General features: G+C 62.5%; 48 protein-coding genes (2 of these 48 running past the window's edge). 21 read left to right on the top strand and 27 right to left on the bottom strand.

Annotated features, from left to right (window positions below):
* The 12 genes from ACCD05_RS05745 to ACCD05_RS05690 form a co-directional block, all read right to left on the bottom strand.
* A protein-coding gene (locus tag ACCD05_RS05745; protein ID WP_413391593.1) for a LysE family translocator crosses the window boundary here: on the bottom strand, positions 1 to 214 show its 5' end (the start). The gene continues 419 nt to the left of window position 1, outside the view; 214 of the gene's 633 nt are visible here — the first part of the coding sequence; the start codon lies at positions 212 to 214; its stop codon lies beyond the left edge, outside the window.
* Between the two features lie 84 nt (positions 215 to 298).
* Positions 299 to 1123, bottom strand: coding sequence for an inositol monophosphatase family protein (locus tag ACCD05_RS05740; RefSeq protein WP_413391591.1), 825 nt, complete (start codon positions 1121 to 1123; stop codon positions 299 to 301).
* A 98-nt stretch (positions 1124 to 1221) separates the two neighbouring features.
* On the bottom strand, positions 1222 to 2103 hold the full coding sequence (gene ttcA, locus ACCD05_RS05735) for a tRNA 2-thiocytidine(32) synthetase TtcA (protein WP_413391589.1): 882 nt from the start codon (positions 2101 to 2103) through the stop codon (positions 1222 to 1224).
* Positions 2104 to 2173: 70 nt separating this feature from the next.
* Positions 2174 to 3103 carry a glutaminase gene (locus ACCD05_RS05730; protein ID WP_209190600.1) on the bottom strand — a complete coding sequence of 310 codons (930 nt, stop codon included), beginning with the start codon at positions 3101 to 3103 and terminating at the stop codon, positions 2174 to 2176.
* A 172-nt stretch (positions 3104 to 3275) separates the two neighbouring features.
* A complete protein-coding gene (rpsD, locus tag ACCD05_RS05725; RefSeq protein WP_018902188.1) occupies positions 3276 to 3893 on the bottom strand; it encodes a 30S ribosomal protein S4 in 618 nt (205 codons plus the stop codon).
* 308 nt (positions 3894 to 4201) lie between these two features.
* Positions 4202 to 5656, bottom strand: a complete 1455-nt coding sequence (phoA, locus tag ACCD05_RS05720) for an alkaline phosphatase (protein WP_413391586.1) — start codon at positions 5654 to 5656, stop codon at positions 4202 to 4204.
* Positions 5657 to 5838: 182 nt separating this feature from the next.
* Positions 5839 to 7356 carry a helicase HerA domain-containing protein gene (locus ACCD05_RS05715; protein ID WP_209233588.1) on the bottom strand — a complete coding sequence of 506 codons (1518 nt, stop codon included), beginning with the start codon at positions 7354 to 7356 and terminating at the stop codon, positions 5839 to 5841.
* 100 nt (positions 7357 to 7456) lie between these two features.
* Entirely contained in the window at positions 7457 to 8632 is a 1176-nt protein-coding gene (locus ACCD05_RS05710; RefSeq protein ID WP_413391583.1) for an MFS transporter, read from the bottom strand.
* A gap of 125 nt (positions 8633 to 8757) precedes the next feature.
* Positions 8758 to 9561, bottom strand: a complete 804-nt coding sequence (gene murI, locus ACCD05_RS05705; RefSeq protein WP_413391581.1) for a glutamate racemase — start codon at positions 9559 to 9561, stop codon at positions 8758 to 8760.
* On the bottom strand, positions 9542 to 10372 hold the full coding sequence (locus tag ACCD05_RS05700; RefSeq protein WP_413391579.1) for an RNA methyltransferase: 831 nt from the start codon (positions 10370 to 10372) through the stop codon (positions 9542 to 9544). Before ACCD05_RS05700 ends, murI begins: the two co-directional genes overlap by 20 nt.
* Before the next feature lie 59 nt (positions 10373 to 10431).
* Positions 10432 to 12399, bottom strand: coding sequence for an FUSC family protein (locus ACCD05_RS05695; protein WP_413391577.1), 1968 nt, complete (start codon positions 12397 to 12399; stop codon positions 10432 to 10434).
* A gap of 108 nt (positions 12400 to 12507) precedes the next feature.
* On the bottom strand, positions 12508 to 13038 hold the full coding sequence (locus tag ACCD05_RS05690) for a hypothetical protein (RefSeq protein WP_047512200.1): 531 nt from the start codon (positions 13036 to 13038) through the stop codon (positions 12508 to 12510).
* 188 nt (positions 13039 to 13226) lie between these two features.
* Between ACCD05_RS05690 and ACCD05_RS05685 the strand changes: the two genes are divergently transcribed.
* The 3 genes from ACCD05_RS05685 (at position 13227) to ACCD05_RS05675 (ending at position 15691) form a co-directional block, all read left to right on the top strand.
* Entirely contained in the window at positions 13227 to 14438 is a 1212-nt protein-coding gene (locus ACCD05_RS05685; RefSeq protein ID WP_047512202.1) for an NADP-dependent isocitrate dehydrogenase, read from the top strand.
* Between the two features lie 80 nt (positions 14439 to 14518).
* Entirely contained in the window at positions 14519 to 14965 is a 447-nt protein-coding gene (locus tag ACCD05_RS05680) for an N-acetyltransferase family protein (protein WP_413391575.1), read from the top strand.
* A gap of 96 nt (positions 14966 to 15061) precedes the next feature.
* Positions 15062 to 15691 (top strand): glutathione S-transferase family protein, encoded by a 630-nt coding sequence (locus ACCD05_RS05675; RefSeq protein WP_413391573.1) that lies wholly within the window; start codon positions 15062 to 15064, stop codon positions 15689 to 15691.
* 6 nt (positions 15692 to 15697) lie between these two features.
* Here ACCD05_RS05675 and ACCD05_RS05670 read toward each other — a convergent pair whose 3' ends face one another.
* From ACCD05_RS05670 to recA, 3 genes are all read right to left on the bottom strand, one after another.
* The gene (locus ACCD05_RS05670) at positions 15698 to 16549 is read right to left on the bottom strand and encodes an AraC family transcriptional regulator (protein ID WP_413391571.1); all 852 of its coding nucleotides are present in this window, start codon (positions 16547 to 16549) and stop codon (positions 15698 to 15700) included.
* Between the two features lie 137 nt (positions 16550 to 16686).
* Positions 16687 to 19347: an alanine--tRNA ligase gene (alaS, locus tag ACCD05_RS05665; RefSeq protein ID WP_413391569.1), complete on the bottom strand. Its 2661-nt coding sequence runs from the start codon at positions 19345 to 19347 to the stop codon at positions 16687 to 16689.
* 156 nt (positions 19348 to 19503) lie between these two features.
* A complete protein-coding gene (gene recA, locus ACCD05_RS05660; protein WP_026283682.1) occupies positions 19504 to 20580 on the bottom strand; it encodes a recombinase RecA in 1077 nt (358 codons plus the stop codon).
* Between the two features lie 240 nt (positions 20581 to 20820).
* Here recA and ACCD05_RS05655 point away from each other — a divergent pair, with 240 nt between their 5' ends.
* Both ACCD05_RS05655 and ACCD05_RS05650 read left to right on the top strand, forming a co-directional pair.
* On the top strand, positions 20821 to 21765 hold the full coding sequence (locus ACCD05_RS05655) for a carbohydrate kinase family protein (RefSeq protein WP_413391567.1): 945 nt from the start codon (positions 20821 to 20823) through the stop codon (positions 21763 to 21765).
* A gap of 28 nt (positions 21766 to 21793) precedes the next feature.
* Positions 21794 to 22720 carry a pseudouridine-5'-phosphate glycosidase gene (locus ACCD05_RS05650; protein ID WP_413391565.1) on the top strand — a complete coding sequence of 309 codons (927 nt, stop codon included), beginning with the start codon at positions 21794 to 21796 and terminating at the stop codon, positions 22718 to 22720.
* Positions 22721 to 22921: 201 nt separating this feature from the next.
* Here the strand turns inward: ACCD05_RS05650 and cckA are convergent, their stop codons facing one another.
* The gene (cckA, locus tag ACCD05_RS05645) at positions 22922 to 25522 is read right to left on the bottom strand and encodes a cell cycle histidine kinase CckA (RefSeq protein ID WP_413391563.1); all 2601 of its coding nucleotides are present in this window, start codon (positions 25520 to 25522) and stop codon (positions 22922 to 22924) included.
* Between the two features lie 284 nt (positions 25523 to 25806).
* On the opposite strand from cckA, the gene ACCD05_RS05640 reads away from it, so the two are divergent.
* Positions 25807 to 26907 (top strand): flagellar biosynthetic protein FliO, encoded by a 1101-nt coding sequence (locus tag ACCD05_RS05640; protein ID WP_413391561.1) that lies wholly within the window; start codon positions 25807 to 25809, stop codon positions 26905 to 26907.
* Positions 26908 to 26996: 89 nt separating this feature from the next.
* Here the strand turns inward: ACCD05_RS05640 and dksA are convergent, their stop codons facing one another.
* Positions 26997 to 27416 carry an RNA polymerase-binding protein DksA gene (gene dksA, locus ACCD05_RS05635; protein ID WP_018900535.1) on the bottom strand — a complete coding sequence of 140 codons (420 nt, stop codon included), beginning with the start codon at positions 27414 to 27416 and terminating at the stop codon, positions 26997 to 26999.
* 274 nt (positions 27417 to 27690) lie between these two features.
* Here dksA and ACCD05_RS05630 point away from each other — a divergent pair, with 274 nt between their 5' ends.
* The 4 genes from ACCD05_RS05630 (at position 27691) to ACCD05_RS05615 (ending at position 31574) form a co-directional block, all read left to right on the top strand.
* The gene (locus tag ACCD05_RS05630; protein ID WP_047512219.1) at positions 27691 to 28188 is read left to right on the top strand and encodes a SixA phosphatase family protein; all 498 of its coding nucleotides are present in this window, start codon (positions 27691 to 27693) and stop codon (positions 28186 to 28188) included.
* A 72-nt stretch (positions 28189 to 28260) separates the two neighbouring features.
* The gene (locus ACCD05_RS05625; protein ID WP_209233601.1) at positions 28261 to 29736 is read left to right on the top strand and encodes a YcjX family protein; all 1476 of its coding nucleotides are present in this window, start codon (positions 28261 to 28263) and stop codon (positions 29734 to 29736) included.
* Positions 29733 to 30821: a YcjF family protein gene (locus tag ACCD05_RS05620; protein ID WP_413391558.1), complete on the top strand. Its 1089-nt coding sequence runs from the start codon at positions 29733 to 29735 to the stop codon at positions 30819 to 30821. Before ACCD05_RS05625 ends, ACCD05_RS05620 begins: the two co-directional genes overlap by 4 nt.
* Positions 30822 to 31025: 204 nt before the next feature.
* A complete protein-coding gene (locus ACCD05_RS05615; protein ID WP_047512225.1) occupies positions 31026 to 31574 on the top strand; it encodes a hypothetical protein in 549 nt (182 codons plus the stop codon).
* Between the two features lie 56 nt (positions 31575 to 31630).
* On the opposite strand, the gene folK is transcribed toward ACCD05_RS05615, so the two are convergent.
* Genes folK through folP form a run of 3 tightly spaced genes read right to left on the bottom strand, consistent with a single transcriptional unit; the run spans position 31631 to position 33379 of the window.
* Positions 31631 to 32140, bottom strand: coding sequence for a 2-amino-4-hydroxy-6-hydroxymethyldihydropteridine diphosphokinase (folK, locus tag ACCD05_RS05610; protein ID WP_413391556.1), 510 nt, complete (start codon positions 32138 to 32140; stop codon positions 31631 to 31633).
* A 1-nt stretch (position 32141) separates the two neighbouring features.
* The gene (gene folB / locus ACCD05_RS05605; RefSeq protein WP_018900541.1) at positions 32142 to 32510 is read right to left on the bottom strand and encodes a dihydroneopterin aldolase; all 369 of its coding nucleotides are present in this window, start codon (positions 32508 to 32510) and stop codon (positions 32142 to 32144) included.
* Positions 32507 to 33379 carry a dihydropteroate synthase gene (gene folP, locus ACCD05_RS05600; protein ID WP_413391554.1) on the bottom strand — a complete coding sequence of 291 codons (873 nt, stop codon included), beginning with the start codon at positions 33377 to 33379 and terminating at the stop codon, positions 32507 to 32509. Before folP ends, folB begins: the two co-directional genes overlap by 4 nt.
* Before the next feature lie 93 nt (positions 33380 to 33472).
* Here folP and ACCD05_RS05595 point away from each other — a divergent pair, with 93 nt between their 5' ends.
* On the top strand, positions 33473 to 34099 hold the full coding sequence (locus ACCD05_RS05595; RefSeq protein ID WP_112980468.1) for a DUF922 domain-containing Zn-dependent protease: 627 nt from the start codon (positions 33473 to 33475) through the stop codon (positions 34097 to 34099).
* Positions 34100 to 34414: 315 nt separating this feature from the next.
* Here the strand turns inward: ACCD05_RS05595 and ACCD05_RS05590 are convergent, their stop codons facing one another.
* Both ACCD05_RS05590 and ACCD05_RS05585 read right to left on the bottom strand, forming a co-directional pair.
* On the bottom strand, positions 34415 to 34735 hold the full coding sequence (locus ACCD05_RS05590) for a 2Fe-2S iron-sulfur cluster-binding protein (RefSeq protein WP_018900544.1): 321 nt from the start codon (positions 34733 to 34735) through the stop codon (positions 34415 to 34417).
* A 215-nt stretch (positions 34736 to 34950) separates the two neighbouring features.
* Positions 34951 to 35319: an Hpt domain-containing protein gene (locus ACCD05_RS05585; protein ID WP_018900545.1), complete on the bottom strand. Its 369-nt coding sequence runs from the start codon at positions 35317 to 35319 to the stop codon at positions 34951 to 34953.
* A gap of 462 nt (positions 35320 to 35781) precedes the next feature.
* Here ACCD05_RS05585 and ACCD05_RS05580 point away from each other — a divergent pair, with 462 nt between their 5' ends.
* A complete protein-coding gene (locus ACCD05_RS05580; RefSeq protein ID WP_413391551.1) occupies positions 35782 to 42495 on the top strand; it encodes a hypothetical protein in 6714 nt (2237 codons plus the stop codon).
* Positions 42496 to 42617: 122 nt separating this feature from the next.
* On the opposite strand, the gene ACCD05_RS05575 is transcribed toward ACCD05_RS05580, so the two are convergent.
* A complete protein-coding gene (locus tag ACCD05_RS05575) occupies positions 42618 to 42929 on the bottom strand; it encodes a hypothetical protein (protein ID WP_413391549.1) in 312 nt (103 codons plus the stop codon).
* Positions 42930 to 43229: 300 nt separating this feature from the next.
* Positions 43230 to 46043 (bottom strand): DNA gyrase subunit A, encoded by a 2814-nt coding sequence (gene gyrA, locus ACCD05_RS05570; protein WP_113199963.1) that lies wholly within the window; start codon positions 46041 to 46043, stop codon positions 43230 to 43232.
* Between the two features lie 225 nt (positions 46044 to 46268).
* Here gyrA and ACCD05_RS05565 point away from each other — a divergent pair, with 225 nt between their 5' ends.
* Complete coding sequence (locus ACCD05_RS05565) at positions 46269 to 46913, top strand: MarC family protein (RefSeq protein WP_018900549.1); 645 nt, start codon at positions 46269 to 46271, stop codon at positions 46911 to 46913.
* A 69-nt stretch (positions 46914 to 46982) separates the two neighbouring features.
* Here ACCD05_RS05565 and ACCD05_RS05560 read toward each other — a convergent pair whose 3' ends face one another.
* A complete protein-coding gene (locus tag ACCD05_RS05560) occupies positions 46983 to 47543 on the bottom strand; it encodes a single-stranded DNA-binding protein (protein WP_047512240.1) in 561 nt (186 codons plus the stop codon).
* Between the two features lie 274 nt (positions 47544 to 47817).
* Here ACCD05_RS05560 and uvrA point away from each other — a divergent pair, with 274 nt between their 5' ends.
* From uvrA to ACCD05_RS05540, 4 genes are read left to right on the top strand one after another with little or no spacing between them, the layout of a single operon-like run.
* Complete coding sequence (uvrA, locus tag ACCD05_RS05555) at positions 47818 to 50739, top strand: excinuclease ABC subunit UvrA (RefSeq protein WP_413391546.1); 2922 nt, start codon at positions 47818 to 47820, stop codon at positions 50737 to 50739.
* 5 nt (positions 50740 to 50744) lie between these two features.
* Complete coding sequence (locus tag ACCD05_RS05550; RefSeq protein WP_413391649.1) at positions 50745 to 51059, top strand: DUF4258 domain-containing protein; 315 nt, start codon at positions 50745 to 50747, stop codon at positions 51057 to 51059.
* Positions 51059 to 51322 (top strand): hypothetical protein, encoded by a 264-nt coding sequence (locus tag ACCD05_RS05545; RefSeq protein WP_413391544.1) that lies wholly within the window; start codon positions 51059 to 51061, stop codon positions 51320 to 51322. Before ACCD05_RS05550 ends, ACCD05_RS05545 begins: the two co-directional genes overlap by 1 nt.
* Positions 51319 to 52125 carry a DUF72 domain-containing protein gene (locus ACCD05_RS05540; protein WP_413391542.1) on the top strand — a complete coding sequence of 269 codons (807 nt, stop codon included), beginning with the start codon at positions 51319 to 51321 and terminating at the stop codon, positions 52123 to 52125. The genes ACCD05_RS05545 and ACCD05_RS05540 overlap by 4 nt, the downstream gene beginning before the upstream one ends.
* 32 nt (positions 52126 to 52157) lie before the next feature.
* Here ACCD05_RS05540 and ACCD05_RS05535 read toward each other — a convergent pair whose 3' ends face one another.
* Positions 52158 to 53633, bottom strand: a complete 1476-nt coding sequence (locus ACCD05_RS05535; RefSeq protein WP_413391540.1) for an NAD(P)H-hydrate dehydratase — start codon at positions 53631 to 53633, stop codon at positions 52158 to 52160.
* 342 nt (positions 53634 to 53975) lie between these two features.
* Here ACCD05_RS05535 and ACCD05_RS05530 point away from each other — a divergent pair, with 342 nt between their 5' ends.
* The 3 genes from ACCD05_RS05530 (at position 53976) to hspQ (ending at position 56261) form a co-directional block, all read left to right on the top strand.
* Positions 53976 to 54314, top strand: coding sequence for a P-II family nitrogen regulator (locus ACCD05_RS05530; RefSeq protein ID WP_018900556.1), 339 nt, complete (start codon positions 53976 to 53978; stop codon positions 54312 to 54314).
* A gap of 56 nt (positions 54315 to 54370) precedes the next feature.
* Positions 54371 to 55780 carry a type I glutamate--ammonia ligase gene (gene glnA / locus ACCD05_RS05525; protein WP_018900557.1) on the top strand — a complete coding sequence of 470 codons (1410 nt, stop codon included), beginning with the start codon at positions 54371 to 54373 and terminating at the stop codon, positions 55778 to 55780.
* A 151-nt stretch (positions 55781 to 55931) separates the two neighbouring features.
* Complete coding sequence (gene hspQ / locus ACCD05_RS05520; RefSeq protein WP_018900558.1) at positions 55932 to 56261, top strand: heat shock protein HspQ; 330 nt, start codon at positions 55932 to 55934, stop codon at positions 56259 to 56261.
* Positions 56262 to 56387: 126 nt separating this feature from the next.
* On the opposite strand, the gene ACCD05_RS05515 is transcribed toward hspQ, so the two are convergent.
* On the bottom strand, positions 56388 to 57041 hold the full coding sequence (locus ACCD05_RS05515) for an invasion associated locus B family protein (RefSeq protein ID WP_111563521.1): 654 nt from the start codon (positions 57039 to 57041) through the stop codon (positions 56388 to 56390).
* Positions 57042 to 57309: 268 nt separating this feature from the next.
* Between ACCD05_RS05515 and ACCD05_RS05510 the strand changes: the two genes are divergently transcribed.
* Positions 57310 to 57671, top strand: partial view of an extracellular solute-binding protein gene (locus ACCD05_RS05510; protein ID WP_413391536.1) — the beginning only. The gene runs 1444 nt beyond the window's last position; only the first 362 of its 1806 coding nucleotides appear in the window; the start codon lies at positions 57310 to 57312; its stop codon lies beyond the right edge, outside the window.

The raw sequence follows: 57671 nt of genomic DNA, 5'->3' as shown, positions 1-57671 counted from the left end.
TGTAGAGCACAGCGGCGAGCCCGGCCATGGCGACTGCCAGATGAAGAACGGTAGCGACAGTGCAGCCGATTGCGGCCCAGAAGCCGGCACGAATTCCCCCACCCAGAGTGGATGAAAGCGTATAGATCACGCCGATCCCCGGCGTCACGCATATGATGAAAGCGGTCAGAAGATACTCGAAGCTCATTGGTGTTCCTCCCGAAAACGTCGGCAAGCACAACATGCTTCAAGAAGGGCTCCCGCTCAAGCCGGACGCGGCCACACATTCCGTGCGGCCGCATCTCGAGCGAGCATCGCCTTAGACCGTAAACACCTCGCGCCGCAGCAGCTCCCAGCTTTCCTTGTCCGGCGCGATCAGCAGGCCGCCGTCGACATGCTCGGGCAGATAGGCCGAACCGTCGAAGCGCGCCGCGTAGCCTCCGGCTTCGACGCAGGCGAGCGTGCCGCCGAGGTGGTCCCAGGGCATCAGCTTGTTGTACATCAGGTAATGCACGTGGCCGCCGGCAAACGCCCGGTGTTCGTGGGCGGCGCAGCGGTAGTTGCAGATGAAGCGGACCTTGGCGAGGTTGGCGAGCACTTCGGCGCGTTTTCCCGGCGCGAGGAAGCCCGTCGAGGCCATGCCGACCATTTGCTCGAGCGCTACGGGCGCGGTTGTGCGAAGGCGCTGCGTATCGCCATCGGGACGCTTCAGCCACGTACCGGCGCCTTTCTCGGCGATCACCCAGTCGTCGCCCATCGGATCGTAGATGATGCCGGCGATGCATTCGCCATTCGCGACCACCGAGGCCATGACGCCGAAGGCGGGAATGCCCGAGGCGAAATTGAAGGTGCCATCGACCGGATCGACGATGATCGATAGCGACGCATCCTTCAACGTGCCCAGCAGTGCCGGATCGGCCGCGACGGATTCCTCACCGATGAACAGCGCTTCCGGCCACAGCGTCGCGACCTCGGCCTTGATCATGCGCTCGGCCTCAAGATCGGCTTCCGTCACCAGATCGGTCGCCTCGGTCTTGGCGCGCACATCGTCGCTGCCGAGTCGGCGGAAGCGCGGCAATATTTCCGCCTTCGCTGCCCGCCGCAAGAGATCGGCAAGCGTGGTGACATCTATCTTGGAAACCATGGTTCATCCTTCCTGGCGCTGTGACATGTCGAAAGACTATGCCGCAATTTTGCGACAACGACATGTGTCAAAACAAGAACTTAAGCGCGCACGGAAGTTCACTTCTCCGGCGCGGCATCGCCCGCCATCAGGCCGGCGAAGTCGAAAAGCTTGGGGTCGAGCAGATGCGACGGGTTCACATGCGAGAGCGCGCGCAACATCGTGTCCTTGCGGCCGGGCATGCGGCGCTCGATATCGGCGAGCATGTCCTTCATGGCGTTGCGCTGCAGCCCGTCCTGCGAACCACAAAGATCGCAGGGGATGATCGGAAACTGCATGGCGGCGGCGAATTTCGCCATGTCGTCCTCGGCGCAATAGGCCAGCGGACGCAGCACCATCAGGTCGCCCTCGTCGTTCAGAAGCTTTGCCGGCATAGAGGCTAGGCGGCCGCCGTGGAAGAAGTTCATGAAGAATGTTTCGAGAATATCCTCGCGGTGGTGGCCGAGCACCAGCGCATCGCAGCCTTCCTCGCGGGCGATGCGATAGAGATTGCCGCGACGAAGGCGCGAACAGAGCGAGCAGTAGGTACCGCCAGCCGGGACCTTCTCCTTCACGATCGAATAGGTGTCGCGATACTCGATCCGGTGCTTGACGCCGATCTTCCCCAGATACTCCGGCAGGACATGCTTCGGAAAGTTCGGCTGCCCCTGGTCGAGATTGCAGGCAACGAGCTCGACCGGCAGCAGGCCGCGCCATTGCAGGTCGAGCAGCAGCGCCAGCAGGCCATAAGAGTCCTTGCCACCGGAAAGCCCGATCAGCCAGCGCTTCTGGCCCTTCAGCATGCCGAAATCGTCGAAGGCCTGGCGCACCTGGCGCAGCAGCCGCTTGCGCAGCTTGTTGAACGAGACGGAGCTTGGCGCGTCGGCAAACAGCGCATGCGCGATCGCGCCCTCGGTCTCAGGCGTTTCCAGCTCATCGGCGATATTGGCTGCGATATTCATTGTCTCATCCGTTCAGGCCCCAGGTCGAAGCCAAATCCCGTCTAGCAGAAAGCAACGCCACAACCCAGCATCAATCGCCGAAAACCGACCATCCCGTGCGCGCCGCCAGCATTTCCAGTGCAACCGCGCCGAGCTGCGAATTACCGACCTTGTTCAGGCCAGGCGACCAGACCGCGATCGAGGCGATACCGGGCGCCACCGCGAAGATACCGCCGCCGACGCCGCTCTTGCCAGGAAGGCCGACGTGATAGGCGAAATCGCCGGATCCGTCATAATGGCCGCAGGTCAGCATCAGCGCATTGATGCGCCGCGCGCGCTTGGGCGAGACGACCGAATGGCCGGTCATCGGGTTCGCGCCACGGGCGGCGAGGAAGAGACCGGCACGCGCCAGCTGCTCGCAGGTCATCGACAGCGCGCATTGGTGAAAATAGACGCCGAGCACGTGCTCGACCGGATGATCGATGTTCTTGTAGGCGCGCATGAAATTGGCCAGCGCGAAATTTCGATAGCCCGTCTGCGTCTCGGACTTGGCGACCTTGTCGTCGATCGTCACCGTCTCGTCATCGGCCAGATAGCGCACGAAGCGCAGGACTTCGCCGATCGCCTCGCGCGGCTCGTGCCCGGCAAGTACCACGTCGGCAACGGCAATCGCGCCGGCATTGATGAAGGGATTGCGGGGAATGCCCGCTTCCTGCTCGAGCTGGACGATCGAATTGAAGGAGTTGCCTGAAGGCTCGCGCCCGACCCGCTTCCACAGCCCCTCGCCGACCTTGCCGAGCGCCAGCGTCAGCATGAACACCTTGGAGATACTCTGGATCGAGAACGGTACGGCTGCATCGCCGACGCTAAAGACCTTGCCGTCGACAGTGACGACCGAGAGCCCGAACTGGGCGGGATCGATCTTGGCAAGCTCAGGAATATAGTCCGCGACCTTGCCCTCGCCGATGCGCGGCTGGAGTTCGGTATAGATACTGTCGAGGACTGCCTGCAAATCCGTCATCACGACCCCTCTCAAGATAACAAAAAAGCCGCCCCGAGAGGCGGCTTTTCCGTATGCGAAAACGCCTCGCGCCTACTGCGCCGCGCGTCGAAGACGCGTGAAGAGCGCAGTAGCTCTTTAAGAGACGCATAAGCCTTTCCGGCAATCGAAATTCGATTGCCGGGGTTATGCGTTAACGCGAATAGAATTCGACCACCAGGTGCGGTTCCATGACAACAGCGTACGGTACGTCGCTGAGAGCCGGTACACGAGCGAAGGTAGCGACCATCTTGTTGTGGTCGACTTCGATGTACTCAGGAACGTCGCGTTCAGCCAGGCTGATAGCTTCGAGAACCGAAACCAGCTGCTTGGACTTCTGACGAACTTCGATGACGTCGCCGGCCTTGCAACGGTAGGAACCGATGTTGACGCGAACGCCGTTCACGGTCACGTGGCCGTGGTTGACGAACTGACGGGCAGCGAAGACGGTCGGAACGAACTTGGCGCGATAAACGATCGCATCCAGGCGGGATTCCAACAGACCGATGAGGTTTTCAGAAGTGTCGCCCTTGCGGCGAGCTGCTTCGGCGAAGATCGCGCGGAACTGCTTCTCGCGCAGGTCACCGTAGTAACCCTTGAGCTTCTGCTTGGCGCGCAGCTGCACACCGAAGTCCGAGAGCTTGCCCTTGCGGCGCTGGCCGTGCTGGCCCGGGCCGTATTCGCGGCGGTTCACCGGGGACTTAGGACGGCCCCAGATGTTTTCGCCCATACGGCGGTCAATTTTGTACTTGGACGATTCGCGCTTGCTCATCGTATTTCCTTTCAGAATGTTACGGCGGTCTGTTTCCAAACCGCTCGAAGGAAACACGCCCTCCTTTGGCCTCTTTGAGGGAGGCCCGACAGGATTTTCCGGTTACGCGAACTGGAAACTCCACGGGACATGTCAAATGAAACACGGGACATTGCTGCCCCGTGCTGGCGCGGTCTTTAGGGTGAAGTCACTGGAATGTCAATCACAATCCATGGCAGCACCGGCAAAACCGTATGATCCCAAGCAAGCCGGAACGGATTGCTTCCGAGAAAGCCGGAACGGCTTACTTCCAAGAAAGCCGGAACGGCTTACTTCATCGCTGCCTTCTGCAGCTTGAGGCCGAGTGCGTCGCTGATCGTGTAGAACAGGTCGGTCTGGTCGGTCAAACCGCTGACGTTGGCCGCGCGCGGACCGTAGGCTGCAATACGCAGCTGCGAGCCGGTGTGGCCCTGGTCGTCGACTTCATCAGAGTTGCCGTAGCTGACAGCCATGACCGCGCCGTCCTTGGTCATCAGCGCTTCCGTCAGGCCCGGAGCCTTGGCGCTGGCGTCGATGATCTGGCTGGCATGCGCGTGGTCGGCGGTGACGATGACGAGCGTGTCGCCCTTCTGCTCAGCGAACTTCAGCGCTTCCTGGACGGCTTCGTCGAGGTCGACGGTTTCGCCGATCTGGCCGCAAGGGTTGGCGGCATGATCCTGCTTGTCGATCGAGGCGCCCTCAACCTGCAGGAAGAAGCCCTTCTCGTTGGTGCTCAGGAGCTCGATCGCCTTGGACGTCATCTGCGCCAGCGTCGGCGTGGCGGCCGAGCGCTTCTCGTTCGGCTTGCAGACGACGGGCTCCTTCTCGACATTGCCGTAGTGGCTCGCCTGCGGGCCCTGCCAGCGGATCGGCATGTTGCCCTCGGCGAAGAGGCCGAGAACAGGTGCGCTGTCATTGGCCTGCTTGACGGCGGCAAGCTCGTCGGCGTTGGTGACGATCTTGTAGCCGCGCTCCTCTGCCTGCTGGCGCAGCGTCTTGCCCTTCCATTCGCCGGCCTTTGCCATCTCGCCGAAGCTCTTGGCGCCGCCGCCGAGCGTCACATCGGCGCGCGCGTTGATCAGTTGCTCGGTGATCGAGCCTTTGCCGCCGTTTTCGAGCGCGTTGCTGGCGCACTTCTCGGTGGTCGCTTCAGGGCCGTAGCACTTGCGCTGCGTGACATGGGCGATCTGCACGGCGGGCGTTGCGTCCTGCAGTTCGGCGGTCGAAACGTTGCCCGTCGCGAGACCGGCGGCCTTGGCCTTCTCCAGCAGCGTCTCGTGCGCTTCTTCGCGGATATCGACGCCGATCGCACCGTTATAGCTCTTCACGCCCGTTGCCCAGGCGGTGCCCGAGGCGGCGGAGTCTGTCACATAGGTCGGCTTGCCGGTTTTCTTGTCGAGAGAATAATGGGTGTACTGGCCGGTGACGGGCAGCGCGTCGATGCCCTTGAAATACTGGCCGGCGCCGACGGCGTAGTTGCGCGCGATGGTGATTTCGGAATCACCCATGCCGTCGCCGATCAGGAGGATGACGTTCTTCGGGCGGCCGTCGACGATCGCGGCGCGGTAGGCTTCGGTGATGTCGCCGGAGATGCGCCGCGCGCCGCCTGGCGTGCTCAGGTCCTCGCTGGCGCCACGCTCCATGAGCTTGGTCGCGGCCGCATCGGCGGCATGAACAGGCTGAATGGCTACAGTGGCAAGCAGCGCTGCTGCGAATGCGGTGATCGCACGGGTGGAATTCGACATGGCCAACATCTCCTCTGGGCAAAAGGTCTAAATACGCCCGCGTGGGGCATGCGGGGTTATCCACCCCTGAGATGAACAGCATGTGACAGGATCAACCCTATCGTGTACCGAAATGCCGATACACGACAAAAAACCGCAAGGCGGTTTTTATCTCAAAACATGAATATGGAAGGTGACCGCTTTTATTCAGCAGCCGACTGCACGCCATCGACATCAGGCGCATTGGCATCGCCCGGCGCCGTCTGGCAGTTGATGTCGGGGAAGGCGACAATGCGCTTGCCGGAGAAATCGGTATGGACCACAACGGTCCCCTGCTCTTCGAAATAGCCGAGGAGACGCCGGGCGCGGCGTGCAGAATGCGTGCCATAGGCGCGCGCGATGCGGGCGTCCGACGGGCAAGGCTCACCGCACACGGCTGCCTTGGCGAGCATCAGGAAGACGCCCTGCAGATCATCCGTTACGCCAGAAGATAGCGACAGCGCCGTCGCCCAAGCTTCGGTCCCGGCGGTCTCGGGATCGACGCCCGAGCGCGATACGGCGACGCGGCGACGGAACTCCGGCAGCGACATCGGCGACCCCGGCACGCGGCGCATGCGAAGGCGCACGAGGAATTCCTGATAGAGCACCGAATCCGTGCGGAAACCCGAGCCCGGATCGTCGAGGATCTCGCTCAATACGGCAGAGACGCGTTCCTCGCGGTCTTCCGCCGACATCTCCGGCTGGCTGGCGCGGCCTTCGGTCGGCTGCGGCGCGGTGGCGGCCGGCGCGGAGCGCGAAAGCTCGGCCAGGATATCCGTGGTCGGGCGTGGCGCCGGTGCAGCGCGGCGCACGATCGGCCGCTGGAATTCTTCCGGATCCGGCGTGAAGATCAGGTCTTCGACATCCTGAGGAGAGTCCGGCAACGGCATCAGCTTGGGGCTCGACGAACGCGCCGAGGTCTCGACATTGCCGATCTGGATCGGCAGCGGCCGGCGCGACAGAGCCGGACCGAGTGCAACGAAATTACCGCGCTTCAGATCGCGGAACATTTCCGCCTGGCGACGGTCCATGCCGAGCAGGTCGGCGGCGCGTGCCATGTCGATATCGAGAAAGGTGCGGCCCATCAGGAAGTTGGACGCTTCGGCGGCGACGTTCTTGGCAAGCTTCGCCAGACGCTGCGTGGCGATGACGCCTGCCAGACCGCGCTTACGTCCACGGCACATCAGGTTGGTCATCGCGCCGAGCGACATCTTGCGCGCATCGTCGGAGACTTCGCCGGCGACCGACGGCGCAAACATCTGCGCTTCGTCGACGACGACGAGCACCGGATACCAGAATTCGCGATCGGCATCGAACATGCCGTTGAGGAAGGCGGCGGCCGCCCGCATCTGCTGCTCGATCTCGAGCCCTTCAAGCGTGAGCACGCAGGAGACGCGGTGCTGGCGGATGCGGTTTGCGATACCGGCCAATTCAGCCTCGGTGCGCTCGCCATCGACCACAACGTGGCCGAACTTGTCGCTCAGCGTGACGAAATCGCCCTCGGGGTCGATGATGACCTGCTGCACCCACGGCGCGGATTGCTCGAGCAAACGCCGTAGCAGGTGCGACTTTCCGGAGCCGGAATTGCCCTGAACAAGGAGACGGGTTGCCAGAAGCTCCTCGATATCGAGCGTGGCCGGATTGCCTCCCGACGCCGATCCCATATCGATACCAACCTGCAAGTCCCATTCCCCTTCTGAAATCAACGCCACTCTTTAGCAGATTCGCGGCGGAATGCTCGGCCTACCGAACAAAACCCACAAGCAATCGCGTCTTTTCGAATCAGGCTGCCTTGTCCGCCACGACCGCGCTTGCTTGGCTCTCGGCGCGCGGGATCAGCATGCGGGTGAAGAGCAGGCTGATCGCAAGCGGAACGAGCAGGATACCCAGCCCGACCCGCAGGCCGAACGCCTCGGCGACGAAGCCGATCGCCGGCGGACCGACAAGGAAGCCGCTGAGCGCGATAAAGGTGAGGATGGCGACGCTGGAAGCCGCCGGACGATCCGTCAGGTTGGCCGATGCCGTCACCGCCAGCGGGAAGCCGACCGATACGCCGACGCCGATCGCCGCGAAGCCGATCAGCGCCACCGCGGTGTTCGGCGCCAAGAGCACGATCACCATGCCGGCAAGCGACGCACAGCCGCAGACCCGGGCGATGGCAACGGCACCGAAGCGGCTCTTCATGTAATCGCCGCCGAAACGTCCTGTCGCCACGAGGCAGGCGAACACGGAATAGCCGAGGCCGGTCAGCGCGCCGGTCGCAAACAGCACGTCGCGCAGATAGACCGCCGACCAATCGGCGATCGCGCCCTCGGTCATGGTGATGCCGAAGGTGAAGGCGCAGATGCCGAGAAGAGCTGCACTCGGCAACTTGAACGGTGCGCTTTGCGCATGCGATGCCTCGGCCGCCGGATCGGGCCCGAGCGGCAACCGCACGCTGACAAATAGCGCGATCGGCAGCACGAGGAGCGCAATCAGGGCGATCGACCAGTTCGCCGGTAGATGCAGCGCGGCAGCACCGACGCCCAGTAGGCTACCCGCCATGATGCCGAGGCTCCAGAAGCCATGGCAGCGGCTCATGATCATGAGGCCGGTCGTCTTCTCCGCCCGGTCGGCCTCGACGTTGAGCCCAAGCTCGAGCGTCGACAGTGTGACGCCAAGGATCATCAGCGCGAAGAACAGCGTCGTGATATTGTCGGCGAAGGCCGGCAGGGACACGACCGCGAGAAAGGCCACGAAACCATAAATGATCGTCGCGCGTCCGCCGATTTTCGCGACCAGACGGCCGGCGAAGGGCAAGGTCATCAGCGTGCCGATCGGCAACCCGAGCAGCGCGATGGCGAGATCGGCCGGCCCCATGCCGAGCTTCGCCTGCACATCGGGAATGCGCGGCAGCCAGCTGCCGAAGGCGATCGGCTGCAGAAAGAAGATCAGCATCACAAGTCTTTGAAACGACATAAGACATTCCCCTGTTCGCGTCAGGGAGCCGAAGCCCGCGAACGATTCTCCATCTGTGAGCTTGCGATATCGGCATCACGAAGGAAAGCGCCGCCAGCGCGAAAGATTGCGGCCATGGAACGATGTCACCTGACGGTGAGACCAAATCCCTGCATCAGCCGTTTCGTCGAAAAATCCGGATTGCCCGAGGTGAAGACCGCGAAGTCGAAATTGTCGGGATGCACGGCATCGGCCACTTCGGGAACGAGGCTGCGCGCCCGCCGCGCGATGGCTTCCGCCGGATCCAGCCAGTCGACCGGCCACGGCGCCAGTCTCCGGAAGATGTTCGCCATGAACGGATAATGTGTGCAGGCAAGCACGACGATATCGGTCTTCCGGCCATCCTTCTCGACGAAGCACTGGGCGATCTCGCCCATAACGGCTTCGTCGGAGAGCATGTCACCGCGAATATAGGCCTCCGCCATGCGCGCCAGGTTTTCCGAGCCGACGAGGCGCACATGGCACTGCTGCGCGAAGGACTGGATGAGATCGCGCGTATAGGCGCGCTTGACTGTCCCGGGTGTCGCGAGCACCGAGACGAGGCCCGAGCGCGTCCGCTCCGCCGCCGGCTTTATCGCCGGCACGGTGCCGACGAAGGTCATGCCGGGGAATGCGGCGCGCAGATCGGCGCCGGCAAGCGTGAAGGCCGTGTTGCAGGCGATGATGCAGACCTCGGGGTCATGCTCGCGAAGCAGCCGCGCGAACAGATCGATGATCCGCTCCTTCAGCGCCTGCTCTTCCCACCCGCCATAGGGAAAGCCGGCATCGTCGGCGACATAGATGAAACCGCGCTCGGGCATCAGCACCCGCGCCTCGCGCAGCACCGTCAGCCCGCCAATACCTGAATCGAAGACCAGGACGGGTTTCAGCTCATGCGTCGCTGCTGTCATCTTCCTGCTGTTCCTTGACGTCTGCGGGCGCCCGGCTTCCGCGCGGATATTGCCGCGAGAAACGGTCGAGGGAGGAGATCACGCCGCGCATCACGCTGATTTCCTGCTCCGTGAAGGCGCGGCGAGAAAGGACTGCCCGGAGATTGTCGATCATTTTCGGCTTTTTCGCGGGCGGGTGGAAATAATTGCGCGAATCCAGCGCTTCTTCCAACTGGTCGTAGAGCCCGTGCAATTGTTCCTTCGTCGATGGTGTCTGCTCCATCGCCTGGAAGGGAACGCTGCCGAGATCCTCCATGCCCGATTTCATCCACTCGTAGGACATCAGGAGCACGGCCTGCGCGATATTGAGCGAGGCAAAGGCGGGATTGACCGGGAAGGTCACGATCTCGTCTGCCAGCGCCACTTCTTCGTTGGAGAGGCCCCAGCGCTCACGCCCGAAAAGAATGCCGGTCCCCTCGCCCGCCGTAAACCGCGCACGCAACGTCTGCGCCGCCACCACGGGCGAACGCACCGGCTTGAAACCGTCGCGCTCGCGCGCCGTCGTTGCATAGACGAAGTTGAGATCGGCAATTGCCTCTTCCAGCGTCTCGAACACCTTGGTGCCTTCGATCACATGGTCGGCCTTCGACGCTGCGGCCTGCGCCTTCTCGTTCGGCCATCCGTCGCGCGGATTGACGAGGCGCAGTTCGGACAGCCCGAAATTCGCCATGGCGCGCGCCACCATCCCGATATTCTCGCCCATCTGCGGTTCGACCAGAATGATGACGGGACCTTCCGTCAGAAGAAGACGCTCGCTGTTCGTGCCTGCCATGAAGTCAAAATCCTTTTGCTAGGCGCGGAAATAGCCAAGACGGGCTGAAACGGCAAGGCTTATGCATCCGGATACAGCCGCTCCAGCGTCAAGCCGATCATCTCAAGCCCCTGCCGCCATCCCTTGCTGGCGTGTGGATGGTGGCGGGCGCTCGATACGGGGATCTTGCGATCGACAAAGAAACATTCCGAGCGGCGCGCCGAGGCGGACGTGACGCGGGCGAGGCTGGCGTCGATCAATTGGCGGGCGTCGTCACTGGTGATTGACGCCTCCCGGTTCTTCGCCATCATCCGCGCCCAGTAGGTGGCGGCGAGGAAGATCGCCAGCGTCTGCCGGACCTGTCCCGGCTTGGTGACAACCGACCATGACGAGCCGAGCGGCCGCGCCGTCGTCGCCAGATCCTTGTAGGCGGCGTCCAATGTCTGTGAGAGGCCAATCAGCCTATGTCGCGGCTCGCCGGCGGCGGTGGCCTTCAGCAGCGCGCCCAAAGCAGCGAACCATTTATCGAGCACGAGGTCGAGCGCGCCGCGGGTGCGGGCCGGAAAGACGACGAAGGCGACCAGTGTTCCGACGGCCGCACCAAGCGCGGTCTCCTCGACACGCAGCAACAAGAGGTCGAGCGTCAACGATCCGATCATCCCGTAAACAAGGCAAAGCGCGATCGACACGAAGAAGGTCATCGTCGCGTAGCTTGTCTGCAGGAAGTAGAAGGCGAGAAAGATGGAGAGGCTCGTGATTGCGAGCGCCGGAGCCAAATGGCCGCTCAGCAGTGTCGCAAGCAGAAGCCCGATAGCGATGCCGAACAGCGTGCCCACTGAACGCTGCAACGCCTTCATCGCCGTATCGCCGCGCGAATTGGTGTTGGTGAAAACGAGGAAAGAGGCGAGCACCGCCCAGAACCAGCGCTCGCGCGACAGGCCGAGACCGAGCGTCATGGCGATCGCCGCGGCGACGGTGATCTGCAGCGCCGATCGCATCAGCGGATTGCGCAACGAGAAATCCGGAAGGGATGCTTGAGCCGGCGCCTCGGCCACGGCTGCGATATCTGCAAAGCCCGTCCGATTGCCCTCATCGATGGTTTCGACAAGCTCAGCCCGCGCATTGCCGAGCCTGATCAGCGCCCGCGTCGCCTCGGCCGAGGGGCTTTCGTCATCCTCATTCGGAGGACGCACCGAATGCCCCTCGATGATCCTATGCACCAACTCGAAGGGCGGCAGCGATTGCGAGCAGAGCATGATCGCGCCCTCGGCTGCCAGATGCGCGTCGAAGAGACGGATAGCGAGCTCACCGGCCGGCTCCGTGCCCGGATCGAACATGCCACTCGGAGGCCTGGGAATGAAGCTCTCGGCCATCAGCACCACGTCTTTCAGCCGCTCCTCCAGCTGATTGAGCTCCTGCCGGTCCGCATCCGAAACGTGCCCATCCGCCGCAAGTGCTGCGATCTTGAAGAGGATCTGGTTGATCCGCCCCTGCACGCTTTCGAGCGACCGCAACAGATCGCGCCGCCAGTCGTCGGGCAGCACGACGGAGCGCACCGCATGCGCGATCAGCGAGGAGACGATCGGTCCGATCGCGACCAAGGGCAGTTCGGCGAGCGCCGGCTGGAAATAGGCGCCGAGAAAGTACGACATGAAGGCGAACATGCCGATCGCATGGCCGCGCGGCCCGAAGACGCGTGCGGACGCCGCAAGAAAGATGATCAGCAGAAAGGCGGCGTCGGAGATCAGCCGATGCCCTTCCAGCCCGGCGGCGATGACGACGACCACGAGACTGGCGGCGCAACCGAGAAGCCGCGTCACCAGCTGCCGCCCGCCGCCCTTGTCGCGCACCGCGACGCCGCCCTCGATCGCCAGCACGATCCCAAGCCCGTAAGAGGCGATCGGCAGCGGAAACAGCAGCGAATGGATGACCAGCAGAAGACCGAAGGAGAGCGCCACCGACAGCGTGACGCGCAGAGCCATCCTCAGCCGCGACAGGGCCGGATCGTTGGCAAGCAGCCAATCGCGAAAATCAAAACCGGAAAACAAAGAGTTCGGGCCCCGGAGCGGAGGAATGGTGTTTCACCGCTCACATATCGCCAAGGCTCTTAAAAGCAAATCAATCTTGCCGTCGAAAGCGTCCCGATCGAGAGCTTGTTATTGCCCCTTGGCGATCTGCACCATGGTGTTCTTCAGCGAGTTCGCCGGCTGGCCGGGGTCGCCTTCGGTGAAGACGTCATCGACGACAGCCTTGCCGCCCTCTTCCAGCACCTCGAAGCGCACGGTGGTCAGCGCCTGCTTGTCGTCGATCCCGTCCATGCAGGTCTGCTTCTTGAACGTCACCACCACTTCCGTCGCGCCGTTTTCGCCGGGCTTCGGCGTATAGGTCATGTCCTGCAGCGGGCACGCGTCTTCGCCGTTGACGATGACGTCGTAATCGAACGGCGACACGCCATCCTCGTCGGCGGCCGGGTTCTGCATCGCGGCGCGGTACTTGGCGACAAAATCCTTGCTGTAGATGCGCGTCAGCCTGCTCTCGTCGAAGATGTCCTGCCAATCCTCGTCGGCGCCCGACCAATTCTTGGTCGTGGCCTCCATGATCTCCTTGACCGGCGCCGTCGCGTCAGCGGCGAATACCGTGGCGGTGAGGCCGAGCAAGGCGGCAAAGGCAAGCGAAATCGTCTTCATGATCAAATGTCCGAGGCAATGGTTTTGCGCGGAGACTAGCCATTTTCCGCCGCTTGGCAATGGCGCAAAAAGACGCAAATCTGCCCTGCTTGCGGCTTTGCACTCCGGGCGCACAATGCTATAGCCCACGGGATTTTATATCACCCACCCGGGACGCATGTCCCTCAAAAGCTTAACGAGGCAGATACATGAAGAAGATCAAGGTCGCCAACCCCGTCGCCGATCTCGACGGCGATGAAATGACGCGCATCATCTGGCAGTTTATCAAGGATAAGCTGATCCACCCGTATCTGGACCTCGAAATCGACTATTACGACCTCTCGGTAGAAAACCGCGACGCCACCAACGACCAGGTGACTGTTGATGCCGCCAACGCCATCAAGAAGCATGGCGTCGGCATCAAGTGCGCAACGATCACGCCGGATGAAGACCGCGTCAAGGAATTCAACCTCAAGCAGATGTGGAAGAGCCCGAACGGCACGATCCGCAACATCCTCGGCGGCGTCATCTTCCGCGAGCCGATCATCTGCCAGAACGTTCCGCGCCTCGTTCCCGGCTGGACCAAGCCGATCGTCGTCGGCCGCCACGCCTTCGGCGACCAGTACCGCGCCACCGATTTCAAATTCCCCGGCAAGGGCAAGCTGACCATCAAGTTCGTCGGTGAAGACGGCCAGGTCATCGAGAAGGAAGTGTTCGACGCTCCCGGCGCCGGCGTTGCCATGGCCATGTACAACCTCGACGAGTCGATCCGCGAATTCGCCCGCGCCTCGATGATGTACGGCCTGATGCGCAAGTGGCCTGTCTACTTGTCGACCAAGAACACCATCCTCAAGGCCTATGACGGCCGCTTCAAGGACATCTTCCAGGAAGTCTACGAAGCTGAATTCCAGGATCAGTTCAAGGAAATCGGCATCACCTACGAGCACCGCCTGATCGACGACATGGTCGCATCCGCTCTGAAGTGGTCCGGCGGCTACGTCTGGGCCTGCAAAAACTACGACGGCGACGTCCAGTCCGACACCGTAGCCCAGGGCTTCGGTTCGCTCGGCCTGATGACCTCCGTTCTCCTCACCCCCGATGGCAAGACCGTCGAAGCCGAAGCCGCTCACGGCACGGTGACGCGTCACTACCGTCAGCACCAGAAGGGCCAGGAAACCTCGACGAACTCGATCGCCTCGATCTTCGCCTGGACCCGTGGCCTCGCGCACCGCGCCAAGCTCGACGACAACGCCGAACTGGCGAAGTTCGCAGCCACCCTCGAAAAGGTCTGCGTCGACACCGTCGAAGCCGGCTTCATGACCAAGGACCTGGCGCTGCTGATCGGCCCGGATCAGCCCTGGCTCTCGACCACGGCTTTCCTCGACAAGATCGACGAAAACCTGCAGAAGGCCATGGCATAAGCCATCTGAAATATGCGAACGATGCGGCGGGGTTTTCCCCGCCGTTTTCGTTTCAGGGACATCAGGAGGGGAACAACAATATGACGACGACCATCCGCCCGCTAAAACCATCGGACCGCAGCGCCTGGGAGCCGCTATGGGCCGGCTATCAGCGCTTCTACGAAGTCGCGATCCCCGAGGAGACGACGGACCTGACCTGGGGCCGCTTCCATGATCCCGCGGAGCCGATGCACGCGCTCGGCGCCTTCGATGGCGACGGCAGGCTGGTCGGTATCGTGCACGCGATCTTTCACCGCTCCACCTGGCTACCAAAATGGACCTGCTACCTGCAGGATCTCTATGTCGACGACAGCCAACGCGGTCTCGGAACCGGTGCGGCATTGATCGAGGCCGTCGCCGATCTTGCCCGCGAGCACGGCGCCGGCCGGCTCTACTGGATGACCCACGAGACAAACGCCACGGCCCGCAAGCTTTACGACCGGATCGCCGAGCGCTCGGGCTTCATCCAGTATCGCAAGGCGCTCTGACCGGCGCCGCTACTGCCAAAATCTGACGTCGCCATGCCATAGACGTTGCCTCGCCGCTCGCCCGCGCCAGTTATCAAGCGAAACGAGGAGAACACCATGGCCGACGAACTGATCTTCTACACCAATCCGATGTCGCGCGGACGGATCGCCCGCTGGATGCTGGAGGAAACGGGTGCTGCCTATACGACCGAGATTCTCGGCTTCGAAAGCAGCATGAAAGCAACGGATTATCTTGCCATCAACCCGATGGGCAAGGTGCCGGCGATCCGCCACGGCAAGACTGTCGTCACCGAATGCGCCGCCATCTGCGCCTATCTGGCGGAAACCTTTCCGGAAGCGGGCCTTGCGCCGACGGCCGAAGAGCGCGGCAGCTATTATCGCTGGATGTTCTTCGCCGCCGGTCCGCTGGAAGCGGCCACCACCAACCGCGCGCTCGGCTTCCACACGCCGGCCGACAAGAGCCGGATGGCGGGCTATGGCAGCTATGCCGACGTGATGGACACGCTCGAAAAAGCCGTCAGCGCATCGCCCTATATCGCCGGAAACCGCTTCACGGCGGCCGACGTCTATGTCGGTTCGCATGTCGGCTGGGGCCTTGGCTTCGGCACCTTCGAGAAGCGCCAGGCATTCGCCGATTACGTCGGCCGCGTCACCGACCGCGCCGCCTATAAGAGGGCGAACATGATCGATGACGAAGCCACCAAGGCGCTGCAAAAGAGCGCCTGACCAGTTTCAGATAAGGGGCATGTAGATCTCGGTGACCAACTCCGTCGGCGGCACGTCGCGCGGATTGTTGAGGTAGTCCTCGAACATCAGCCCATCGCGCAGCTGCCGACCCGAGGTCGGCAGCCATTCGGAAAACAGCCACTGATAGGCCTTGTGCATATCTGCATAGGGTCCCTTGTGTCTGAGCACCGCATACTCCCCGCCGTCGAGCGTGATGGGTTCGAGCGGTGCTTCGACCTTAATCTCGCCTTCGACTGAGACACAGGCGATGGAGCGAAGCTCTTCGGCCGGCACCAGATCGGGATCGTCGAAATAGACGCCGATCATCCGCATATCGGGCCTCGCCAGCCCGCGCGCGTAGAGCGTGCCGAAGAGAACCTCGAACGCCTTGCTGATCTGCATATACGAGCCCTTGTGACGCACGCCGACAAGCGCGACCGGCTCGATCTTCCGTAAGGTAACGTTGAACATGGCTTTGGTCCTTCCGTTAGGTGAGGGTTGGAACTCCGTGTGGCTTCCCTCTTTCCGATAACGGGCCGGCGGCATGCCGTAGACCGATTTGAAAATGCGGTTGAAAGACTGGAGGTTGGGATAGCCGGATCGCCTGGCAATTTCCCCGATACCGAGATCCGAACGGACGATATCGCCCGCCGCGCGATGCAATCTCAGCCGCTTGACGGTCGCCGCCAGCGTCTCTCCATGGACCGCGCGATAGATCCGGTGCCAGTGATAGCTCGACATGCAGGCAATCTCGGCGAGCGTATCCATGTCCAGCTCTTCATCGAGATGATCATGGATATAGGCCGAAACCCGCCTCAGGCGGCTTTCATAGAGTGCCCATGCCGTGGTGCCGTTCATGTCGAAACCTCATGCCAGTTGACCGGCTGCAGACAAACATAACGCGATTTGACAAATCCTGCTGAGTTGCCGGCGCAAAAGAAAAAGGCGGGCACTCGAAGCACCCGCCTTTCGAAATTCAATCAAGAAAAGGCCGTTCAGCCAGCCAGCGCAGCCGCCACGGCCTCGAGCGCCTCGTCAGCCTTCGATCCATCCGGACCGCCGGCCTGCGCCATGTCCGGACGGCCGCCGCCGCCCTTGCCGCCGAGCGCGGCGGATGCAACGCGCACCAGATCGACGGCGCTGAAACGACCGACGAGATCAGCGGTGACCGCGACCACGGCGCTGGCCTTGCCGTCATCGGAGACGCCGATCAGCGTCACGACGCCGGAGCCGAGGCTCGCCTTGCCGTCGTCGGCGAGACCCTTCAGGTCCTTCGGATCGACGCCGGAGATGGCCTTGCCGAGGAACTTGACGCCGCCGATATCGCGCACGGACTCTTCCGAGGCGCCCTGCCCGCCGCCCATGGCAAGCTTGCGCTTGGCGTCCGCCAGTTCCTTCTCGAGCTTGCGGCGCTCGTCCATCAGCGCTTCGACGCGCGTCAGCACGTCGGCCGGCTGAACCTTGAGCGAGGTCGCGAGCGCCTTCACCCGCTCGTCCTGCTCGGCGAGATAGGCACGAGCCGCCTCACCGGTGACGGCTTCCAGGCGGCGAACGCCGGAGCTGACGGCGCTGTCGCCGAGAATGCGCACGAGGCCGATGTCACCGGTCGCCGACACATGCGTGCCGCCGCAGAGTTCGATCGAATAAGGCTTGCCTGTCTTCGCCCCATGCAGCCCCTGGCCCATGGAGACGACGCGAACCTCGTCGCCGTATTTTTCGCCGAACAGCGCCATGGCGCCTTCGGCACGGGCGTCGTCGACGCTCATCAGGCGGGTCGTGACCGGCGAATTCTGCAGAATGATCTCGTTGGCCATATCCTCGACCACCTTGAGCTCTTCCGCCGTCATCGGCTTCGGATGCGAGACGTCGAAGCGCAGGCGATCCGGCGTGACCAGCGAGCCCTTCTGGGCCACATGGGTGCCGAGCACTTCGCGCAGTGCTTCATGCAGCAGGTGCGTCGCCGAGTGGTTGGCGCGGATATGCGAGCGGCGGGCGTGATCGACGGTCAATGCCACGGCATCGCCGGCCTTGACCGTGCCCTCGACGACAGTGCCCGTGTGAACGAACAGGCCCTCGCCGCGCTTTTGCGTATCGGTGATTTCGATCTTGGCGTTATCGGATGAGATCACGCCCGCATCGCCCATCTGGCCACCGGATTCGCCGTAGAAAGGCGTCTGGTTGACGACGATCTGCACCTTGTCGCCCTTGGCCGCTTCGCCGACAGCAGAACCGTCCTTGACGATCGCCTGGACAACGCCTTCGGCGGTTTCGGTGTCATAGCCGAGGAATTCGGTGGCGCCGTGCTTGTCGCGCAGCTCGAACCAGATCGTCTCGGTCGCCTTGTCGCCGGAGCCTGCCCAATGCGAGCGTGCCTCTGCCTTCTGGCGCTCCATGGCGTCGGTGAATCCGGCGAGATCGACGTTGATTTCGCGGGCGCGCAGCGCGTCCTGCGTCAGGTCGAGCGGGAAGCCGTAGGTGTCGTAGAGCTTGAAGGCGGTCTCGCCGTCGAGCATGTCGCCCTTGCCGAGCGTGGTGGTAGCATCCGACAGAAGCGACAGGCCACGCTTCAGCGTCGTGCGGAACTTGGTTTCCTCAAGCTTCAGCGTCTCGGTGATCAGGGCTTCCGCGCGCACCAGTTCCGGATAGGCGCGGCCCATCTGCTGGATCAGCGCAGGCAAAAGCTTCCACATCAGCGGCTCACGCGCGCCGAGCAGTTCGGCATGGCGCATGGCGCGGCGCATGATGCGACGAAGCACGTAACCGCGGCCCTCGGCGGACGGCAAAACGCCGTCGGCGATCAGGAAGGCGGACGAGCGCAGGTGATCGGCGATGACGCGATGGCTGGCGCGCTGCTCACCCTCGGCCTTGACGCCGGTTGCTTCCTCCGACGCCGAGATCAGCGCGCGGAAGAGGTCGATGTCGTAGTTGTCGTGCTTGCCCTGCAGCAGGGCTGCGATACGCTCGAGACCCATGCCGGTGTCGATCGACGGACGCGGCAGGTCGATGCGCTCTTCCTTGGTGATCTGCTCGTACTGCATGAAGACGAGGTTCCAGATCTCGATGAAGCGATCGCCATCCTCTTCCGGCGAGCCGGGAGGGCCGCCCCAGATGTGGTCGCCGTGATCGTAGAAGATTTCCGAACAGGGGCCGCACGGGCCGGTGTCACCCATCGCCCAGAAATTGTCGCTGGTCGGGATGCGGATGATCTTGTCGTCGGAGAGGCCCGCGATCTTCTTCCAGAGATTAAAGGCTTCGTCGTCGGTGTGATAGACAGTGACCAGCAGACGCTTGGCGTCGATGCCGAATTCCTTGGTGATCAGCGTCCAGGCATGCTCGATCGCCTGCTCCTTGAAGTAATCACCAAAGGAGAAATTGCCGAGCATCTCGAAGAAGGTATGGTGACGCGCGGTATAGCCGACATTGTCGAGGTCGTTATGCTTGCCGCCAGCGCGCACGCACTTCTGCGCGGTCGACGCCGTCTTGTAGGGGCGCTGCTCGAGACCGGTGAAAACGTTCTTGAACTGCACCATGCCGGCGTTCGTGAACATCAGCGTCGGGTCGTTGCGCGGCACCAGCGGGCTCGATGAAACGATCTCGTGGCCGTTCTTCTTGAAGTAGTCGAGGAAGGTCGACCGGATTTCGTTCACACCGCTCATGCTATGCCCTTCAGTGCTGCCCAAGGCAGGTCAAATCTTGAAAATTCAGTGGCTTTTATCGCTGACGTTAACCACTGTCCAGCAGACAAACAAAACCGGCTGCATTCTGATCAAGGAATGCAGCCGGCTTTGAACTATTCAATCCTGGATCGAGGCTTATTCGCCGTCGGAATCGTTGGCGTCGGGGCCGCCATTCTGCAGCTGATCGGCGATCAGGCCGGCATTCTGGCGGATCGAGGTTTCGATCTCGCGCATCAGTTCCGGATTGTCGCGCAGGAAGGTCTTGGCGTTCTCGCGGCCCTGGCCGAGACGCTGGCTGTTATAGGAGAACCAGGCGCCCGACTTCTCGACGATCCCGGCCTTGACGCCGAGGTCGACCAGCTCGCCGGTCTTCGATACGCCTTCGCCATACATGATGTCGAATTCGACCTGCTTGAAGGGAGGCGCCATCTTGTTCTTGACGACCTTGACGCGCGTCTGGTTGCCGATCACCTCTTCGCGCTCCTTGACGGCGCCGATGCGGCGGATGTCGAGGCGAACCGAGGCATAGAACTTCAGCGCGTTACCACCAGTAGTCGTTTCCGGCGAACCGAACATGACGCCGATCTTCATGCGGATCTGGTTGATGAAGATGACCATGGTCTTCGACTTCGAGATCGAGGCCGTCAGCTTGCGCAGCGCCTGGCTCATCAGTCGCGCCTGCAGACCCGGAAGGCTGTCGCCCATTTCGCCTTCGATTTCGGCGCGCGGCGTAAGCGCCGCGACCGAGTCCACGACCAGCACGTCGACGGCGCCGGAGCGCACCAGCGTGTCCGTGATTTCGAGTGCCTGCTCGCCGGTATCCGGCTGCGAGATCAGCAGATTGTGCAGATCGACGCCCAGCTTGCGGGCATAGACAGGATCAAGCGCGTGTTCGGCGTCGACGAAGGCGCAGATGCCGCCCTTCTTCTGGGCTTCCGCGATCGTCTGCAGCGCCAACGTCGTCTTACCCGAGCTTTCCGGCCCGTAAACCTCGATGATACGTCCCTTCGGAAGACCGCCGATCCCGAGTGCGATATCCAGTCCGAGAGAGCCCGTCGAAACGGTCTCGATCTCGACCACGCCCTCATTCGAGCCGAGCTTCATGATAGAGCCCTTGCCGAACGACCGCTCGATCTGTGAGAGTGCCGCTTCAAGTGCCTTGCTTTTGTCCACCGATTTGTCCTCTACAAGCCGCAATGTATTCTGTGACATTCGATCCACCTTTAGGTTATTGAAGCCGCTCAAGCAATGTCGCCGCCGATGTCGATTTTGTACCGCATTTGTTCTCATCGCGCAAGTGCCGTTCAAAGCATTGAAAGAAAGAGGTAAAACGGCCTGTGTTCTACATTTGTTTTATCCATGCAAAGCAAGAGCTTACAGCACCTGGACGGCGGCTGACCGCGCTTCCGGAGGCCGCTCGATTCGGCCAAGACGGCATTTCGGAGCGATGAGATGAGCAAGAAGATTCTCGTGCTTGGCGGTGCCCATGTCGATCGCCGCGGCCGCATATCGGGCGCCACCGCCGATGGCGCCAGCAACCCTGGCTCCTGGTTCGAGGAAGCAGGCGGCGGAGGCTTCAACGCGGCCCGCAACCTCGCCCGCCTCGGCTTCGACGTCACCATGATCTCGCCGCGCGGCGGCGATCCGACCGGCGAGATGGTGAGCGAAGCCGCTGATCTCGCCGGCGTCAACGACCGCCCCTTCATCTTTCTCGACCGCAAGACCCCGAGCTATACCGCCATCATCGAGCGCGACGGCAATCTGGTGATCGCGCTGGCCGACATGGATCTCTACCGCATGTTCGTGCCGCGCCGCCTGTCGATCCGCTCGGTGCGCGACGCGTTTTCGTCGACCGACATGATCCTCTTCGATGCCAACCTGCCGGAGGAAACGCTGGTCTCGATCACAACCCGCGCCAAGGCGCTCGGCAAGCCGGTGGCGGCGATCGCCATCTCGCCGGCAAAGGCGGTGAAGCTGAAGGCCTGCATGCAGGAGATCGACTACCTCTTCCTCAACGAGGCCGAGGCCACCGCGCTGACCGGCGAGCGGCCGGAAAACGCCATCCACTGGCCATCACTGCTCGGTGATATCGGCCTCAGGGGCGGTGTCGTCACCCGGGGACAGCGTGAGCTGATCGCCTTTTCCGCCGGCCAAGTGGCGGCGCTGCAGCCGGCCAATGTCGAGCATGTGTCCGACGTGACCGGCGCCGGCGATTCTCTTGCTTCGGGCGTTATCGCAGCACTTTTGCGCGGTTTGCCGATGAGCGAAGCCATCCGCGAGGGTGCGGCCGCCGCAGCGTTGACGGTCCAGTCGCCCAACGCGGTGAACGAAAATCTCTCCGCCGATCTGCTGAAACAGGCTCTGGCTCTTGTCCCGCCGGCGAGAATTCTGCATTGAACCCCAATCAGACGAAATGGAAGATCCGATGACGAACACTCTCTCTCCCAAGCTGCCGATCACCTATTCCAAGGAAGTGGCGAGCGCCAAGCAGCGCGGCGCGCCGATCGTGGCGCTCGAATCGACGATCATCACCCACGGCATGCCCTACCCCGGGAATATCGAGATGGCCCGCAGCGTCGAATCGATCATCCGTGAGCAGGGTGCGGTCCCCGCCACGATCGCCGTCATCCACGGCACGCTCCACATCGGGCTTGAAGCCGAAGAGCTTGAGCAGCTGGCCAAGGCCAAGGATGTGCTGAAAGTCTCGCGCGCCGACCTCGCCTTCGCGATTGCCGAGCGCCGCCATGGCGCCACCACGGTCGCCGCCACGATGATCGCCGCCGAACGCGCCGGCATCAAGGTCTTCGCGACTGGCGGCATCGGCGGCGTGCATCGCGGTGCGGAAGAGAGCTTCGACATCTCCGCCGACCTCGAAGAACTTGCCCGCACCGGCGTCATCGTCGTCTGCGCCGGCGCCAAGGCGATCCTCGATGTGCCGAAGACACTGGAAGTGCTGGAAACCGCTGGCGTTCCCGTGGTCACCTACGAGAGCGAAGAATTCCCAGCCTTCTGGTCGCGCTCCTCCGGCCTGCGCAGCCCGCTGACGCTGAACAGCCCGGCGGCCATCGCCAACTTCCAGACGGTACGCGAACAGCTCGGCATCGACGGCGGCATGCTGATCGCCAATCCGGTGCCCGAAGCCGACGAGATCCCAGCCGAAGAGATGGAAATCTACATTCAGCGCGCGCTCGACAGCGCTGAACGCGACGAAATCTCCGGCAAGGCGGTCACGCCTTACCTGCTGAGCACCATCTTCGACCTGACCGACGGCCAGAGCCTGAAGACCAATATCGCACTGGTGGAAAACAACGCGCGGCTTGCCGGTGAGATCGCGGTTGCGCTCAACGCCTGATATTTGATGGGGTGTGCCGCCACGGCATGCCCCATTCATCCAGCGGCCTTCGCCAAATCATAAGATTGGAGCGAGCGGTCGCCTCCAGCTAATCTCCCTCCTTGTGGGGGAGATGTCCGGCAGGACAGAGGGGGGCTCACACGGCACGCCCTTATACAGGGAACCCCTACGGCACAACGCCGCAAACGGCCCCGCCTCACCTCACCCCTCAAGCGTCTCCTTGACCACCACAGCCAGCTGCTTCAGCGAGAACGGCTTCGGCAGGAAGCCGAACTTGGACTCTGGCGGCAGGTTGCGGGCGAATGCGTCCTCGGCATAGCCCGAGACGAAGATGAACTTCAGATCAGGATATTTCTTGCGCAGTTCGCGCAACAGCGACGGCCCGTCCATTTCAGGCATGACGACGTCGGAGACGACGATATCCACCTTGCCATCGAGCTCGTCCATGATGTCGAGCGCTTCGACACCCGATCCCGCTTCGTGCACCGTATAGCCGCGCGTCTCCAGCATGCGCTTGCCGCCGCGGCGCACCGCCTCCTCGTCTTCGACCAGGAGGATGACCGCAGATCCCGTCAGATCCTCCGGCTGCTCCGCCTTCGCCGGCGACAGGGCAACGACGTTGTCCGCGCTCGGCGTGACCGCATCGGCTTCGGCCGCGATTGCCGGCTCGACGATGTGACGCGGCAGGAAGACACGGAAGGTCGTGCCCTTGCCGACTTCCGATTCCGGCTGGATGTAGCCGCCGGATTGCTTGACGATGCCGTAGACCATCGCGAGCCCAAGACCCGTACCCTTGCCCACCTCCTTGGTGGTGAAGAAGGGCTCGAAGATCTTGTCCATGATCTCAGGCGCGATGCCGGTGCCGTTGTCGGACACCTCGACCAGAACCATGTCCTCATGCGGCATGTAGGAGTAATTGAAGGCAGCGACCTCGGCGGCCGTCGCGTTCTTCGTGCGCACCGTCAGCTTGCCGCCCTCCGGCATCGCGTCGCGCGCATTGACGCAGAGGTTGATCAGCACCTGCTCGAACTGCGACAGGTCGGTCTTCACTGGCCAGAGATCGCGCCCGTATTCGACGTCGAGCTTGACATTGGTGCCCGACAGCAGCCGGTCGACCAGCATCCTCAAGTCGCCGACGACGTCGGTGAGGTTGAGCACGCTCGGTCGCATCGTCTGCTTGCGCGAGAAGGCAAGCAGCTGGCGCACCAGCACGGCGGCGCGGTTGGCGTTGCGCTTGATCTCCATCAGATCCGCGAAACCAGGATCGGCCGGCCGCGCCTGCAGCAGCAGGTGGTCGGACGACAAAAGGATGGCGGTGAGAACGTTGTTGAAATCGTGCGCGATGCCGCCGGCGAGCGTGCCCACGGCATTCATCTTCTGCGTCTGCGCCATCTGCGCCTCGAGCGCCTTCTGCTCGGTCACCTCGACAGCATAGACGATCGCCGCCTCTTCCGGCGCTTCGTCGCTCTGGTCGATGACGGCGTTGACATAGAAGCGGAAATGCCTGTTGTCGTCGGCCTGCGTCTTGGAATCGAGCGGCGGAATGTCGCCCTGCCGGTCCTTGGCGGCGGCAAGCGCGCCTTGCAGCCTCGGCTTGTCGACATCCTGCACGATGGTCTCGAACAGCGCGCCGTTCTCGACGTCATCGCGCGAAACGATGCCGGAGAAGAGTTTCAGGAACGGCGCATTGGTCCTGAGGATGCGGCCGTCGCCATCGACGGAGGCGATCGCCATCGGTGTATTGTTGAAGAAGCGCGTGAAACGCATCGATGCAGCCGACGCCGACTGATCGCCAGCCGTGCTGTCGCGCCGCGTGAGCACGATCGAGCGGCTTTCGCCGGGTGCGCCATCGCGCATCGAGGTGACGCTGTGAACGATCTGCACCGGAACGCCCTGGCCGTTCGATTTCTTCAGGTCGAGATCGAGCGTTACCGTCTTCTGTAGACCGGGATCGGCCTGCACGGATTGGATCAGCGCCAGCCCCTCGCCGGCCACCATGTCGCCGATCGTCATCGAGCCGGGAATGAACTTGGTGAGGTCGATCCCCAGCCACTCGGCAAGCGTCGCGTTGAGATAGAAGATCTCGCCCTTGCGGCCCGCCGAAAAGAAGCCGGCAGGCGCGTGGTCGAGATAATCGATGGCGTTCTGCAGTTCCTTGAAGAACCGCTCCTGGTCGTCGCGCTCCGACGTGATGTCGCTGATCTGCCAGATATGCAGCGGCCGGCCGCCGCTCTCCTCGCTCTGCAGGATACGCGCCTTCAGCCGGTACCAATGGGCGCCGGAACCGTTCGGCGATGGCCCGAGCGCGCGCAGCAGCCGGAACTCCTCGCGCCCCTCGCGGCCCTCGCGCAGCCCGTTGGAGAGCCGGTAGAGCGCCTCGTTGGATTCGCGGTGGCGCGACAGAAGCGCTTCCAGCGTCTGGACCTCAGTCGGCTTACGCGCGCCGGTTAGCGCGCCATAGGCGGCATTGGCGTAGACGATGCGGCCCTTCTCGTCGGTGATCAGTGATCCGTCGGGGTGGCTGTTGAGAAAGGCGCGGGCAAGGCTGTCGGACTGGCGCTGCGGCATCACCTCGATGAAGCCGATAATCGACGACACCAGGAAGAAGATGCCGACCATGGCCAGCACGCCGAGAACGCCGAGCACCATCTCGTTGTCGAGCGAGGTTTTGAACACCACGAAGGCGGCGGCGACGCCGATCAGCACCAGCGCCAGAAGCAGGATCCGCACGGCCGTTCCCGCGCGCCCTCCACGGTCCACGAGCGGTTCGCTAAAATTGTCGGCCTGACGGGATTTCGTCATGTACTTCCTCGCATTGCCCGCCGGCCTTCATTCGTGACTAACAGACGAAGCAGGAATCAGGCGCCTCTTCCTTCTTAGCAATTTGCTGCCCCGCCAAAAACACCACACTCCATGAAGAGTGATTGAATTCACAAGCTACAGCGCCAGTTTTGCCGTTAAATGTAGATTGAGACGTTCCACAGACATTGCGTCGCACCTTTCGGTGACTGGACAAGCCGCCTCCCCCTTGTCTAGGAAGCTTAAAAGTCGTCATGTGGTTGAACGCCGCAAAGGAGTACGTGACTATGTTCGATGGCATCATGGAATCTTATGGCAGCCGCTTCATCATTGCCGCGGGCGGCGTGGCCATCGCCCTGCTGCTGCTTGTCGCGGTCCTCTGGATCATGCGCAACCGGGCATCCTCGCCCTTCGTTCGCGGCGGCCGCAACCGCCAGCCACGTCTTCAGGTTCTCGACGCCGCAGCAGTCGACGCCCGCCGCCGCCTCGTGCTGGTGCGCCGCGACGATGTCGAACATCTGATCATGATCGGCGGCCCCTCCGATATCGTCATCGAAAGCCGCATCCTGCCGGATGGGCAGGTCGAGGCCATCAGCGAGCCGGCACGCCCGGAAGCACCGCAGCCGGCCGCCCCCAGCGAGCGGCCTGCTGAGCCTGTGATGACATCCGCCGTGGCTGAACCGGAGCCCGCGGTCATCGTCCCGCCGGCATCGCGCCCGGCCCCAACGCGCGGCCTGTCGCCGATCGAAGAGTTCGCGCCAAGCGCCGAGCGTCTCGACACCCCACCGATCGCGCCGCCACCGGCACCACAGCATCAGGTCTTCGAGCCCGAGATCGAACCCGCGCCGCGCCCTGTGCCCGTGCCAGTCGCGCCGTTATCGATAGCGCCCACGCCAGTCGCGCCGCGCCCGCAGCCTCCCGTATTCTCGCGGCCTGAGCCTGCGCCGATCGAAACGGCCGAAGCCGTCGATATTCTCGATTCCGCGCGCCAGCGCGTCCTGACCCCGCAGAGGATCGAGCCGCAGGTGATGAGCCCGCCTACGCCGCCGCAGCGTGTCGACCTCTATCCGCCGGCACCACAGGCACCAACGCCGCAGCCAGCAGCGTTCCAGCCCGTCGCTCGCCCGGCTCCCTCGGCACAGCCTAGCGATTTCCAGCGTGTGCTCGAAGAGGAAATGACGAGCAATCTGGCGGCCGAGCGCCCAATGGCAGCGCATAATGCTCCCATGCACAATGCACCGCCAGTACAGAGCGCGCCTGCTCGCCCCGCGCCCTCCAACATGCCGCGCCGCGATCCCGAGATGGCTCCGATCACAGGCGCCGACGCCGCCCTTCAAAACGAGGTGGCCCGCATCTTCGGCGAAATGAGCGTCAATCGCGACAAATGACCGGCGGCGGCAACGGCCGCCCCTTTCATGCAAACAAAAAAGGCACCGCGCGATGGCGGTGCCTTTTTTAGTTTGTGATGTAACCGGGATTATTCGTCCCGGTAGACTTTTTCACGACGCTCGTGGCGTTCTTGCGCTTCGATGGACAGCGTTGCGATCGGGCGAGCGTCGAGACGCTTGAGGCCGATCGGTTCACCGGTTTCCTCGCAATAGCCGTAAGTGCCTTCCTCAATACGCTGCAGTGCGGCGTCGATCTTGGATATCAGCTTTCTCTGGCGGTCACGGGCGCGCAGCTCGATGGCTCTGTCCGTCTCGGACGACGCTCTGTCGGCGAGATCCGGATGGTTTGCGCTTTCCTCGGCAAGATGCTCGAGGGTTTCGCGCGCCTCTCTGAGGATGTCGTTCTTCCAGGCAATCAGCTTCGCCCTGAAATAGGCGCGCTGGTTACCGTTCATGAACTCTTCCTCTTCCGAGGGCACGTATTTGCTAAGATCGATCTTCTCACTCAACGCGATTCTCCTGAAGAACATCTCATCTGGCGGCTGTATATCCCGACCACGGCGTCCGATTCAAGCCCAATCCGCTAGGTAAACACATTTTTAAATCTGTCACAATTTTGAGCTAACAGGCTATTTTTACGTCACTATTTTTTAAAGCCACCGTTTCAGCTTGCCAGCTGAAGTAGCAGGGCCTGTGCAACTTGCCCACTGGATTCCGCTCGCCGGTTGACGAGGACACCGGGCTGGCGCTACTGAAATAGATCAATCGACCGGGGACTTTCCGATGACCGCAATCGTGCCGCCACCTTCCCGGATTTATCTTTTGAGACACGCCGAAGCGGCATTTCCCGCCCCCGGCCAGAGCGATTTCGACCGCCCGCTGAGCGAGCGCGGTTATGCCGCAGCCGAGATCCTGGCCGAGAACGCGGCCGATAAAAGCTACAAGCCGGATCTCGTCGTCAGCTCCACCGCCATACGCTGCCGCCAGACGGCGGACGCCGTGCACCGCGCGATGGGCGAAAACCTCGATATCCGCTTCGTCGACGCGCTTTATAACGCCACGCCCGAAATCTATCTCGATATTCTCGGCGCGCAGCAGGATATGGGCGCCGTCATGCTCGTCGGCCACAATCCCGTCATCGAGCAGACGCTCGAAGCGCTGATCGGCCACCAGCTGCTGGCGCAGGCGCTGCCGAACGGCTTTCCGCCGGGTGGTCTGGCCGTGCTCGATTTCGACCAGGGCCGCAACAACTGGCGCCTGATCGACTTCATGATCGACTGACAGGCGCGCAACCTTCTTTTTCTTCGGCGTGCCGGTTCCTATATGGCGTCTACCAGCAATCGGAATTTCGCCTTGCCGCCAAGCATGACATCCTTCACCGACGACGCGCGCATCGCCTTCGACACCCTGTCGGACCGCGCCTCCGGCCTCGTCAACCCGACGATCCGCCTAGGCGTCACCGGCCTGTCGCGGGCGGGCAAGACGGTTTTCATCTCCTCGCTGGTCCATAACCTGCTGCATGGCGGCCGCCTGCCCCTGTTCGAGGCCGTCCAGTCGGGCCGCGTCTCCGCCGTCCGGCTCGAAGAGCAGCCCGACGATAGCGTGCCGCGCTTCCAGTATGAGGATCACATCAAGGCGCTGGTGAAAGACCGCATCTGGCCCGATTCCACACGCGCAATCTCAGAGCTTCGCCTGACCATCGATTACCAGAGCGCCAGCGGCTGGAGCCGCTTTTTCTCGCCGGGAAGGCTCTCGATCGACATCGTCGATTATCCCGGCGAATGGCTGCTCGACCTGCCACTGCTGGCCAAGGACTACCGCACCTTCAGCGAAGAGACGATCGCGCTGGCCCGCACCGGCATCCGTACCGAGCTCTCCAGGCCATGGCTGGCGCTGACCGACGATTGCGACATCGCCGCCCCGGCGGACGAAATGCGCGCCCGCGAGCTCGCCACTGCCTTCGCCGATTACCTCAAGGCCTGCAAGGCCGATGAGCGCTCGTTGTCGACGCTGCCGCCAGGCCGCTTTCTCCTCCCCGGCGATCTCGACGGCTCGCCGGCGCTGACCTTCGCACCGCTGGTGCTGCCGCCGACCGGCAAGCCCGAAAAGGGGTCGCTCTGGGCGATGATGGAACGGCGCTACGAGGCCTACAAGTCCGTGGTCGTCAAGCCGTTCTTCCGCGAGCACTTCTCCCGCATCGACCGCCAGATCGTCCTCGTCGATGCACTGCAGGCAATCAATCGCGGCCCCGAGGCCGTGCAGGATCTCGAGCGCGCACTGACCGATGTTCTCGCGTGCTTCCGCCCCGGCACGAACTCGCTGCTGTCGTCGCTGCTAGGGCGCCGCATCGACCGCGTTCTCGTCGCCGCCACAAAGGCCGATCACCTGCATCACGAAAGCCACCACCGTCTCGACGCTTTGACACGTCGCCTCGTCGACCGTGCCATTCAGCGCATCGGCATGGCGGGCGCCGGCATCGACGTCATGGCGCTTGCCTCGGTGCGGGCAACGCGCGAGGCGACGGTCAAGCGCGACGGTCACGAACTGCCCGTCATCGTCGGCACGCCGATCGAGGGTGAGACGATCTCAGGCGAAACCTTCGACGGCATCCGCAAGACCGCGATCTTCCCCGGCGACCTGCCCGAAGACCCTTCCGCCCTGTTCGCAAGCATCGAATCGGGCGACGAGAATGTGCAACTGCCCGACGTGAACGTCGTCCGCTTTCGCCCGCCGAGCCTTGAGGAGACCGGCGGAGGTATCAAGCTGTCGGTGCCGCATATCCGGCTCGACCGGGCCATGCAGTTTCTGTTTGGAGATCGCCTCGCATGATCAAGCCGCCCGCCGACCAGCACCCGAGCCGCGCGCCGGCCGCCTTTGCCTATGAGGACGAACGCGAGCAACCGGAGGCCAAAACCGGCCGAACGCCGGAGCCCCGCAAGCCGGCCGCCTTCTCAGGCGAGATAACGCTGACACCAGACGAGGACGATCCCTTTATCAATCCGGACAAGGACCTCCCGGCCCTGCCCGTCGCCCAGCCTCGCAAACGCAGCACCTCCTTCGGCAAGATCGCGCTTGGTGCTTTTGGCGTGCTGTTCTCGCTCGCCTTCGGGCTCTGGACCGACAGCCTGATCCGCAACCTCTTCAGCCGCGCCGATTGGCTGGGCTACACCGCGCTTGCCGCGGTCGGCATCGGCATCCTTGCTGTCATCGCCATGGTCGTAAGGGAAACGGCGGGCATGATGCGGCTGGCGGCGGTGCAAACGATCAAGGCCGAGGCGGAAGCTGCAATCCTCGAGACCAAACCCGCCAAGGCGCGCGCGCTCGTCAAGAGCCTTGAGCACCTGCTATCCAACAAGCCCGAGACCGCGCGCGGCCGCGCCACGCTGAAGGCGGCCGAAACCGATATCATCGACGCCCCGCACCTGGTGGCACTCGCAGAGCGCGAACTGCTTACCCCACTCGACCGCCAGGCCCGCAGCCTCATCCTCAACGCCTCCAAACGCGTCTCGGTCGTCACCGCCGTCAGCCCGCGCGCCATCGTCGACCTGCTCTACGTTCTCTATGAGGCCGCCAAGCTCATCCGCGCCATGGCCGATCTCTACGGCGGCCGGCCCGGCACCTTCGGCATGCTGCGGCTGATGCGCGACGTTCTCGCCCATCTCGCCGTCACCGGCTCGATCGCCGTCGGCGACAGCCTCGTCCAGCAGGTTCTCGGCCATGGCCTGGCATCCAGGCTCTCGGCGCGTCTCGGCGAAGGCGTGATCAACGGCCTGATGACCGCCCGTATCGGCATCGCCGCCATGGACCTCTGCCGTCCGCTGGCGTTCCGCGCGCTGAAGCGCCCGGGAATCGGTGACTTCATCGGCGATCTCACGCCGTCGATGACGAAGAGTGATAGCAACGGGCGCAATTGAGCCGAGATCCGTAAACCATTCGCTCCGAACAGTCTATTTCAAGAATCCGATGAGATTCAATAGCTTACGTGAGATAGGCAAGCACGCGTCCGGCACCGAAAAGCCCGCAGACGCGCCGTTTTCGACCCATTAGAAACCAAGCATTAACCATTTTTCGGCAAAACTTGGCACCAGTTAAGCGATATGGTTCGCCAAGGAAAATCCATGTACTCGCGCAAGTTTCTCTATCTCTTCGGTCTCGCGGCAATCGCCCTGTCGCCTTTTGCCGAAACGGCTCCAGCAGCCACCGCCGCCACGCGTGACAAGGCATTCTTCGAATCCGTCGCGGGCTCCTGGAGAGGTCCGGGCGAAATCGTCGCCGGCAAGTACAAGGGCACCAAATTCACCTGCAACCTGATCGGCGAGCCCGTCACCGACGGCACCGGCGTCAAGCTTGATGGCAGCTGCCGCGTCGGCGTGTTCAAACAGCCGATGAGCGCGCTGATCACTCAGTCTGGCAACAGCTACAAGGGCAAGTTCCTCGACGGCGCTGCCGGTAAGGGCCTCGACGTCGTCTCCGGTACTGTCACGGAAGACACCGTCGTGGTCGGCCTCAACCGCGCCAAGCTCAACGGCGCGATGATCGCCCGCGTCCGCGACGACAAGACGATGAACGTCACCGTTTCGGTCAAGGTCGAAAGCCAGATGATCCCCGTGATCGGTCTGACCCTGTCGCGCCAGGTCGACGAAATGACCGTCGGCTCGGTCGAATAATCAATAGAGACAAATGAAGCATACGACGAAGCGGCCACATGGCCGCTTCTTTCGTTTCAGGCGTCACGCCACCAATCCATGCTCTGATCGGCGACCTCGATCCCCTGGATATCGGCGCGAGCGAGCCAGTCGCGCACCGCGACACCCTTGACGATCAGATCAGGCGCGAAGTCGGCGAGCGGCATCAGAACGAAGCCGCGATCGGTCATGCGGGGATGCGGGAGCTCGAGCCTCGGCGCCTCCTGGCTGATATCGTTGTAGGTCAGCACATCGATATCGAGCGTGCGCGGCCCCCAGCGCTCGATACGCTCCCGCTTCATGCCGCGCTCTATGTCGAGACAGACATCGAGCAACGCTTCCGGCTGAAGCGATGTCGACACTTCGGCGCAGCAATTGAAGAAGAATGACTGGTCCGTCTTGCCCCAGGGCGGTGTCCGGTAAAGCCGGGAGACCGCGACAACGCGGCAATCCGCCCGTGCATCCAGCGCCTTGAGCGCCTGCGCCATGGAGTGGACGGGATCGCCGATATTGCCGCCAAGCCCAAGCGTGGCGGTCTCAAAAGCCATGTCAGACAAAATGTTCGACGCTCACCTGGACGAAATCAAGCACGCCGGGAACCGGCGCGTTCGGCTTGCGGACCGTAATCTTCGCCCGCTTGATCTGCGGGAATTTCTGACAGAGCCCCTTGGCGATATCCAGCGCCAGCGCCTCGATGAGATAACGTCGCTTACCGGTGACAATCTCCTCGATGACGGTGAAGGCGATGCCGTAGTTGACGGTATCGTCGATCGAATCCGTCTCCAGCGCGGTGCCGGTCACGACATCGAGCTCGGCATCGACAAAGAAACGCTGCCCCAGAAATTCCTCTTCGTCGTGAACGCCGTGGCGGGCGAAGAAGGCGCAATTCTGCAGGGTGATGGTGTAGGTGGTGCTCATAACGTGCCCTTCCGCTCGAATGCGTCGCGTGCCTTCAGCATAGCATCAGTCACGGCAAGTGCGTCCCTGTTGATTGCGACATCGTGTACCCGAAAAATAGCGGCGCCCTTCAGCCTTAGAAGTACGCTGGTGGCTGCCGTGCCGGCATCGCGATCGGCCGCCTCGCGGCCCGTGACCGCGCCCACGAAGCGCTTGCGCGACGTGCCGGCCAGGATCGGAAATCCCAGGCGCTGAAGCTCGTCGCAACGTGCCATCAGTTCGAGGTTCTCATCCGTATCCTTGGCAAAGCCGAAGCCGGGATCGAGAACGATGCGATCCCGCGCCACGCCGGCGCGCCCGGCGATCTCAAGAGACCGCTCAAGGAACAGAAATTGATCGGCGATGACATCATCAAGCTTGTCGCGGTCGCGCCCCGTGTGCATCACGCAGAGCCCCGCGCCGGTCCTGGCCGCGATATCGGCGATGTCAGGCTCCTTCTGCAGCCCGAAGACATCGTTGACGATATGCGCACCGGCCTCCACGGCAAGGCGGGCGGTGTCGGCGCGATAGGTATCGATGGAAATCAGCGCCTCGGTCTTGCCGCGCAGCGCCTCGATGACCGGCAGCACCCGCGCCTGCTCCTCGCGCGCATCGACACTCTCGGCATCCGGCCGCGTGGATTCGCCGCCGATATCGATAATGCCGGCACCGGCCTCGACCGCATCAAGCGCATGCGCCACGGCCTTGTCGACGCTGTCGTAGCGACCGCCGTCTGAAAAGGAGTCCGGCGTGACGTTGACGATCGCCATGATAACCGATGTAGAACCAAGCTCTATCTCGCGGTCATGCCCGACGCGCCAGAAACTGCTGCCAAGCTTTGCCACCAGCATTCATCCTATCAATTGAAAAAACAGCGTCATCATATTGCGCTAGCCGTGGCTATGCCCCAAGCTCCCGCAAACTTCAACATGAGTATTTGCAGAATGCCGTCTGTGTCGCGTTATATGCCGCTCCTCCTCGCCATTTCCGTCTCGCTGTCCGCTGGCTATCCCGCAAGCGCCGCCGTGGTGGCCACCAAGAGCTATTCCTATTTTAACATCAAAGGCAAAACCGCCGACGAACTGGACGAGCAGCTGAGCACCCGCGGCCCGACGGCCAACGGCTCCTCGGCCCGCCACCCCGGCGCCACCAAGATCCGTTTCGGCGGCGATGCCACCTATGTCGAGGAAAACGGCCGCTGCCGCGTCAGCACCGCGCGCGTCACCGTGCATACGCAGATCATCCTGCCGCGCTGGAACAATCGCCGTGGCGCCAGCCCCGAGCTGTCGATGATCTGGGACACACTGTCGAGCGACATCAAGCGGCATGAGGAACGCCATGCCGAGATCGCCCGAACCCAGGCGCGCAACATGGAACGAAAGATCCTGGCACTCCCCTCGCAGCCCAATTGCGAAGCCATGCAGGAGCTGGTGACGGAGGTATCGACGCGGGGAATTGCCGAGCACGACAGGCTGCAGGCGCGATTCGATCAGGTCGAGGCCGTCAACTTCCAGAAGCGCATGCTGCGCTTGCTCAACAACCGCCTGAAACCGTCGGGCGGCGAAAAATAGCTGATTCTCCGGCGAAAATCGATGGCTGAACCTTAGCCGCGCAATGAAAATTGTGCGAAACCGGCACGGCCCCAGCCAATGAATGGTAATTTCTCACCATAGATTTGTGAAACACAACGCGCTAATATTCAGTCATTCGAAAGTTCAGGTCCGTTAGCCGGGACTTTCGTTTTCTGGGTTCTCCTGGCGCGTTGCGAAGCCGCGGTCGATCCTCCCTTGGCCGTAGGTAATGCGCCTACCTCGCCTCGCTCGTCACATCGGCAAGCGAGGCTTTTTTTGGCCCGTTCATCCTAGGGAGGACTATGCTTCGGAGAATTAAGCCTGGCGTTCCGGCACGTGCACGGTCAGCCCGTCAAGCGCCGCCTTCATGCGGATCTGACAGGAAAGACGCGAGGTCGGGCGGACGTCGAAGGCGAAATCGAGCATGTCCTCTTCCATCGCTTCGGGCGGACCGACGCGCTCGGTCCACTCCTCGTCGACGTAGACATGACAGGTCGCGCAAGCGCAGGCGCCGCCACATTCGGCTTCGATGCCCGGCACGGAGTTGCGCACGGCGTTTTCCATGACGGTCGATCCCTGATCGACATCAAGATCGAAGCGCGTACCGTCGAAAGCGACAATGGTCAGTTTGGGCATGGTGTTTTCCGGTGATCATCAATGGGATGGGTTTGGATTTTTACTTCCAACAATTACGCGAGGCAGTCAACAACGACCGCCCTTGCGCTCTTCATTCCAGATTTGGAAGCGACACGCTTGTCAGATTGCGCCACGCCAAGAGCAATAAAAAGACCCGCTGCTCCGCAATGGTGCAACGGGTCCCATGATCGAACACCTGCTGGCGTCATTGCCGCCTAGCGGCAAAGCTTCAGGATGAAATTCTCCGCCTCGATGACGGCGACGCCGACGGCGGCCATGTTCGAGGCATCGCCGCAATTGCCCTCGAGCGCTTCGGCGGCGTCGCGCACGCGGAAGGCGCCGACGGCGCTTGCCGCACCCTTAAGCTTGTGGGCGGCGGCTACGATCGCCTTGCCGTCGCCGGAAGACATGTCGTGCAGGCAGGCGCGGGCCTGACGCGCGAACATCTGCAGGACTTCCAATTCAAGCGCCTTGTCGCCCATCGTCTGGTTGGCCAGATGAACAAGGTCGACCGGCCGCTGTTGCGAGGGCACCTGTCCCTTGCCATGATCTGGCGCCGCGAACGCAATACTGACTGCTGCCATATGCCAATTCTCCCGTCTTAGGTCCCGCCGTTTGAATGATGTTGCGGGGGCGCAGTGCCAATCGCGTTAAATTCGGGCGCAATCAGGGCGAATTTCTCGTCATATGGTTAACGCCCGTCAAACACTTCTAACACATTGGATTTCAAGGCCGCGCTGGCGTTAATTCGGGTTAATCAAGCGTTAATAACTCGGCATTTGACCGAAGGCGTTAATTGTCTAGCAGGCCCGGATGTGTCACTACGATACGACTGGGAGAGCTGGGTTGTGGAAGCCTTTGCTCGCCAAGTGGATAATGGTAATGTTTTGATACCGTAAGTGTGCGAAAGCAGCTATCCACTCTGAAATGACATACTTATCCGCTCTACGAATTTTGGGCGGACAGGTTCAGAGGCAAGGTTTGTTCGGGTGACGCGGAAACCCGGATGCGTGTAGACCGGCTGAGATGTAACGAGGCGTAACGGAATGGCGAACAACAAGTACAACGAATCGATCGAGGACAAGGCGTTCAAGGCGCTGGATGAAGCCCTGCAGATCGACTTCGAGGACGATGAAGCGCCGTCTCCACAAGTCAGGAAGCAAGACGCCTCGGAGGCAAAAGTGTCCGAAAAGCCAACTGTCCGCAATCAGCGTAAAGACGATGCCAAGCAGCAGCGCGCCGCTACACCTCGCTCCCCCGAGCAGGGATCGCGCGCGCCGGCCTTTGCCGCCAACGACGGCAGCCGGGTCAGCCCCGCTTCGCTCTTGAAATCCCTCGACAACGGTTCCGCCCGTCCGGCGCTGCGCAACGCCACGCTCGTTTCGCTTCTGTGGATCGTCGGCGGCCTCGGCCTGATGTCGCTCCTCTATTCGCCGCAGATCTGGCAGATCCGCTCGATTTCCGACCTCGTCGCCCTGCCCGGCGTGATCGCCGGTCTCGTCGGCATCATCATCCCCGTTCTCCTGTTCTACGCCTTCGCCATCATGATGGCACGCGCCCAGGACATGCGAAACGCTGCCCGCTCGATGGCGGAAGTGGCACTTCGCCTCTCCGAACCGGAAACCATCGCGTCGGAACGCATCATGACGGTCGGCCAGGCCGTTCGTCGTGAAGTCTCCGCCATGAACGAAGGCATCGAGCGCACCATCGCCCGCGCCTCCGAGCTCGAAACCCTCGTCCACTCCGAAGTCAACGCGCTGGAGCGCAGCTACGCCGATAACGAACTGCGCGTGCGCGGTCTCGTTCACGAACTCGGCTCCGAGCGTGAGGCGATCGTCAATCACGCCGAGCGTATCCGCACCTCGATCGTCGGCGTTCACGATCAGCTGCGCGAAGATCTGTCGCTGGCCACCGAAGAAATCGCCGTGCGCCTCGCGACCTCGGGCGAAGCCTTCGCCTCGATGATCGATACGCGCGCCGCCACGATCACCGAGAAGTCGGAATCCGCCATCCAGTCGCTCGGCACCCTGCTCGCCGCCAAGACCGATTCGCTGCTGCAGACGCTGACCTCTTCCGGTTTCGCGCTCGCCAACGAGTTCGATAACCGCCTGGATTCGCTGACGTCGAGCCTCAGCGACCACGGCAACACCATTCTCAGCCAGTTCGAAACGCGTGCGTCCACCATGGACAGCAACGCCGAGAAGCTGAACGCCGCGCTCAACGACCGTGCCCGCCAGCTGAACGAGATCCTGATCGCGCGCACCCGCGATATCAACGAAAGCCTGACCGGCGGCGAACGCACAATCACCAGCACGCTCGACGACGTGCTCGCCAAGCTGAACAGCACGCTCGACGAGCGCGGCACCAGCTTCCGCCACAGCCTGCAGTCCAGCGTCGATGACACGATCATGGACCTCGATCTGCGCTCCGGCTTCTTCGACGAGCGCCTGCAGGCGACGGTCGCCCAGCTGTCCACCTCCTTCGACGAACGTGTCGCCGAATTCGCCAACGCCTTCGACAAGCGCGCCGGCACGCTCGACACCAAGCTGATGGAGAGCCTGAACCGCATCAACGACACGCTGACCGGCGGCTCGGACTCGCTGAACGGCATCCTGAGCTCCAGCATCGAGCGCATCGGCTCGTCGCTGACCGACCAGTCCTTCGCGCTGACGACCGCGCTTTCGACCGGACGCGAAATCCTGGAAAGCACCCTCACCGACAAGGTGGACGAAGTGGCCAGCGCCATTGGCGCGCGCACCACGGAAATGACCTCGGCGCTCAGCCACGCCACCTCCGAAATATCGCTGGCGCTCGCCTCCGGCACCTCGGAGCTCCACAACAACCTGTCGGCCCGCGCCACCGAATTCCGCGACACGCTGCTGTCGACGACGTCGGATCTGAGCTCTGCGGTTTCGGCCGGTACCGACCAGATCACCTCGGCCTTCGGCCGCGCCGATGAGCTGAACACGACGATCTCCAAGCGCGCGGAAGATATCACCCAGGCGCTGGATTCCGCCCATGAGCGCATCGACGACGTCATGTCGGCACGCAGCGGCGTCTTCCTCGGTGCCCTTTCCGACAGCCAGTCGCGCTTCGAAAACACCCTTGCAAGCCGCTCGGAAGCGATCATCGAAGCCGTCACCGGCAGCCATGACCGCCTCGCCGATACGCTCGATGACAAGGCCATGGCGCTCGCGATCTCGCTCAACGAAAGCCAGAGCCGCTTCGAGGAGACGCTTGGCACGCAGGTCGATGCCATTGCCGGCTCCATCGCTTCCGGCCACGACCGTCTTGCCGAAACACTCGACGACCGCGCCATGGCGCTCGCCATTTCGCTGAACGAAGGCCACAGCCGCATCGAGGACACACTCGGCTCGCATGCCGGCGCCATCTCGCAGTCGCTGGCAGCAGGCGAACGCAAGCTGGCCGACGCCATTGCCGAACGCAGCGCCGCCTTCAATGCCTCGATGAACGAGGGCCGCAGCCTGATCGAGACCGCGCTCGACACCCGCGCGGAAGCCATCTCGCAGTCGCTCGCCGCCGGCCAGGAGAAGCTGACAGAAGCGATCGACGACCGCGCCATGGCATTCGCCATTTCGCTCGACGACAGTCAGGGCCGCCTCGCCGATACGCTGGCGCACCACGCTGACGGCATTGCTGCCTCGCTCTCCAGCGGTCACGACCGCATCAGCGAAGCCCTCGAAGACAAGTCCATGGGCCTCGCGATCGCGCTCAACGAAGGCCACTCGCGCCTCGAGGACACGCTCGGCCGCCATGCCGGCAATATCGCGACCTCTCTCGCCAGCGGCCACGACCGGATCAACGAAGCCCTCGACGACAAGGCGATGGATCTCGCGATCGCGCTCAACGAAGGCCATTCGCGCCTCGAGGACACGCTCGGCCACCATGCCGAAAGCATCGCGAACTCGCTGGTCAGCGGCCACGACCGCATCGAAAGCACGCTTTCGCAGAACGCCAAGTCGATCAACGACACGGTTGCCGACGTCCACGACCGCCTCGCCGACACGCTCGCCGAAAAGTCCATGGCGCTCGCCATTTCGCTCGGCGACAGCCAGAGCCGCTTCGACGAGGTTCTGGATGCCCGCACCAATGCGCTGATCGATAGCGTCGCCGGAGCCGAAGCCCGCGTCGCCGGCGCCTTCACCGACAAGGCCCAGGAAATCCGCGGCGCCTACACCGAAAACCAGCAGCGCCTGGAGCGCACGCTCGCCGAACACGCCTCCTCCATCTCCAGCACCATCACCGATGGCACTGATCGCATCGAAGGTGGCCTGACCTCCGCCGCCGACCGCTTCGAGGCGCTGACCGGCAATGCCACGACCAAGCTGGAAGACGGCCTCGTCTCGGCGCATGCCCGCATCCGCGCCACGCTCGACGACCGCACGCAGGCGATCAACCTGACGCTCAACGAAGCGCATAACCAGATCGGCGAAACGCTCTCCGACCAGGCGACGACGATCGGCGCCTCCATCGCCGCAAGCGTCAGCATGCTCGAAATGTCGCTGGAAGATCGCGAAGCCTCGATCCGCCAGGCGATCGACAACAGCGCCCAGTCGCTCGAAGACCGCCTGCGCGACAGCACCGGCAACATCGCCGGTCGCTTCCAGACCGCGGCAGACGAAATCTCCCGCTCGACGGAGAGCTTCGCCTCGCACCTCGACCAGTCGATCGAAGGCATGACCGACCGCTTCGCCGACACCGGCTCGCGCGTCGAAGCCGGCCTCGCAGCGCTCGAAAACCGCATCCGCGACGGCGTTGGCGGTGTTGCCCAGCAGGTCGATGCGGCGGGCGAACGCCTGACCGGCACGCTGACGGACGGCATCTCCAGGCTCGGCGCTCTCAGCGACGAAACCTCCGGCCGCATCGCGTCTGCCGTCGATGACAGCATTGCCAAGTTCTCCGAGACGATCGATGGCCGTACCAGCCACCTCGCCTCCGAGATCGACAGCCGCGCCGCCAGCCTGACTGATGGCATCGACGCCCGCACCGCAGGCATCGGCGAAGCCATGGACCGTGGCACCGCCAAGATCGACGAACGCCTCTCCACCATGGACCGCGCGCTCAACGTCGGCCTCGATGCAGTCAACCGCACGATCGAAGGCAAGGCTGCCGGCCTCGCCGCCTCGCTGCGCAGCGCTGTCGCCGACACCACGCAGGGCATGGACGAGGAAGCCACGCGCGCCGCAGCCTCCCTCAGCCAGACCGGCCAGCAGTTCGCCGAAGGCCTCGACGCCAAGAGCAGCGATTTCGCCCGCTCGATGGGTGAACGCTCCGAGCAGATCGTCGGTCGCGTCTCCGAGGCGCAGAACCGCCTCGCCGGCCAGGCCGCAGCCGTCGCCCAGACCTTCTCCGAAGCGGGCAACGCCATCATCAACAAGGTGGCCGAGGCCGAGACGCTGGTCAGCGGCCAGGTCGGCGCCATCTCCAAGGCACTGAACGACGCGCAGAACACCTTCGCCAGCCACGGCACGGATATCCGCACGACGATCGCAAGCGCCAGCGAAGAGATCGCCTCCACCATGGCCGATGTCGACCGCGCGCTCGAAGCACGCGGCAATGCGATCCGCAGCGGCCTTGAAGAGCGCTCGCGCGAACTCGACAGCACGCTCAACACCGTTGAGCAGGCGCTCGAAGCACGCGGAAGCTCCATCCGCGCCGCTCTCGACGACCGCACCCGCGAGCTGAACTCCATGCTCGCAGGCCGTACGACCGAGCTGTCGCGCATTCTGGACGAGACCGCGCGCCCGATGATCGATCGCTACGCGCAGACCGGCCGCGAGGCCGCAGCGCAGATCACGTCTGCCGGCGAACAGAGTGCCGCACAGATCACCGCTGCCAGCGAGCAGAGTGCTGCACAGCTCACGGCGGCGAGCGACCAGAGCGCCGAGCGCCTGCGCACCGAAAACGCCGCTTTGATCGACGCGATCAACGCCCGCACCGAGCGCGCCACCTCGGCCGTCGATGCGATCGAAAACAGCCTGCTCTCCAACGTCAACCGCTTGATCGACCGCCTGTCCGACAACAGCATGGTCATGGGCCAGATGATGAGCCGCGCGGCCGAGGAGCTGAGCGCCGTGGATGGCCGCCTCGGCGACACCACCTCGCGCTTCACTGACTCGGCCTCCAAGGCGGCTGAAATGGTCGCGGCCTCGACCCGCCTTCTCGAAGGCAAGGTCGATCGCCTCTCCGACATCTCCGGCCAGACGCTTTCGCAGGTCGGCAGCATCATCGGCCGCTTCGACGAGCACTCCAAGGTTCTGACGCAGGCCTCCAGCCTGCTCGGCGCCGCCCAGTCCAACCTCGTCTCGACGCTGGAAGATCGCGAATCCGCCCTGCAGACGCTGTCGGTCGGCCTCGTCCAGCGCTCGGAAGACATCGAAAAGACGATGCGTGCCCTCGGCAGCATGGTCGACTCGGCCTTCGATCGCGCCGAACAGCGCTCGAACCAGGTCAGCCACAACCTGCGCCAGGGCGTCCAGTCGTCCTTCGCCGATATCAGCACCACGCTTTCGGATGCCGAAAAGCGCGCCGCCGAAGCAGCCGAAGCGATGCGCAGCAGCGTCTTCAAGGCCAGCGAAGACGTCAACGCAACGCTCGACACCACGCTTGGCAATGCCGAGCGCCGCTCCGGCGAGCTCGCCAACCGCGTTCGCGGCGGCCTGACGGCGTCACTGTCGGAAGTCGAACGCATGATGGGCGACGCTGGTCGCCTGTCGGATGGCGCAGCACAGCAGATGCGTGAATCGCTGCGCGAAGCCGTCGACGAAGCCGTCGCCCGCTTCTCCGGCGCCACCGAGGAAATCCGCCGCTCCGCCGGCGATATCCGCAAGGAACTGGACATGACGCGCAGCGAGCTGAAGCGCGGCGCGTTCGACCTGCCCGAGGAAGCCAAGGAGAGCGCCGCCGCCATGCGCCGCGCCGTCTCCGAGCAGATCAAGGCGCTGCAGGACATCTCGCACATCGTCGGCCGCTCGACGCAGCAGCTCGAAGTCTCCGAGCCCGCCGCCCGCACGCTGGCCCAGCCACAGCAGCCGCAGCCACAACCTGCCCCGCGCCAGGCGCCAGTGCAGCCCGCGATCCAGCCGCAACCGGCGCCTGCACCCGCGCCGCTGCCGACCCCGGCCGCCGCTGCCATTCCGCCCTCCTCGATCGAAGGCTTCGGCCTGCGCGGTTCGCTCGGCACAGCAGCGACAACGCCGGCAACGCCGCAGCGCGCTCCTGCCGTAACCCAGGCGCCTGCCGCATCGCCGGCATCCGGCGGCTGGATCAGCGACCTGCTGCGCGGCGCATCGCGCGATGAGAGCGCCGAGGAAGCAGTTGCCCGCCAGCCGGCACCGCGCGTAGAAGCACCGGCACCCCAGGCGCCGCGCGCCGGCGACAACCGCAATCCGCGCCATGTGGTGGAATCGCTGAACTCGCTCTCCGTAGACATCGCCCGCGCCATCGATCACGATGCCTCGGTCGATCTGTGGCGCCGTTATCAGCGCGGCGAGCGCGACGTCTTCACGCGCCGCCTCTACACCCTGAAGGGCCAGCAGACCTTCGACGAGATCAAGCACAAGTATGACCGCGAGCCGGAATTCCGCACCGCCGTCAACCGCTACATCGCCGACTTCGAAAAGCTGCTCGCCGACGTCGCCCGCACCGACCGCGACCGGACGATCACCCAGTCCTACCTGACGTCAGACACCGGCAAGGTCTACACCATGCTCGCCCACGCGGCAGGCCGCCTGAATTAAGGCGCAACGAGAGATAAACAAAAAGGCCGCATCGGAAACGATGCGGCCTTTCTGTTCTGTTGGCTTGGGCTGAACGCTCAATGCCCGCGACAACCGCCGCGCCAAATAGCGGCGCCGGAAATTCACTCCGCGGCGGCATCCTCCGTCAGCAGATGGCAAAGCTTCGCCATCACCTCCGCAGCTTCCTTCAGCCCGGACGCCACCACATGATCCGACACGCCGTCATCGATCAGCGTTGCAAGTTCCGCGAGATCGTAGACGATATGGCCGCGGCCCAGCTCGTTCTGGGCGAGACCGATGCCCAGCTCGACATGCATGCGATGGATCGCTCTCGCAGCCGATATGACGAGCATCCGCTTCTGCGCGATATCGACCACGTCAAGGCGATCGGAGGCTCGCGCGGTCTCTTGCGATTGCAGCAAATACGGGTGCATGACGTCCTCCTACTGGTCATCGAGCGATCGGCGGGCAGATCCTCCATCATGCCAACGAATCGCCATTTAGTTGCATACTGAGGAATATTCACCAAAAACAATGAGGACTGCAACCCAGGGATTTACCAAGAAAAACAACATCCCTTTCGCCGTCCGTAGAGACATCGACATCCGCGCGGAAAGCTCGGTGAGAGCGGCGCAAAGGCCTCCGCAACTCAAACAAAAAGGGCCGAACCCATAAGGTCCGGCCCTTCTATTTCAATTCACATCCACCCACCGGAAACCCGGTGCACGGAATTCTTACGCCTCGGCGTCCGGCGGCGTTTCGTCGCCAGCCTCTGCGGCAGGCTCTTCGCCCGGCACAACGGCGGTTTCCTCGCCGTTCTCGGCACCTTCCTCGACCTCGTCTTCCGGATCGCGGATGCGCTCGACCGACACGACCTTCTCGTCCTTGGCGGTCGAGAAGATGGTCACGCCCTTGGTCGCGCGGCTGGCGATGCGGATGCCGCCAACCGGCACGCGGATCAGCTGACCGCCATCCGAAACCAGCATGATCTGGTCGTTGTCATCGACAGGGAAGGCAGCGACGAGTTCGCCGATCTCGCCCGTCTTCGACGTATCGGTGGCGCGGATGCCCTTGCCGCCACGGCCCGAGATACGGAAGTCGTAGGAGGAAGACCGCTTGCCGTAGCCCTTCTCGGAAACCGTCAGCACGTACTGTTCGCGTGCCTTCAGCTCTTCATAGCGCTCGTCGCTCAGCTGTCCCTCTTCGGTGACTTCTTCACCGACCAGCGCGATTTCTTCCGCTTCGCCCGTCGTCAGGCGACGCTCGTTAGCGGCGCGCTTCAGATAGGCGGCGCGTTCCCACGGCTCGGCATCGACATGGCCGACGATCGTCATCGAGATGATGCGGTCGTTATCGCCGAGGTTGATCCCTCGTACGCCGATCGAGTTGCGGCCCGCGAAGACGCGGACGTCGTCGACCGCAAAGCGGATGCACTGGCCGAGCGCCGTCGTCAGAAGCACGTCGTCATGCTCGGTGCAGGTCTCGACGGAGAGGATTTCGTCGCCCTCTTCCTCGAGCTTCATCGCGATCTTGCCGTTGCGGTTGACCTGGACGAAGTCGCTCAGCTTGTTGCGGCGCACGGTGCCGCGCGTTGTCGAGAACATCACGTCGAGCGTAGCCCAGCTGTCCTCGTCCTCCGGCAGCGGAAGGATGGTGGTGATGCGCTCGCCTGGAGCGAGCGGCAGCATGTTGATCATCGCCTTGCCGCGCGAAGTCGGCGTGCCGATCGGCAGACGATAGACCTTTTCCTTGTAGACGATGCCGCGCGACGAGAAGAACAGAACCGGCGTATGCGTGTTGAGCACGAATAGCTGGCTAACGAAATCTTCGTCACGCGTGGTCATGCCGGAGCGGCCCTTGCCGCCGCGACGCTGCGCACGGTAGGTCGTCAGCGGCACACGCTTGATGTAACCGAGATGCGAGACGGTCACGACCATGTCCTCGCGGGCGATGAGATCTTCATCGTCCATCTCGAGGCCACCATCCATGATCTCAGTGCGGCGCGGCGTGCCGAACTCGTCGCGGACAGCAGCAAGCTCGTCCTTCACGATCGACTGGATGCGCACGCGCGACGACAGGATATCCAGGTAGTCCTTGATTTCCTCGCCGATCTTGTTGAGTTCGTCGCCGATTTCGTCGCGGCCAAGGGCCGTCAGACGGGCAAGACGCAGTTCGAGAATGGCCCGTGCCTGCTCTTCCGAGAGGTTGTAGGTCATGTCGTCGTTGATGCGGTGGCGCGGATCGTCGATAAGGCGGATCAGGCTTTCGACGTCATGCGCCGGCCAGCGGCGGGTCATCAGCTCTTCGCGGGCCGATTGCGGATCCGGCGCCTGGCGGATGACGCGGATGACTTCGTCGATATTGGCGACAGCGATCGCCAGACCGACCAAGACGTGCGCGCGCTCGCGAGCCTTGCGCAACAGGAACTTTGTACGCCGGCTAACGACTTCCTCGCGGAACGAGACGAAGGCGCGCAGCATGTCGAGCAGCTGCAGCTGTTCCGGCTTGCCGCCGTTCAGCGCCACCATGTTACAGCCAAACGAGGTCTGCAGCGGGGTGTAGCGGTAGAGCTGGTTCAGGATGACGTCGGCATTGGCGTCGCGCTTCAGTTCGACGACGACGCGATAGCCCTGACGGTCGGATTCATCGCGCAGGTCGGAGATGCCCTCGATGCGCTTGTCGCGCACCAGCTCGGCCATCTTCTCGATCATCGTCGACTTGTTCACCTGATACGGGATCTCGGTGATGATGATCTGCTCGCGATCGCCGCGCATCGGCTCGATCGTCGCGACGCCGCGCATGATCACCGAGCCACGGCCCGTCTCGTAAGCCGAGCGGATGCCGGAGCGGCCGAGGATCTTCGCGCCAGTCGGGAAATCGGGACCCGGAATGATCTGCATCATCTCGGGCAGTTCGATCGCCGGATCGTCGATCAGCGCGATACAGCCATTGATGACTTCGACGAGATTGTGCGGCGGAATGTTGGTCGCCATGCCGACAGCGATACCGCCGGCGCCGTTGACGAGCAGGTTCGGGAATTTCGCCGGAACGACCACGGGCTCGGAGAGTGTGCCATCGTAGTTGTCGCGGAAATCGACCGTTTCCTTGTCGAGATCGTCGAGCAGCGAATGCGCGGCCTTCTCGAGACGGCATTCGGTGTAACGTTCGGCCGCCGGCGGATCGCCATCGACGGAGCCGAAATTGCCCTGGCCGTCGATCAGCGGCAAGCGAAGAGACCAGTCCTGCGCCATACGCGCCAGCGCGTCGTAGATCGCGGTGTTGCCGTGCGGATGGTATTTACCCATCACGTCCCCGGTTACGCGGGCGCATTTGACGTATTTCTTGTTCCAGTCGATGCCGAGCTCGGACATGCCGTAGAGGATGCGCCGGTGCACGGGCTTGAGGCCGTCGCGCACGTCAGGAAGCGCGCGGCTGACGATGACGCTCATCGCGTAATCGAGATACGACCGCTGCATTTCCTCCATAATGGAGATGGGCTCGATGCCTGGCGGGAGCTTCCCGCCGCCGGGGGGTGTTTGCTCAGTCAAAATGGATCACATCTCTTCTAGAATCACTTGAAGATTTATAGCGGAAAGGCTGTTCCTAAGCCAATTTTGCCGGAAGTTTTGAACAGGCTTTTACGGTCTAATCAGGGCAAAACGAGGCTTATGCGCCCCAATCGCCATCACGCACGCCGCGCCATTTGCAAAATCGGTTTGCCCACATCACAATCGCGCGAAAACCAAGCCCAGATATGGGCATACGGAGACATGATGGCAAGCGCCGACCAACTGATCAACGCCTTCACAACCCTGCTCGTGACGATCGACCCACCCGGTCTCGCGCCGATCTTCCTCGGCCTCACGGTTGGCATGAGCAGAGCCCAGCGCAAGCAGGTGGCGCTGCGCGGCACGATCATCGCTTTCATCATTCTCGCCGTCTTCGCGCTCTTCGGATCGAGCGTGCTTGGCGTGCTCGGCATCTCGATCGGCGCCTTCCGCATCGCCGGCGGCCTGCTGCTCTTCTGGATCGCCTTCGAGATGGTGTTCGAGAAACGCCAGGATCGCAAGGAGAAGACCGGCACCGCCGCGATCACCGTCGACCACATCCAGAACATCGCCGTCTTCCCGCTGGCCATCCCACTGATCTCGGGCCCGGGCGCGATCTCCGCGACCATCCTGATCGCAGGCTCGATGCAGACGGCCTTCGAGCTGGCACAGTTGATCATCGTGATCGCCGCAAGCCTGCTCTTGCTCTTCCTCGCGCTCTTGATCGCCGATCGGCTGGACCGCTTCCTCGGCGTCACCGGCCGCGCCATCCTCACCCGCCTGCTCGGCGTCATCCTCGCCGCATTGGCGACCCAGTTCGTCGTAGATGGCATCAAGTCGGCGATGAACCTCGTTCCCTCGCCCGTCTGAGCTTTAACTTAAAACGCAAACGGCGCGCCCCGAGGCGCGCCGTCTGAAACCTTGCGATCGTTTGTCCGATCAAAACGGAATATCGTCGTCCAGATCGCGCGAGAAATTGCCGCCACCGCCGGAAGACGAACCACCGCCCGAGCCGCCACGGCCGGACGACTGCGAGGGTGAACCGTAATCGTCGCCATAACCGCCGCCGCCACCGAAATCACCGCCGCCGGCATTGCCGCCACGACCACCGCCGTAACCGCCGCCAGAACGATCGCCACCGCCTTCGCCGCGTCCATCAAGCATCGTCAGCGTCGAGCCGAAGCCTTGCAGCACGACTTCCGTGGAATAACGGTCCTGGCCCTGCTGGTCCTGCCACTTGCGGGTCTGCAGCGCGCCTTCGATATAGAGCTTGGCGCCCTTCTTGACGTACTGCTCGACGACCTTGCACAGGCCTTCGTTGAAGACGACGACGGTGTGCCACTCGGTCTTTTCACGGCGCTCGCCCGAATTGCGGTCGCGCCAGGTCTCCGATGTCGCGATGCGGAGGTTGGCGATCGGCCGGCCGTCCTGCGTCCGACGGATTTCGGGGTCTGCACCCACGTTTCCGATCAGAATTACCTTGTTCACGCTGCCAGCCATACTTTTCACCTTCTTGTCGTGTTGCCGATATTGCGAAGCCCGCAACATGCGCAACGAAATTGACAACACCTTACCCCATCGGCCTTCGCCGGTGTGCGGTTGAGCTTCGTTAATCCACAACGAAATTTGTTCTTTATTTGTTCTATTTTATCATTATCATCCTGTCAACGGAATCGAAAAGCGTGAACCACAGGGATATTCAGCCTCGACTCGCCAGCCGGCATCACTACATAAAGGCTCTTCTTATCCCCCCGAGACATTGAAGCAGAAGACGATGAGCGAACTGAAGACGATTTCAATCCGTGGCGCGCGCGAGCACAATCTGAAGGGCATCGACCTCGATCTGCCGCGCAACAAGCTGATCGTCATGACGGGGCTGTCGGGATCGGGCAAATCCTCGCTCGCCTTCGACACCATCTATGCCGAGGGCCAGCGCCGCTATGTCGAGAGCCTGTCGGCCTATGCCCGCCAGTTCCTTGAGATGATGCAGAAGCCCGATGTCGACCAGATCGACGGCCTCTCGCCGGCGATCTCGATCGAGCAGAAGACGACCTCGCGCAACCCGCGCTCGACTGTTGGTACCGTCACCGAGATCTACGACTACATGCGCCTGCTCTTCGCGCGCGTCGGCGTTCCCTATTCGCCCGCGACAGGCCTGCCGATCGAGAGCCAGACCGTCAGCCAGATGGTCGACCGCATCCTGGCCTTCGAGGAAGGCACGCGTCTCTTCATCCTGGCGCCGCTCGTGCGCGGCCGCAAGGGCGAGTACAAGAAGGAACTCGCGGAGCTCATGAAGAAGGGCTTCCAGCGCGTCAAGATCGACGGCCAGTTCTACGAGATCGCCGATGCCCCCGCGCTCGACAAGAAATATAAGCACGACATCGATATCGTCGTCGACCGCGTGGTCGTGCGCGCTGACGTCTCGGCGCGTTTGGCCGACAGCCTCGAGACCTCGCTGAAGCTCGCCGACGGCCTCGCCATCGCCGAATTCGCCGACAAGCCGTTGCCCGTCGAGGAAACCGCCGCTGGCGGCTCCGCCAACAAGTCGCTCAACGAGACGCATGAGCGCGTTCTCTTCTCGGAAAAGTTCGCCTGCCCCGTCTCCGGCTTCACCATTTCGGAGATCGAGCCGCGCCTCTTCTCCTTCAACAATCCGGCCGGCGCCTGCCCGACCTGCGACGGCCTTGGCGCGCAGCAGAAGATCGACGCCAACCTGATCGTGCCGGAGCCCGAGCGCACGCTGCGCGACGGCGCCATCGCCCCATGGGCCAAGTCGTCCTCGCCCTATTACAACCAGACGCTGGAAGCGCTCAGCAAGCATTTCGGCTTCAAGCTCGGCGCCCGCTGGAACGACCTCTCCGCCAAGGCGCAGGATGTGATCCTCAACGGCACCGAGGAGAAGATCGAGTTCCATTATGTCGACGGCGCCCGCTCCTACACGACGCACAAGAATTTCGAAGGCATCATCACCAACCTCGAGCGCCGCTGGAAGGAAACCGACAGCGCCTGGGCGCGCGAGGAGATCGAGCGCTACATGTCGGCAGCACCCTGCCCGTCCTGCAACGGCTTCCGCCTGAAGCCGGAAGCGTTGGCCGTGAAAGTCAACAAGCTGCATATCGGCCAGGTCACCGACATGTCGATCCGCATCGCCCGCGACTGGTTCGAGACGCTGCCGGACAGCTTCAACGCCAAGCAGAACGAGATCGCCGTCCGCATCCTGAAAGAGATCAGGGACCGCCTGCGCTTTCTGAACGACGTCGGCCTCGAATATCTGAGCCTCTCGCGCAACTCCGGCACGCTCTCGGGTGGCGAAAGCCAGCGTATCCGCCTGGCCTCGCAGATCGGCTCCGGCCTCACCGGCGTTCTCTACGTGCTCGACGAGCCATCGATCGGCCTGCACCAGCGCGACAACGCCCGCCTGCTGGAAACGCTGAAGCACCTGCGTGACATCGGCAACACCGTGATCGTCGTCGAGCATGACGAGGACGCCATCCTGCAGGCCGACGACGTGGTCGATATCGGCCCCGCCGCGGGCATCCATGGCGGCCAGGTGATCGCCCATGGCACACCGCAGGACATCATGGCCAACCCGAAGTCACTGACTGGTAAATACCTGTCGGGCGAGCTCGGCGTGACCGTGCCGGAAGAACGACGCAAGGTGAAGAAGGGCAAGGAAATCAAGGTCGTCGGCGCCCGCGGCAACAACCTGAAAAACGTCACGGCATCGATCCCGCTCGGCGTCTTCACGGCGGTTACGGGTGTGTCCGGCGGCGGCAAGTCCACCTTCCTGATCGAGACGCTCTACAAGTCCGCCGCCCGCCGTGTCATGGGCGCGCGCGAAATCCCGGCGGATCACGATCGCATCGACGGTTTCGAGCATATCGACAAGGTCATCGACATCGACCAGTCGCCGATCGGCCGCACGCCGCGCTCCAACCCGGCCACTTATACCGGCGCCTTCACCCCGATCCGCGACTGGTTTGCCGGCCTGCCGGAAGCCAAGGCGCGCGGCTACCAGCCCGGCCGCTTCTCCTTCAACGTCAAGGGCGGCCGCTGCGAGGCCTGTCAGGGCGACGGCGTCATCAAGATCGAGATGCACTTCCTGCCCGACGTCTACGTCACCTGCGACGTATGCCACGGCAAGCGCTACAACCGCGAAACGCTCGACGTCACCTTCAAGCAGAAGTCGATCGCCGACGTGCTCGACATGACGGTCGAGGAAGGCGTCGAGTTCTTCGCCGCCGTCCCCGCCGTGCGCGACAAGCTGCAGGCCCTCTTCGATGTCGGCCTCGGCTACATCAAGGTCGGCCAGCAGGCGAACACGCTGTCGGGCGGCGAAGCCCAGCGCGTCAAGCTCGCCAAGGAACTCTCGAAGCGCTCGACCGGCCGCACGCTCTATATTCTCGACGAACCAACGACCGGTCTGCACTTCCACGACGTGGCAAAGCTGCTCGAAATGCTGCACGAACTGGTCAACCAGGGCAACTCGGTCGTCGTCATCGAGCACAATCTCGAAGTCATCAAGACCGCCGACTGGGTCCTCGACTTCGGCCCCGAGGGCGGCGACGGCGGCGGCGAGATCGTGGCGTCTGGCACGCCCGAGGCGATCGTCAAGGAAAAGCGGTCCTATACCGGCCAGTTCCTGAAGGAACTGCTGGAGCGGCGGCCGGTGAAGAAGGTGCAGGCGGCGGAGTGAGCGATATGCTCTCCACGGTGCGTGTGCTGATCGCTGACGGCAAGTTCAGGGTCTCGGCACACGCACTGCAGGAGTTGTTGAACGACGATCTGCTGATCGAGCCGTTGGTGATGGATATTTCGTCGGCGCTCGTCGTGGAGGAGTATCCTGAGTATCACAAGGGTCCCTGTGTTCTGGTCCTGCAGATGGACGAGCGGGGAAGACCCATACATTTGCTTTGGGGCATCCCATCAGGTGCGTCCGAGCCAGCGGTGTTGATAACAGCATACATTCCCGATCCTGATCGCTGGAATGACGATTTCACCAGGAGGAAGCCGTAATGACGAGACAGGCGTCGCAGCTCATTCGTGAGGGGGAGTATGCCGCGGAGGTCGTTGTGGAGCTTCACGACGACGGTGGCGAGTGGTCCCCGACGGTAAGCCCGGAGGGCATCCGCAAGCTGGATCGCGTACGGCGCGCTCTTCGTGAGCATGACTTCGAAGGTGCCGAGAAGGATGGACGCGTTTACCGGCTCGTGCCGCGCGAAGCCGACTATCCGAAGAGCGGTTTTGGCGAAAACGAACAGGATGGATTGAAGTCATGACAAAATCCGGCACCATTCGCGTCGGCATCGGCGGTTGGACCTTCGAGCCCTGGCGCAACCACTTCTTCCCGTCCACGCTGAAGCAGAAGGACGAGCTGAATTATGCCAGCAGGCAGCTGAAGGTCATCGAGGTCAACGGCACCTATTACAGCTCGCAGAAGCCCGAGACCTTCGCGAAGTGGGCTGCCGATGTTCCTGAAGGCTTCATCTTTTCGCTCAAGGCCAGTCGCTTCAGCACCAACCGCAAGATTCTCTCGGAAGCAGGCGAATCCGTCGAGCGCTTTCTCGGCCAGGGCATCGTCGAGCTCGGTCCGCATCTCGGCCCTATCCTCTGGCAGTTCGCGCCGACGAAGAAGTTCGAGCCGGAGGATTTCGAGGGCTTCCTCAAGCTCTTGCCGGACAAGCAGGATGGCCTGCCGCTGAAGCATGTCGTCGAGGTCCGCCACGACAGCTTCAAGGTGCCGGAATTCGTGGCGCTGCTCGCGAAATACGGCGTCGCCCCCGTCGTCGCCGAACATTTCGATTATCCGATGGTGGCCGATGTCACCGCCGATTTCGTTTATACGCGCCTGCAGAAGGGCTCGGATGAAATCAGGACCTGCTATCCGCCGAAGGAGCTGAAAGCCTGGGCCAAACGCCTGGAGACCTGGGCCGAGGGCAAGCTGCCCGATGATCTGCCGCTTATCGATGGCGACAGCAAGGTCAAGGTCGAGCCGCGCGATGTCTTCGCCTTCATGATCCACGAAGGCAAGGTCAACGCTCCCTTCGGCGCCATCGCGCTGCAGGAAGAGGTCGGCAAGTAGTCAGAGCACCAAGGAATCAGCGTGACAAGCAATCAGAGTGGCAAGACGTGGCTGGCGAGGTCTTCCGCCGTCAGCCCCTTGCCGGCCCGGTTGCCCGCTTCGCCATGCATGTAGACGCCGGCGGCGGCCGCCTCGAAAGCCGGCAGCCCCTGCGCCATCAGCGCGCCGATGATCCCCGCCAGCACATCGCCGGATCCGGCGGTGGCGAGCCAGATCGGCGCGTTGGTGTTGATCAACGCCCGCCCATCAGGTGAGGCGATCACGGTGTCGGGCCCTTTGTAAACGATCGCCGCATTGGCCCGCGCCGCAGCAGCCAGTGCCTTGTCGGCCTTGCCGAGATTGGCATCCGCGGCGATATCGGGAAACAGCCGCGAAAACTCTCCCTCATGCGGCGTTAGGACCAGCCGCGTCTCGCCCTCAGCGAACAATGTAAACAGCGCCTCGGGATCGTCGCGAAACGAGGTGATACCATCGGCATCCAGAACCAGATGCCGCCCCGCAAGTGCTGCCACGAAACCACGTGCCTTTTCGCCAGCACCGAAGCCCGGTCCGAGCACGAAGCTGCGCAGCCGCTCGTCCTTCAGCCAATCGAGGAGTTCAGCGTCCCCATCGATGCCGTGCAGCATCACGGCCGTCAGATGAGTCGCGTTCTCTTCCATGGCGTCGGCAGGCGAAGCGATCGTCACCAGCCCGGCGCCCGCCTTCAACCCAGACATGGCCGACATCCGCGCGGCTCCCGTCTTGCCCTTCTCGCCCGAGAAGACGACGAGGTGGCCGCGCTTATACTTGTGCGTCTCATGCCCAGATGATGGCAGCCACCGCTGCCATTGTTCTGGCCGGTTCTCCGCCAGCTTGCCGGATGCCTGCCCCCGCACGATCCGCGCCGGTATGCCGATATCGAGCACCTCGAGCACGCCCGAAAGCTCCCGACCCGGCATCAACAAATGGCCCGGCTTGCGCGTCATGAAGGTGATCGTCCGCTCGGCAGTAAATGCGGCGCCCAGCGCCATCCCCGTCCGGCCGTCGATGCCGGATGGCAGGTCGACGGCAAGTACCGGCAGCCGAGCCTCCTCGATACGCGCGATCACGGCACTAACCGCCTCCGGCATCGCCCGCGTCAATCCGGCGCCGAACAACGCGTCGATCACCACTTCGCCCTCGGCAGGCTGGTATTCGTCGACCGGCGCCCCCTTGCCGGACCAGCGAGCAAGCGCCAGGGCAGCGTCGCCCTTCAGCCGAGCGGGATCACCCAGATGAAAGACCGCGACCTCGACACCGCTCTCTTGCAGGCACTGCGCCGCCACATACCCATCGCCGCCATTGTTGCCGGGACCGCACAGCACGACGGCCCGCCGCGCAGAGGGATAGTACCGCAGGAAGGCCGCCGCCACGCCGGCGCCCGCCTGCAGCATGAGGCCGAAACTGTCGATGCCCGAAGCCGCAGCGGCGGCATCGACCGCGGTCATTTCTGCGGGGGTGAGGAGAAGGTCTGCGAGTTGATTGTCCATTCAGCCATTGAAGCAGAATCCGCCTAAAAAACAACCGATTGGCGCAAAATCTGGAAGATCAATATTTGTTCATTTGCACATATTTTAATCGACACCCCGAGCCAGAAAGAAAGCATGAGACATCGCGAATATTCCTCATTTCGGTCGAAATTTAAGCTTTTCGCTTGCAACCCGCGCCGTTTTTGACAAAAAAATCGTTGAAATTGCTGAAAATCGCTCGACTTTCGGTCTCCGGCTGCCATTTCCACGAAGATTCCGCTTTCCAACTGGCACGATAACTGCATTCTATCGGGGGGTGGGTATGAGCCTGCTATAACGGGAGAAGCGGAGAGTCATTTTCTCATGAAAAAGATCGAAGCGATCATTAAGCCCTTCAAGCTGGACGAAGTGAAGGAAGCCCTTCAGGAAGTTGGCCTGCAGGGGATCACAGTCACGGAAGCAAAGGGCTTCGGTCGCCAAAAAGGCCACACGGAATTGTACCGTGGCGCGGAGTATGTCGTCGATTTCCTGCCGAAGGTGAAGGTCGAAGTCGTCCTCGCCGACGAGAACGCGGAGGCCGTCATCGACGCGATCCGCAAGGCCGCGCAAACCGGCCGTATCGGCGACGGCAAGATTTTCGTATCCAATATCGAAGAAGTCATTCGTATCCGTACCGGCGAAACCGGTGTCGATGCGATCTGACCTGTTTGGTCCAGGCGAGGCAATCGTCTCGTCTTCTCAAATGAAGGAACCATTTTATGGCGACCGCAAGCGAAATCCTCAAGCAAATCAAGGATAACGACGTCAAGTTTGTTGACCTGCGCTTTACCGATCCCAAGGGCAAGCTGCAGCACGTCACGATGGACGTGGTTTGCGTCGATGAAGACATGTTCGCCGATGGCGTCATGTTCGACGGCTCCTCGATCGGCGGCTGGAAGGCGATCAACGAATCCGACATGGTGCTGATGCCCGACACGGAAACGGTCCACATGGACCCGTTCTTCGCGCAGTCCACCATGGTCATTCTCTGCGACATTCTCGATCCGGTCTCCGGCGAAGCCTATAACCGCGATCCGCGCGGCACCGCCAAGAAGGCAGAAGCCTATCTGAAGGCATCCGGCATCGGCGACACCGTCTTCGTGGGTCCTGAAGCCGAGTTCTTCATCTTCGACGACGTTCGCTACAAGGCCGACCCCTATAACACCGGCTTCAAGCTCGATTCGACCGAACTGCCGTCCAACGACGATACCGAATACGAGACCGGCAACCTCGGCCACCGTCCGCGCGTCAAGGGCGGCTATTTCCCGGTTCCTCCGATCGACAGCTGCCAGGACATGCGCTCCGAAATGCTGACGGTCCTCAGTGAAATGGGCGTCGTCGTCGAAAAGCACCACCACGAAGTTGCCGCTGCCCAGCACGAGCTCGGCATCAAGTTCGACACGCTCGTTCGCAACGCCGACAAGATGCAGATCTACAAGTACGTCGTGCACCAGGTCGCCAATGCCTATGGCAAGACGGCAACCTTCATGCCGAAGCCGATCTTCGGCGACAACGGCTCGGGCATGCACGTCCACATGTCGATCTGGAAGAGCGGCAAGCCAAGCTTCGCGGGTGATGAATATGCGGGCCTCTCGGAGAGCTGCCTGTACTTCATCGGCGGCATCATCAAGCATGCCAAGGCGCTGAACGCCTTCACCAACCCGTCGACGAACTCCTACAAGCGTCTCGTCCCGGGCTATGAAGCACCGGTTCTGCTCGCCTACTCGGCGCGCAACCGCTCGGCCTCGTGCCGCATTCCGTTCGGCAGCAACCCGAAGGCAAAACGCGTCGAAGTCCGCTTCCCGGATCCGATGGCGAACCCCTACCTCGCCTTCGCCGCCATGCTGATGGCTGGCCTCGATGGCATCAAAAACAAGATCCATCCCGGCAAGGCCATGGACAAGGATCTCTACGACCTGCCGCCGAAGGAACTGAAGAAGATCCCGACAGTGTGCGGTTCGCTGCGCGAAGCGCTGGAAAGCCTGGACAAGGATCGCAAGTTCCTGACCGCCGGCGGCGTCTTCGACGACGACCAGATCGACTCGTTCATCGAGCTGAAGATGATCGAGGTCATGCGCTACGACATGACCCCGCATCCGGTCGAATACGACATGTACTACTCGGCGTAAGCCCTCAGAAAGCCCCGGTTCGCCGGGGCTTTCGTCTATCCGACGTCACGGAAACCTCGCGTTGATGTGACACTCATGTGACGAGTTCTCGCACAAATCTTGATTTGGGTGAGATCAATCACCAAATCAGGTGATGAAAGGAAGTCGTACCATGAAAGAAAGACTAGCTAAGTTCAGTATCGGCGAAGTGGTTCGGCACAAGGTATTTCCGTTTCGCGGCGTCATCTTCGATGTCGATCCGGAATTCGCGAATACGGAAGAATGGTGGAATTCTATTCCCGCCGACGTGCGCCCCAGCAAGGACCAGCCCTTTTACCACTTGCTCGCCGAAAACGAAGAAAACGAATACGTCGCCTACGTATCCGAACAGAACCTTATGAATGACGAAAGCGGCGAACCGCTTCGCAATGAACAGGTCTACCAGATTTTCGATATGGCACCGACAGGGCAGTTCAAACCCAAGATGAGCTTCACCCACTAAGCCGCTGCATATCCATTTCAAAACCCCGCCTTCCCAGCGGGGTTTTTCTTTGGTCATGATCCAGGTTGCAGGCAACAAAAAACCCGGCTCGAAGCCGGGTTTCTCGACAATCCATGAGGATCGAAATTACTGGGCCTTGGCGGCCTTCTGGGCGTCTTCAAGCTTCTTGCGCGCTTCGTCGGCCTTCTTCTGCATGCTGTCCTGCAGGCTCTTCTGGCTTTCGGCGAGCTTGGAAGCGGAAACCGCTTCGCCGTCGAATGCGCCGGTGAAGCCTTCAAGCGAAATCTTGATCGGGTTCGGCGCACGGCGGAAGTTGATCGAGGTCAGAACCAGATCGGTGCCCTTCTTCAGGCTGGCGACCATGGCGTCAGTCAGCGGGATCTGCGCGACGCAACGATCCGGCATGCACATCAGGTAGTCGATCTTCTGCGGCTTGCCGCCGTCGATCTGCATGCCGATGCCCGGCGGGATCAGACGTGCCGGAGGAACGGAAACCTGCAGGCTCTTGTTGTTCACCTTGCCGGAAACGGTGATGAGGCCAACGCCCGTAACGAGCTGACCGCCGGTGGCCAGAACAACGTTCTGCACGACGCAGACGTCATTGTCTTCCTGCTTGTTGCAGGTCTTGTACCAACCAAGGCGCGGTGCGCCGGCAGCCTGTGCGCCAGCGTCGGCAGACGCATCCTGCGCATAAGAAGACACCGGAGCCACTGCGGCGCCAAGCATCACTGCCATTACGGACAGGGCTGCCCGTGTTTTCTTTTCAGACTTGAACATCATAACGAATTCCGTCTCCTGATATCCCGTTGGGACAGCCCATTTGCCGTCCTCACCAACAGGGTTGTTCGCATCTGACCTCTTAAAACAATGAGGCAAATGCATGACCCCCCGACTTCGGGGTCCCTGTTACATCGCGTTGCTGGAGATTTCCAGTGTTTCTTTGGCGTTTTGGGTATCGCCGGAAAGAATTTGCTCCTGATAGTGAATTGCGCGGCTGGCATGTTAGTCTGCCGCCGAATCGCGCCGTTTTCCGGAAAGGATTTCGACTATGCTCCGGATCGTTCTCCCCGTCGTCTTCACCCTTGTTTGCGGGGCAGCCGTTGCCGAACCCGTGCATGGCATCGCAATGCACGGCGCCCCTGCTCTGCCTCAGGATTTCAAGCACCTCCCCTACGTCAATCCGGACGTGAAGAAGGGCGGCAAGATCTCCTACGGCGTCGTCGGCACCTACGACAACCTGAACCCCTTCATCCTGAAGAGCATGCGCACCACGGCGCGCGGTATGTGGGATCCGGAATACGGCAATCTGGTCTATGAAACGCTGATGCTGCGCTCGCGCGACGAGCCCTTCACGCTCTATGGCCTCCTGGCGCAATCCGTCGAATGGGACGACGACAGGACCTATATCCA

The sequence above is a fragment of the Rhizobium sp. Rhizsp42 genome (assembly GCF_047304155.1).
In the GTDB taxonomy this organism is placed as follows: Bacteria; Pseudomonadota; Alphaproteobacteria; order Rhizobiales; family Rhizobiaceae; genus Rhizobium.
Note: the sequence above shows the minus strand (reverse complement) of the source record. Positions and strands in the feature narration are given on the sequence as shown.

Bases quoted from the DNA above. Each gene is read 5' to 3' on its own strand.
- ACCD05_RS05740 (WP_413391591.1), bottom strand. From the start codon at position 1,123: ATGGTTTCCAAGATAGATGTCACCACGCTTGCCGATCTCTTGCGGCGG.
- ttcA (WP_413391589.1), bottom strand. From the start codon at position 2,103: ATGAATATCGCAGCCAATATCGCCGATGAGCTGGAAACGCCTGAGACC.
- ACCD05_RS05730 (WP_209190600.1), bottom strand. From the start codon at position 3,103: ATGACGGATTTGCAGGCAGTCCTCGACAGTATCTATACCGAACTCCAG.
- rpsD (WP_018902188.1), bottom strand. From the start codon at position 3,893: ATGAGCAAGCGCGAATCGTCCAAGTACAAAATTGACCGCCGTATGGGC.
- phoA (WP_413391586.1), bottom strand. From the start codon at position 5,656: ATGTCGAATTCCACCCGTGCGATCACCGCATTCGCAGCAGCGCTGCTT.
- ACCD05_RS05710 (WP_413391583.1), bottom strand. From the start codon at position 8,632: ATGTCGTTTCAAAGACTTGTGATGCTGATCTTCTTTCTGCAGCCGATC.
- murI (WP_413391581.1), bottom strand. From the start codon at position 9,561: ATGACAGCAGCGACGCATGAGCTGAAACCCGTCCTGGTCTTCGATTCA.
- ACCD05_RS05700 (WP_413391579.1), bottom strand. From the start codon at position 10,372: ATGGCAGGCACGAACAGCGAGCGTCTTCTTCTGACGGAAGGTCCCGTC.
- ACCD05_RS05690 (WP_047512200.1), bottom strand. From the start codon at position 13,038: ATGAAGACGATTTCGCTTGCCTTTGCCGCCTTGCTCGGCCTCACCGCC.
- ACCD05_RS05685 (WP_047512202.1), top strand. From the start codon at position 13,227: ATGAAGAAGATCAAGGTCGCCAACCCCGTCGCCGATCTCGACGGCGAT.
- ACCD05_RS05680 (WP_413391575.1), top strand. From the start codon at position 14,519: ATGACGACGACCATCCGCCCGCTAAAACCATCGGACCGCAGCGCCTGG.
- ACCD05_RS05675 (WP_413391573.1), top strand. From the start codon at position 15,062: ATGGCCGACGAACTGATCTTCTACACCAATCCGATGTCGCGCGGACGG.
- ACCD05_RS05670 (WP_413391571.1), bottom strand. From the start codon at position 16,549: ATGAACGGCACCACGGCATGGGCACTCTATGAAAGCCGCCTGAGGCGG.
- alaS (WP_413391569.1), bottom strand. From the start codon at position 19,347: ATGAGCGGTGTGAACGAAATCCGGTCGACCTTCCTCGACTACTTCAAG.
- recA (WP_026283682.1), bottom strand. From the start codon at position 20,580: ATGTCACAGAATACATTGCGGCTTGTAGAGGACAAATCGGTGGACAAA.
- ACCD05_RS05655 (WP_413391567.1), top strand. From the start codon at position 20,821: ATGAGCAAGAAGATTCTCGTGCTTGGCGGTGCCCATGTCGATCGCCGC.
- ACCD05_RS05650 (WP_413391565.1), top strand. From the start codon at position 21,794: ATGACGAACACTCTCTCTCCCAAGCTGCCGATCACCTATTCCAAGGAA.
- cckA (WP_413391563.1), bottom strand. From the start codon at position 25,522: ATGACGAAATCCCGTCAGGCCGACAATTTTAGCGAACCGCTCGTGGAC.
- ACCD05_RS05640 (WP_413391561.1), top strand. From the start codon at position 25,807: ATGTTCGATGGCATCATGGAATCTTATGGCAGCCGCTTCATCATTGCC.
- ACCD05_RS05630 (WP_047512219.1), top strand. From the start codon at position 27,691: ATGACCGCAATCGTGCCGCCACCTTCCCGGATTTATCTTTTGAGACAC.
- ACCD05_RS05620 (WP_413391558.1), top strand. From the start codon at position 29,733: ATGATCAAGCCGCCCGCCGACCAGCACCCGAGCCGCGCGCCGGCCGCC.
- ACCD05_RS05615 (WP_047512225.1), top strand. From the start codon at position 31,026: ATGTACTCGCGCAAGTTTCTCTATCTCTTCGGTCTCGCGGCAATCGCC.
- folK (WP_413391556.1), bottom strand. From the start codon at position 32,140: ATGGCTTTTGAGACCGCCACGCTTGGGCTTGGCGGCAATATCGGCGAT.
- folB (WP_018900541.1), bottom strand. From the start codon at position 32,510: ATGAGCACCACCTACACCATCACCCTGCAGAATTGCGCCTTCTTCGCC.
- folP (WP_413391554.1), bottom strand. From the start codon at position 33,379: ATGCTGGTGGCAAAGCTTGGCAGCAGTTTCTGGCGCGTCGGGCATGAC.
- ACCD05_RS05595 (WP_112980468.1), top strand. From the start codon at position 33,473: ATGCCGTCTGTGTCGCGTTATATGCCGCTCCTCCTCGCCATTTCCGTC.
- ACCD05_RS05590 (WP_018900544.1), bottom strand. From the start codon at position 34,735: ATGCCCAAACTGACCATTGTCGCTTTCGACGGTACGCGCTTCGATCTT.
- ACCD05_RS05585 (WP_018900545.1), bottom strand. From the start codon at position 35,319: ATGGCAGCAGTCAGTATTGCGTTCGCGGCGCCAGATCATGGCAAGGGA.
- ACCD05_RS05580 (WP_413391551.1), top strand. From the start codon at position 35,782: ATGGCGAACAACAAGTACAACGAATCGATCGAGGACAAGGCGTTCAAG.
- ACCD05_RS05575 (WP_413391549.1), bottom strand. From the start codon at position 42,929: ATGCACCCGTATTTGCTGCAATCGCAAGAGACCGCGCGAGCCTCCGAT.
- ACCD05_RS05565 (WP_018900549.1), top strand. From the start codon at position 46,269: ATGGCAAGCGCCGACCAACTGATCAACGCCTTCACAACCCTGCTCGTG.
- ACCD05_RS05560 (WP_047512240.1), bottom strand. From the start codon at position 47,543: ATGGCTGGCAGCGTGAACAAGGTAATTCTGATCGGAAACGTGGGTGCA.
- uvrA (WP_413391546.1), top strand. From the start codon at position 47,818: ATGAGCGAACTGAAGACGATTTCAATCCGTGGCGCGCGCGAGCACAAT.
- ACCD05_RS05550 (WP_413391649.1), top strand. From the start codon at position 50,745: ATGCTCTCCACGGTGCGTGTGCTGATCGCTGACGGCAAGTTCAGGGTC.
- ACCD05_RS05545 (WP_413391544.1), top strand. From the start codon at position 51,059: ATGACGAGACAGGCGTCGCAGCTCATTCGTGAGGGGGAGTATGCCGCG.
- ACCD05_RS05540 (WP_413391542.1), top strand. From the start codon at position 51,319: ATGACAAAATCCGGCACCATTCGCGTCGGCATCGGCGGTTGGACCTTC.
- ACCD05_RS05535 (WP_413391540.1), bottom strand. From the start codon at position 53,633: ATGGACAATCAACTCGCAGACCTTCTCCTCACCCCCGCAGAAATGACC.
- ACCD05_RS05530 (WP_018900556.1), top strand. From the start codon at position 53,976: ATGAAAAAGATCGAAGCGATCATTAAGCCCTTCAAGCTGGACGAAGTG.
- glnA (WP_018900557.1), top strand. From the start codon at position 54,371: ATGGCGACCGCAAGCGAAATCCTCAAGCAAATCAAGGATAACGACGTC.
- hspQ (WP_018900558.1), top strand. From the start codon at position 55,932: ATGAAAGAAAGACTAGCTAAGTTCAGTATCGGCGAAGTGGTTCGGCAC.
- ACCD05_RS05515 (WP_111563521.1), bottom strand. From the start codon at position 57,041: ATGATGTTCAAGTCTGAAAAGAAAACACGGGCAGCCCTGTCCGTAATG.